54 protein-coding genes and 1 tRNA gene (1 of these 55 cut by a window edge) are annotated in these 54,763 nt (G+C 66.4%); 26 read left to right on the forward strand and 29 right to left on the reverse strand.

What is annotated here, in order from left to right; genetic code table 11:
- The 4 genes from ACXN5S_RS00005 to rpsL all read right to left on the reverse strand — a co-directional run.
- On the reverse strand, positions 1-117 hold a 117-nt coding region (locus tag ACXN5S_RS00005), incomplete at its 3' end, for a GTP-binding protein (protein ID WP_458604060.1).
- A gap of 86 nt (positions 118-203) precedes the next feature.
- Positions 204-2,327, reverse strand: a complete 2,124-nt coding sequence (fusA, locus tag ACXN5S_RS00010) for an elongation factor G (protein ID WP_458603333.1) — start codon at positions 2,325-2,327, stop codon at positions 204-206.
- Positions 2,328-2,354: 27 nt separating this feature from the next.
- Positions 2,355-2,825: a 30S ribosomal protein S7 gene (gene rpsG, locus ACXN5S_RS00015; protein WP_458603334.1), complete on the reverse strand. Its 471-nt coding sequence runs from the start codon at positions 2,823-2,825 to the stop codon at positions 2,355-2,357.
- 12 nt (positions 2,826-2,837) lie between these two features.
- A complete protein-coding gene (gene rpsL / locus ACXN5S_RS00020; RefSeq protein WP_458603335.1) occupies positions 2,838-3,209 on the reverse strand; it encodes a 30S ribosomal protein S12 in 372 nt (123 codons plus the stop codon).
- A gap of 506 nt (positions 3,210-3,715) precedes the next feature.
- On the opposite strand from rpsL, the gene ACXN5S_RS00025 reads away from it, so the two are divergent.
- Positions 3,716-3,931 carry a VPEID-CTERM sorting domain-containing protein gene (locus ACXN5S_RS00025; RefSeq protein ID WP_458603336.1) on the forward strand — a complete coding sequence of 72 codons (216 nt, stop codon included), beginning with the start codon at positions 3,716-3,718 and terminating at the stop codon, positions 3,929-3,931.
- Between the two features lie 69 nt (positions 3,932-4,000).
- On the opposite strand, the gene xrtE is transcribed toward ACXN5S_RS00025, so the two are convergent.
- The gene (gene xrtE / locus ACXN5S_RS00030) at positions 4,001-5,593 is read right to left on the reverse strand and encodes an exosortase E/protease, VPEID-CTERM system (RefSeq protein ID WP_458603337.1); all 1,593 of its coding nucleotides are present in this window, start codon (positions 5,591-5,593) and stop codon (positions 4,001-4,003) included.
- A 441-nt stretch (positions 5,594-6,034) separates the two neighbouring features.
- Between xrtE and ACXN5S_RS00035 the strand changes: the two genes are divergently transcribed.
- Entirely contained in the window at positions 6,035-6,586 is a 552-nt protein-coding gene (locus ACXN5S_RS00035) for a hypothetical protein (protein ID WP_458603338.1), read from the forward strand.
- Between the two features lie 21 nt (positions 6,587-6,607).
- Here the strand turns inward: ACXN5S_RS00035 and ACXN5S_RS00040 are convergent, their stop codons facing one another.
- From ACXN5S_RS00040 to rplJ, 7 genes are all read right to left on the reverse strand, one after another.
- Positions 6,608-7,774 carry an MFS transporter gene (locus ACXN5S_RS00040; protein WP_458603339.1) on the reverse strand — a complete coding sequence of 389 codons (1,167 nt, stop codon included), beginning with the start codon at positions 7,772-7,774 and terminating at the stop codon, positions 6,608-6,610.
- Positions 7,775-7,820: 46 nt separating this feature from the next.
- Complete coding sequence (locus tag ACXN5S_RS00045; protein ID WP_458603340.1) at positions 7,821-8,324, reverse strand: hypothetical protein; 504 nt, start codon at positions 8,322-8,324, stop codon at positions 7,821-7,823.
- 314 nt (positions 8,325-8,638) lie between these two features.
- Positions 8,639-12,883 carry a DNA-directed RNA polymerase subunit beta' gene (rpoC, locus tag ACXN5S_RS00050; RefSeq protein ID WP_458603341.1) on the reverse strand — a complete coding sequence of 1,415 codons (4,245 nt, stop codon included), beginning with the start codon at positions 12,881-12,883 and terminating at the stop codon, positions 8,639-8,641.
- On the reverse strand, positions 12,880-13,728 hold the full coding sequence (locus tag ACXN5S_RS00055; RefSeq protein WP_458603342.1) for an acyltransferase: 849 nt from the start codon (positions 13,726-13,728) through the stop codon (positions 12,880-12,882). Before ACXN5S_RS00055 ends, rpoC begins: the two co-directional genes overlap by 4 nt.
- The gene (gene rpoB, locus ACXN5S_RS00060; RefSeq protein ID WP_458603343.1) at positions 13,728-17,867 is read right to left on the reverse strand and encodes a DNA-directed RNA polymerase subunit beta; all 4,140 of its coding nucleotides are present in this window, start codon (positions 17,865-17,867) and stop codon (positions 13,728-13,730) included. Before rpoB ends, ACXN5S_RS00055 begins: the two co-directional genes overlap by 1 nt.
- Positions 17,868-18,113: 246 nt before the next feature.
- Entirely contained in the window at positions 18,114-18,491 is a 378-nt protein-coding gene (gene rplL, locus ACXN5S_RS00065; RefSeq protein ID WP_458603344.1) for a 50S ribosomal protein L7/L12, read from the reverse strand.
- Between the two features lie 66 nt (positions 18,492-18,557).
- Positions 18,558-19,070 (reverse strand): 50S ribosomal protein L10, encoded by a 513-nt coding sequence (gene rplJ, locus ACXN5S_RS00070; RefSeq protein WP_458603345.1) that lies wholly within the window; start codon positions 19,068-19,070, stop codon positions 18,558-18,560.
- Positions 19,071-19,472: 402 nt separating this feature from the next.
- Here rplJ and ACXN5S_RS00075 point away from each other — a divergent pair, with 402 nt between their 5' ends.
- The 3 genes from ACXN5S_RS00075 to ACXN5S_RS00085 all read left to right on the forward strand — a co-directional run bounded on the left by ACXN5S_RS00075 (position 19,473) and on the right by ACXN5S_RS00085 (position 22,405).
- Complete coding sequence (locus ACXN5S_RS00075) at positions 19,473-20,993, forward strand: SGNH/GDSL hydrolase family protein (RefSeq protein ID WP_458603346.1); 1,521 nt, start codon at positions 19,473-19,475, stop codon at positions 20,991-20,993.
- Positions 20,994-21,097: 104 nt separating this feature from the next.
- Positions 21,098-21,934: a glutathione-dependent disulfide-bond oxidoreductase gene (gene yghU / locus ACXN5S_RS00080; RefSeq protein ID WP_458603347.1), complete on the forward strand. Its 837-nt coding sequence runs from the start codon at positions 21,098-21,100 to the stop codon at positions 21,932-21,934.
- 54 nt (positions 21,935-21,988) lie between these two features.
- Positions 21,989-22,405, forward strand: coding sequence for a VOC family protein (locus ACXN5S_RS00085; RefSeq protein ID WP_458603348.1), 417 nt, complete (start codon positions 21,989-21,991; stop codon positions 22,403-22,405).
- A 94-nt stretch (positions 22,406-22,499) separates the two neighbouring features.
- On the opposite strand, the gene rplA is transcribed toward ACXN5S_RS00085, so the two are convergent.
- Both rplA and rplK read right to left on the reverse strand, forming a co-directional pair.
- Positions 22,500-23,198 (reverse strand): 50S ribosomal protein L1, encoded by a 699-nt coding sequence (rplA, locus tag ACXN5S_RS00090; protein ID WP_458603349.1) that lies wholly within the window; start codon positions 23,196-23,198, stop codon positions 22,500-22,502.
- Positions 23,199-23,201: 3 nt separating this feature from the next.
- Positions 23,202-23,654 (reverse strand): 50S ribosomal protein L11, encoded by a 453-nt coding sequence (rplK, locus tag ACXN5S_RS00095; protein WP_458603350.1) that lies wholly within the window; start codon positions 23,652-23,654, stop codon positions 23,202-23,204.
- Positions 23,655-23,852: 198 nt separating this feature from the next.
- On the opposite strand from rplK, the gene ACXN5S_RS00100 reads away from it, so the two are divergent.
- Positions 23,853-24,626, forward strand: a complete 774-nt coding sequence (locus ACXN5S_RS00100; protein ID WP_458603351.1) for a Stf0 family sulfotransferase — start codon at positions 23,853-23,855, stop codon at positions 24,624-24,626.
- A gap of 124 nt (positions 24,627-24,750) precedes the next feature.
- Here ACXN5S_RS00100 and nusG read toward each other — a convergent pair whose 3' ends face one another.
- From nusG to ACXN5S_RS00120, 4 genes are all read right to left on the reverse strand, one after another.
- Positions 24,751-25,284 carry a transcription termination/antitermination protein NusG gene (nusG, locus tag ACXN5S_RS00105; RefSeq protein ID WP_458603352.1) on the reverse strand — a complete coding sequence of 178 codons (534 nt, stop codon included), beginning with the start codon at positions 25,282-25,284 and terminating at the stop codon, positions 24,751-24,753.
- A gap of 167 nt (positions 25,285-25,451) precedes the next feature.
- Positions 25,452-25,853: a VOC family protein gene (locus ACXN5S_RS00110; RefSeq protein ID WP_458603353.1), complete on the reverse strand. Its 402-nt coding sequence runs from the start codon at positions 25,851-25,853 to the stop codon at positions 25,452-25,454.
- Positions 25,850-26,050 (reverse strand): preprotein translocase subunit SecE, encoded by a 201-nt coding sequence (secE, locus tag ACXN5S_RS00115; protein WP_458603354.1) that lies wholly within the window; start codon positions 26,048-26,050, stop codon positions 25,850-25,852. Before secE ends, ACXN5S_RS00110 begins: the two co-directional genes overlap by 4 nt.
- A gap of 187 nt (positions 26,051-26,237) precedes the next feature.
- Positions 26,238-26,313: transfer RNA gene (locus ACXN5S_RS00120), tRNA-Trp, on the reverse strand.
- A gap of 296 nt (positions 26,314-26,609) precedes the next feature.
- Here ACXN5S_RS00120 and ffh point away from each other — a divergent pair.
- Genes ffh through trmD form a run of 9 tightly spaced genes read left to right on the forward strand, consistent with a single transcriptional unit; the run spans position 26,610 to position 32,316 of the window.
- Positions 26,610-28,127 carry a signal recognition particle protein gene (gene ffh, locus ACXN5S_RS00125; RefSeq protein ID WP_458603355.1) on the forward strand — a complete coding sequence of 506 codons (1,518 nt, stop codon included), beginning with the start codon at positions 26,610-26,612 and terminating at the stop codon, positions 28,125-28,127.
- The gene (locus tag ACXN5S_RS00130) at positions 28,124-28,651 is read left to right on the forward strand and encodes a GNAT family N-acetyltransferase (protein ID WP_458603356.1); all 528 of its coding nucleotides are present in this window, start codon (positions 28,124-28,126) and stop codon (positions 28,649-28,651) included. Before ffh ends, ACXN5S_RS00130 begins: the two co-directional genes overlap by 4 nt.
- Positions 28,648-29,175: a GNAT family N-acetyltransferase gene (locus ACXN5S_RS00135; RefSeq protein WP_458603357.1), complete on the forward strand. Its 528-nt coding sequence runs from the start codon at positions 28,648-28,650 to the stop codon at positions 29,173-29,175. The genes ACXN5S_RS00130 and ACXN5S_RS00135 overlap by 4 nt, the downstream gene beginning before the upstream one ends.
- Positions 29,172-29,705, forward strand: coding sequence for a GNAT family N-acetyltransferase (locus ACXN5S_RS00140; protein ID WP_458603358.1), 534 nt, complete (start codon positions 29,172-29,174; stop codon positions 29,703-29,705). Before ACXN5S_RS00135 ends, ACXN5S_RS00140 begins: the two co-directional genes overlap by 4 nt.
- A complete protein-coding gene (locus ACXN5S_RS00145) occupies positions 29,702-30,244 on the forward strand; it encodes a GNAT family N-acetyltransferase (RefSeq protein ID WP_458603359.1) in 543 nt (180 codons plus the stop codon). The genes ACXN5S_RS00140 and ACXN5S_RS00145 overlap by 4 nt, the downstream gene beginning before the upstream one ends.
- A gap of 32 nt (positions 30,245-30,276) precedes the next feature.
- Entirely contained in the window at positions 30,277-30,573 is a 297-nt protein-coding gene (locus ACXN5S_RS00150; protein ID WP_458603360.1) for a chorismate mutase, read from the forward strand.
- Between the two features lie 41 nt (positions 30,574-30,614).
- Positions 30,615-31,022: a 30S ribosomal protein S16 gene (rpsP, locus tag ACXN5S_RS00155; protein ID WP_458603361.1), complete on the forward strand. Its 408-nt coding sequence runs from the start codon at positions 30,615-30,617 to the stop codon at positions 31,020-31,022.
- Positions 31,019-31,522 (forward strand): ribosome maturation factor RimM, encoded by a 504-nt coding sequence (gene rimM / locus ACXN5S_RS00160; protein WP_458603362.1) that lies wholly within the window; start codon positions 31,019-31,021, stop codon positions 31,520-31,522. The genes rpsP and rimM overlap by 4 nt, the downstream gene beginning before the upstream one ends.
- Complete coding sequence (trmD, locus tag ACXN5S_RS00165; protein ID WP_458603363.1) at positions 31,522-32,316, forward strand: tRNA (guanosine(37)-N1)-methyltransferase TrmD; 795 nt, start codon at positions 31,522-31,524, stop codon at positions 32,314-32,316. Before rimM ends, trmD begins: the two co-directional genes overlap by 1 nt.
- Before the next feature lie 10 nt (positions 32,317-32,326).
- Here the strand turns inward: trmD and ACXN5S_RS00170 are convergent, their stop codons facing one another.
- Entirely contained in the window at positions 32,327-34,591 is a 2,265-nt protein-coding gene (locus tag ACXN5S_RS00170) for a transglycosylase domain-containing protein (RefSeq protein WP_458603364.1), read from the reverse strand.
- A gap of 305 nt (positions 34,592-34,896) precedes the next feature.
- Here ACXN5S_RS00170 and ACXN5S_RS00175 point away from each other — a divergent pair, with 305 nt between their 5' ends.
- From ACXN5S_RS00175 to ACXN5S_RS00185, 3 genes are all read left to right on the forward strand, one after another.
- Entirely contained in the window at positions 34,897-35,235 is a 339-nt protein-coding gene (locus ACXN5S_RS00175) for a P-II family nitrogen regulator (protein ID WP_458603365.1), read from the forward strand.
- Between the two features lie 28 nt (positions 35,236-35,263).
- The gene (locus tag ACXN5S_RS00180; RefSeq protein ID WP_458603366.1) at positions 35,264-36,778 is read left to right on the forward strand and encodes an ammonium transporter; all 1,515 of its coding nucleotides are present in this window, start codon (positions 35,264-35,266) and stop codon (positions 36,776-36,778) included.
- 160 nt (positions 36,779-36,938) lie between these two features.
- The gene (locus ACXN5S_RS00185) at positions 36,939-37,238 is read left to right on the forward strand and encodes a hypothetical protein (RefSeq protein WP_458603367.1); all 300 of its coding nucleotides are present in this window, start codon (positions 36,939-36,941) and stop codon (positions 37,236-37,238) included.
- 95 nt (positions 37,239-37,333) lie between these two features.
- On the opposite strand, the gene ACXN5S_RS00190 is transcribed toward ACXN5S_RS00185, so the two are convergent.
- The 4 genes from ACXN5S_RS00190 to smpB all read right to left on the reverse strand — a co-directional run bounded on the left by ACXN5S_RS00190 (position 37,334) and on the right by smpB (position 40,263).
- Positions 37,334-38,515, reverse strand: coding sequence for an amino acid aminotransferase (locus tag ACXN5S_RS00190; RefSeq protein ID WP_458603368.1), 1,182 nt, complete (start codon positions 38,513-38,515; stop codon positions 37,334-37,336).
- Complete coding sequence (gene sseA / locus ACXN5S_RS00195; RefSeq protein WP_458603369.1) at positions 38,515-39,369, reverse strand: 3-mercaptopyruvate sulfurtransferase; 855 nt, start codon at positions 39,367-39,369, stop codon at positions 38,515-38,517. Before sseA ends, ACXN5S_RS00190 begins: the two co-directional genes overlap by 1 nt.
- Positions 39,370-39,431: 62 nt before the next feature.
- Positions 39,432-39,725, reverse strand: coding sequence for a hypothetical protein (locus ACXN5S_RS00200; RefSeq protein ID WP_458603370.1), 294 nt, complete (start codon positions 39,723-39,725; stop codon positions 39,432-39,434).
- Positions 39,726-39,792: 67 nt separating this feature from the next.
- The gene (smpB, locus tag ACXN5S_RS00205; RefSeq protein ID WP_458603371.1) at positions 39,793-40,263 is read right to left on the reverse strand and encodes an SsrA-binding protein SmpB; all 471 of its coding nucleotides are present in this window, start codon (positions 40,261-40,263) and stop codon (positions 39,793-39,795) included.
- Between the two features lie 107 nt (positions 40,264-40,370).
- Here smpB and ACXN5S_RS00210 point away from each other — a divergent pair, with 107 nt between their 5' ends.
- The 8 genes from ACXN5S_RS00210 (at position 40,371) to ACXN5S_RS00245 (ending at position 49,002) form a co-directional block, all read left to right on the forward strand.
- Complete coding sequence (locus ACXN5S_RS00210; protein ID WP_458603372.1) at positions 40,371-41,579, forward strand: winged helix-turn-helix domain-containing protein; 1,209 nt, start codon at positions 40,371-40,373, stop codon at positions 41,577-41,579.
- A gap of 60 nt (positions 41,580-41,639) precedes the next feature.
- Complete coding sequence (locus ACXN5S_RS00215) at positions 41,640-42,374, forward strand: GntR family transcriptional regulator (protein ID WP_458603373.1); 735 nt, start codon at positions 41,640-41,642, stop codon at positions 42,372-42,374.
- 95 nt (positions 42,375-42,469) lie between these two features.
- Complete coding sequence (gene ligM, locus ACXN5S_RS00220) at positions 42,470-43,879, forward strand: vanillate/3-O-methylgallate O-demethylase (RefSeq protein WP_458603374.1); 1,410 nt, start codon at positions 42,470-42,472, stop codon at positions 43,877-43,879.
- Between the two features lie 102 nt (positions 43,880-43,981).
- The gene (locus tag ACXN5S_RS00225) at positions 43,982-44,974 is read left to right on the forward strand and encodes a TRAP transporter substrate-binding protein (protein ID WP_458603375.1); all 993 of its coding nucleotides are present in this window, start codon (positions 43,982-43,984) and stop codon (positions 44,972-44,974) included.
- Between the two features lie 7 nt (positions 44,975-44,981).
- Complete coding sequence (locus tag ACXN5S_RS00230; RefSeq protein ID WP_458603376.1) at positions 44,982-45,515, forward strand: TRAP transporter small permease; 534 nt, start codon at positions 44,982-44,984, stop codon at positions 45,513-45,515.
- On the forward strand, positions 45,512-46,816 hold the full coding sequence (locus ACXN5S_RS00235) for a TRAP transporter large permease (RefSeq protein WP_458603377.1): 1,305 nt from the start codon (positions 45,512-45,514) through the stop codon (positions 46,814-46,816). The genes ACXN5S_RS00230 and ACXN5S_RS00235 overlap by 4 nt, the downstream gene beginning before the upstream one ends.
- Positions 46,813-47,622, forward strand: coding sequence for an NAD(P)-dependent oxidoreductase (locus ACXN5S_RS00240; RefSeq protein ID WP_458603378.1), 810 nt, complete (start codon positions 46,813-46,815; stop codon positions 47,620-47,622). The genes ACXN5S_RS00235 and ACXN5S_RS00240 overlap by 4 nt, the downstream gene beginning before the upstream one ends.
- A gap of 12 nt (positions 47,623-47,634) precedes the next feature.
- A complete protein-coding gene (locus ACXN5S_RS00245) occupies positions 47,635-49,002 on the forward strand; it encodes an aminomethyl transferase family protein (protein ID WP_458603379.1) in 1,368 nt (455 codons plus the stop codon).
- Between the two features lie 123 nt (positions 49,003-49,125).
- Here the strand turns inward: ACXN5S_RS00245 and ACXN5S_RS00250 are convergent, their stop codons facing one another.
- The 6 genes from ACXN5S_RS00250 to ACXN5S_RS00275 all read right to left on the reverse strand — a co-directional run.
- Entirely contained in the window at positions 49,126-50,391 is a 1,266-nt protein-coding gene (locus ACXN5S_RS00250) for a lyase family protein (RefSeq protein WP_458603380.1), read from the reverse strand.
- Complete coding sequence (locus ACXN5S_RS00255; RefSeq protein WP_458603381.1) at positions 50,388-51,227, reverse strand: beta-keto acid cleavage family enzyme; 840 nt, start codon at positions 51,225-51,227, stop codon at positions 50,388-50,390. The genes ACXN5S_RS00250 and ACXN5S_RS00255 overlap by 4 nt, the downstream gene beginning before the upstream one ends.
- Positions 51,228-51,241: 14 nt before the next feature.
- Complete coding sequence (pcaG, locus tag ACXN5S_RS00260) at positions 51,242-51,841, reverse strand: protocatechuate 3,4-dioxygenase subunit alpha (protein WP_458603382.1); 600 nt, start codon at positions 51,839-51,841, stop codon at positions 51,242-51,244.
- Positions 51,841-52,569: a protocatechuate 3,4-dioxygenase subunit beta gene (gene pcaH, locus ACXN5S_RS00265; RefSeq protein WP_458604061.1), complete on the reverse strand. Its 729-nt coding sequence runs from the start codon at positions 52,567-52,569 to the stop codon at positions 51,841-51,843. The genes pcaG and pcaH overlap by 1 nt, the downstream gene beginning before the upstream one ends.
- 282 nt (positions 52,570-52,851) lie before the next feature.
- Positions 52,852-54,297, reverse strand: coding sequence for a globin-coupled sensor protein (locus tag ACXN5S_RS00270; RefSeq protein WP_458603383.1), 1,446 nt, complete (start codon positions 54,295-54,297; stop codon positions 52,852-52,854).
- Positions 54,298-54,422: 125 nt separating this feature from the next.
- A protein-coding gene (locus ACXN5S_RS00275; RefSeq protein WP_458603384.1) for a cytochrome c crosses the window boundary here: on the reverse strand, positions 54,423-54,763 show its 3' portion. It continues 202 nt past the right edge of the window; the window shows 341 of its 543 coding nt (coding positions 203-543); its start codon lies beyond the right edge, outside the window — the gene reads right to left on this strand; the stop codon is at positions 54,423-54,425.

Here is a 54,763-nt window from a genome sequence, read left to right on the forward strand (position 1 = left end):
GAAGTCACCGAAGTACTTCGTGATCGCCGCCGTCAGCGTCGTCTTGCCGTGATCGACGTGACCGATCGTGCCGATGTTCACGTGCGGCTTGTTGCGTTCAAACTTGGCCTTGGACATGTCTGTCTTCCTTTTGAGTCAACGGTGCGTGGCGAGCACGCACCCTACGGGTGGGTAGGGTGCGTGGTTGCCCACGCACCGCCGGATCATGCGTATTTCTTCTGGATCTCGTCCGAGATGTTCTGCGGCACGGCTTCGTAATGGTCGAACTGCATCGAGAACACAGCCCGGCCCGAAGACATCGAGCGCAGCTGGTTGATGTAGCCGAACATGTTGGCCAGCGGCACGAAGGCGTTGATCACGTTGGCGTTGCCGCGCGTGTCCTGCCCCTGCACCATGCCACGACGGCTGGTCAGGTCGCCGATGACCGAACCGGTGTACTCTTCCGGCGAAACCACTTCGACCTTCATGATCGGCTCGAGCAGCTTGGCGCCGGCCTTACGAAGACCTTCACGCATGCACATGCGCGAGGCGATCTCGAAGGCGAGAACCGAGGAGTCCACGTCGTGGAACTTGCCGTCGATCAGCGCGACCTTGAAGTCGATGACCGGGAAGCCGGCCAGCGGGCCGCTGTCCATCACCGAGTTGATGCCCTTCTCGACGCCGGGGATGTATTCCTTCGGCACCGCACCACCCACGATCCGGCTTTCAAAGGAATAGCCTTCGCCCGGCTCGGTGGGGGAGATGATGAGCTTAACTTCAGCGAACTGGCCAGAGCCACCCGACTGCTTCTTGTGCGTGTAGGTGTGCTCGATCTCGTGACCGATGGTCTCGCGATAGGCCACCTGCGGCGCGCCGATGTTGGCTTCGACCTTGAACTCGCGCTTGAGGCGATCGACGAGGATGTCGAGGTGAAGTTCGCCCATGCCCTTCATGATCGTCTGGCCCGACTCGATGTCGGTCTCGACGCGGAAGGACGGATCTTCGGCGGCAAGCCGCTGCAGACCCATGGACATCTTCTCCTGGTCGGCCTTCGTCTTCGGCTCGACGGCGATCTCGATCACCGGGTCGGGGAAGGTCATCGTTTCCAGAACGACGGGTTTCTGCGGGTCGCAGAGGGTGTCGCCCGTGGTCGTGCCCTTCAGGCCGGCCAGCGCAATGATGTCGCCGGCGAAGGCTTCGGTGATCTCTTCCTGCTTGTTGGAGTGCATCATGACCATACGGCCGATGCGCTCACGGTTGCCCTTGGTCGAGTTCAGCAGGCTCTCACCCTTAACCATCTTGCCCGAGTAGATCCGGGTGAAGGTCAGCGTGCCCATGAAGGGGTCGTTCATGATTTTGAAGGCGAGGCCCGAGAAGGGCTCGTCGTCATCGGCATGACGCGGGATGTTGCGCTCTTCCGTCTCGTCGTCCGGCGAGAAGCCCATGTAGGCGGGCACGTCGAGCGGCGAGGGCAGGAAGTCGATGACCGAGTTCAGCAGGGGCTGAACGCCCTTGTTCTTGAACGCCGAGCCAGCGGTGACGGGCACGAAGCTCAGCGACAGGCAGCCCTTGCGGACAAGGCCGCGCAGCGTCGGCACGTCGGGCTCTTCGCCTTCGAGGTAGGCCATCATCGCGTCGTCGTCCATTTCGACGGCGTTCTCGATGAGCGTGGCGCGCCACTCGTTGGCAAGCTCTTTCAGCTCGTCACGGATCGGCTGGCGCACCCAGGAGGCGCCCAGATCTTCACCGAGCCAGACCCACTCTTCCATGGTGATCAGGTCGATGATGCCTTCCAGCTTGTCCTCAGAACCAATCGGCAGAGCGATCGGAACGGGGGTCGCGCCGGTGCGGTCCTTGATCATCTTCACGCAGTTGAAGAAGTCGGCGCCGATCTTGTCCATCTTGTTGACGAAGACGATGCGCGGAACCTTGTAGCGGTCGGCCTGGCGCCAGACGGTTTCCGTCTGGGGTTCGACACCGGCGTTGGCGTCGAGCAGGCAGATCGCGCCATCGAGCACGGCAAGCGAACGCTCGACTTCGATCGTGAAATCGACGTGGCCGGGAGTGTCGATGATGTTGAAGCGGTACTTCGTGTCAGAGGTGCCGTCAGCCGTCGGATCGTCCTGGCGCTGCCAGAACGTGGTCGTGGCAGCGGACGTGATCGTGATGCCGCGCTCTTGCTCCTGCTCCATCCAGTCCATGGTGGCGGCGCCATCGTGGACTTCACCGATCTTGTGGGACCGGCCGGTGTAGAAAAGGATGCGCTCGGTCGTCGTGGTCTTGCCCGCGTCGATGTGGGCCATGATCCCGATGTTGCGATAGCGCTGAAGGGGATAGTCGCGTGCCATGGGGAGGGTCCTCAGGCTGAAATTCGGTTACCAGCGGTAATGGCTGAACGCTTTGTTGGCGTCGGCCATCTTGTGGGTGTCTTCGCGCTTCTTCACGGCCGAACCACGGCCGTTGGCCGCGTCGAGAAGTTCGCCGGCAAGGCGCTCTTCCATCGTGTTTTCGTTGCGCTTCTTGCTGGCGTCGATGAGCCAGCGGATCGCCAGGGCTTCGCGGCGCTCGGGGCGCACTTCGACGGGCACCTGATAGGTGGCACCGCCAACGCGGCGCGAGCGAACTTCGAGGCTCGGCTTGATGGCTTCGAGGGCCTCGTGGAACACTTCCACGGGGGCCTTCTTCAGCTTGCTCTCAACCCGGTCGAACGCGTTGTAGACAATGCGCTCGGCGACGGACTTCTTGCCGTCGATCATCAGGTTGTTCATGAATTTGGTGACCACCCGGTCGCCAAACTTGGCGTCGGGCAGAACTTCGCGCTTTTCGGCAGCGTGACGGCGAGACATCTGACGGACTCCTTACTTCGGGCGCTTGGCGCCGTACTTCGAACGACGCTGCTTACGGTCTTTGACGCCCTGCGTGTCGAGGACGCCGCGCAGGATATGATAACGGACACCGGGAAGGTCTTTCACCCGGCCGCCGCGGATGAGCACAACCGAGTGCTCCTGCAGGTTGTGGCTTTCGCCCGGGATGTAGCTGATGACCTCGTAGCCATTCGTCAGGCGCACCTTGGCGACCTTCCGCATGGCGGAGTTCGGTTTCTTCGGAGTCGTCGTGTAGACCCGGGTGCACACACCGCGCTTCTGCGGGCAGCCCTCGAGGTGCTGCGACTTCGACTTTGTCACCTTCGGCTTCCGCGGCTTGCGGATCAGCTGCTGGATCGTTGGCATTGGGCTCTTTTCCCCGCTTCCTGCTAACTCGCGGCCCGTAGGGTCCGCCGATCGTCTCGTCATACGCCGCGACAAGCGGCTGGACCGTTTCACGCCCGGCAAATCGTGCAGGGCGCAACGCAAATACCCGCCAACGTTCCCTGGTCCGGAGAACGGTGCGGTGGGTCTTTCAGAGGATCGGGGCATAAGCCCGGATCGTGACCACTCAACTCTGATAACCGGGTCGCAAGGTATCCCTGCGCCCGAGTGGTGGCCGTATAGGGGGAGTCGTTGGGGGTGTCAACAGCCCCTCAAGGCCGGGCCGTTATGGGGCGAGGCGAATCGCTATCGCCGCCACCTCTTATAAAATTGTAAACAATTCTTGCCCGGCCCTGCCATTGCCCTCGGCTCCTCAACCGAATCCGCTAATTTTAGACAATTGTAGCCCTTTTCTGGCCAGGTCGTGATCGAGCCGTCATGACTATATCGCCGCCCGGAGCGGCCCGAACCCTCAAGAGGATATACCCATGACCAATCTGCTTAAAGGTCTCGTGGTAGCGCTGCCGCTCTCGCTTGCGTCGGCGCCCGCCATGGCAACCTGCTGGTGGGGCTGCTACCCCTCCCCGCCGCCGCCGACCAACAACGTTCCCGAGATCGACGCCTCCGCCGGCCTGCTCGGCCTGGCCGCGCTCGCCGCCGTCATGCTGCTGACGCATGCGCGTCGCCGCAAGTCGAACGTCTGAGTCCCAGGCTTCGGGCGACATGACAGGCGGCGCGGCCAAGGGCTGCGCCGCCTTTTTCATGCCCGGCGGTCAGATGAGGGTGAAGTCGCCGAGCGCCAGTGCCCAGAGCGCGACGATCAGGTTGGCAGCGACATGTGCCCAGATCGCGTCGCTCACCCGACCCCGGCGCAATGCCACGAGTGCGAAGACGAGCCCGGCCAGCCCGGCGGCCAGATAGCGGCCATGTAGCAGGGCGAAAGGTAGCGTGGAGGCGGCGATGGCCATCACCTTGCGGGGCCAGCCCGGCCCGTCCAGCCAGTCGAGCAGGATGTAGCCGCGGAAGAGCAGCTCCTCCACCAGCGGCACGACAAGGCTCGTGCCCAGCACCCGCAGGATCACCCAGGCTGCCAGCACCACCGGCGCCATCTCGGCCAGCCGCGCCGCAAGGGCGCCATCGCCGGCGGGTGCGGTGACCACCCAGAGAACACCCACACCCAGCCCGGCGCCGAGGCTCAGCATATCCGGCCGGCCAATCAGCGCCACGTACTGGCGGCGGAAGGGCCAGAGTGACAGGGCGACCAGGAGGATGCGGAAGGGATAGGCCATCTCTGGCTCGGAGACGACGGCATTGCCCACCAGCCCGCTCAGCATGAACACGGCGAAAGGCACGATGAAGGCGGCGGCGCGATCCTCGGCCCAGGCGGGCGCGGCGCGGCGGGGGGCGCGGTGCAGCCAGGGCAGCGCCTCCATCAGCGCGACAAGTCCGAGCGCCACGATGCAGAAGAAAATCCAGCCGGCATGAGAGTGAAAGCCCCCCACCGCCAGCTCGGGTGCGCCATGGCTGCCGATCATCACCAGCAGCGCGATACGCGCCAGGTTCAGCAACCAGCTCGCCAGCATCGCCAGCGGCAGGATCACCGCGAAGAAGCGGCCGAGATGGATCTCGCGGCGGAAGAGCAGCGCGTAGAGCGAGCCGAAGGCGAAGACGAGCACGATGCCCTCGATGCCGGAGCAGGATTCTGCCACGCGCACCGAGAAGGTCGCCGTGCCCAGCACGGCGCTCGGTGCATCGAGATAGACGGTCTCGCCCATCAGGTGCAGCAGCAGCGCCGCGCCGTTCAGCGTGGCCGAGGCCATCGCCTCGAGGTTCCAGATCGGGCCGACGAGGCGCACGATGTCGGGCATCAGCACCGCAAGGGCGAGCAGCAGCCCGGCGCCAAGCCCCAGCGAGCGCGCGATGGCGGCCAGATCGGCGGGGCGAGCGAGCCAGAACAGCCAGCCGAGCGAGGTGACCACAGCGCCCACAGCCCAAAGCCCCATGGCGAGTCGGGCGATGGCGATCAGGTTGCCGCCTGGCGCCAGCAGCGCGGGCAGGAACATCAGCGCCAGCCCGCCAAGATGCACGAGCGGCCAGGCCCCTGCCCCGCCGCGCGGCTCGATGCTGCGCAGCAGCCCGGGCCGGGCCCAGGCGAGCATCGCGGCTACGGCCAGCACAACGAGCGCCCGGGCGGGCATGCTGCGCAGGGCGCGGCATGCCTCGAAGAGCCCGGTGTCGGTACATTCGAAATCGGCGAAGACCTGGTAGACCAGCGCCAGCGCAGCGATCTCGGCCAGCGCCAGCCCGCCGAAAAGGGCGAGGCGGGGCCAGGGGCGGGCAGGCGGATTATGCACGTTGCTGCTCATCGCGGCCCGTCCTGCCGTTCAAATGCGCCGAAAAATTGACCTGTCCGGGGTGATTACCCGCCCTGCCCGGCGCCGCCTCGGCACAACCGGACCCCAATCCATGGCGATGCCCGCGCCTGGGGCGAGCATGGCAAGTCACACCGGCCCCTCGATTAGGCCGGGCCTAGCGGTAACCCGGCGAGGACGCCCTGCTCCGTTTCGATGCCCGGTGTCGGGCTGGAAACGCTTGACAGAGTCACTTGGCGTCAACTGATATTTGGCATGACATTTTTGTACCCGCGATTTTCAGCGCCCGCTTTCACCATTTGTCTTTTTGCTCTTTTGGCCGCCTGCAGCTCGTCCTCCGGTGGAGGCGGGGGTGCCGGTAACGGTGGAGGGGGAGGTGGCGGCGGTGGCGGGCCGACGCAGCCCGACCCCATCTACATCCAGGCCCCGCCAACCATGGGGGCCAATGCCGTCGCTTCGATGGAGGATCGCTCGCGGCGGATCGACGGTTGGGAAGAGACGGGCCCGCCCCTCCTGCCCATTCAGGGCAGCGCGACCTATAACGGCGGTTTCGTCGTCAGCGACATGCGGGTCAATGGCCAGAGCGGCTACGGGCTCGCCGGCACCTCCACCGTCAATATCGAATTCACGAACGTCGGCTTTGATGCCGTCACCGGCAATGTGCGAGACATCAACTTCACCCAAGGCGGCGTTCCCACCGAGCGTCTCTCGGGCACGCTCGTTCTCTCGCATGGCGCGATTTCCATCGACACGCAGGATTTCTACGCCGATCTAAAGGGCACGCTTACCGGCGGCTTCGGAACGACGCGCCAGTCCGATGTCTACTTCGACCTCGATCTCGAAGGCACGACCCATACCGACGGCACGACGCTCGGGCAGGTCTCGAACCCGGTCTACTCCATTCACGGCGAGGTGGAGGGTGTCGGCTCCGGCGACCTCGGCGTGACGATCGACGGCGACAACGGGGCGCTCTACGGCAGCCGGTAACCTAAACGCTTCGCCCCGCGCTTAAAGTGCTGGCCTGGCCCGCCGGCGGGCCAGCACCCCATGCGCGACGATGCCGCCGCCGAAGGCCAGAACCGCGAAGCCGACCAGCCCCGGCAGCCCGAAGGCCGCCACCGCGGCCAGCAGGATCGGCGTGCCGAGCGTATTGCCGAGGTTGCCCATCTGCGCGACCGCGCCGTTCGCGATGGCCTGCCGGTCCGGTGCGGGGTTGAGCGCCGGGATGGCGGAGAAGTTGGCGCCCTGCACCAGCCCCAGCCCGCCCACCAGCGCCACAGGCACCCAGGGGTTGTCGGTGACGAGAAGCAGCAGCGCGCAGACCGCCGAGATCGCGAAGCCCATCATGACCACGGGCACCGGCGGGAAGATACGCAGCAGGAGCAGCCCCAGGCTCATCGAAACGGCGATGCCGGCGATGGGCATTGCGGTGCTCACGAAGGCCCGCCCCTCGACCGCCAGCATCATCCCCGGCAGAACCGTGAGGATCGACACATAGGCCAGCGTGTAGAACAGCCAGGCCAGCGCCGGTGCGGCGGAGTTCGGCGAGCGATAGGCCTCGACATGCCGGGCGGCGATAGAGCGGAGCGTGAGCCGGGCCTCGGGCACAGCGGGCGGCCGCGGCGGCAGGATCCATGCCAGAAGCGCCGCCATCGCGGCCATGTAGACGGCATGGGCCGCGAAAAGCGCGCCCGGGCCGAGCGCCTCTGTCAGCGGCAGGCCGAAGAAGGCGGTGAGCGCGAAGGCGACGCCGAAGAAGGTGCTCCACAGCGTCATGGCGACAGGGCGCTGCCCTTCGCTGGCCGCGCCGGCCATCAGCGTGGGCGCCGCGACCACGATGATGAGGTGCGACAGCCCCTCCACCACGCGGCTCGCCAAGAGCACCGGGAAGGGCGGCAACGTGACCTGGAAGGCCGAGACCGCCGCACCGAGCAGCAGCCCGACGATCAGCAGCCGGCGCAGGCCGAGCCGCGCGGCGATCAGCCCGGCGAAGAGGCCGAAGACGATGCCGAGAAAACTGAGGAGGGAGACGGAGAAGCCAAGGCTCGCGCCGGCCTCGGGATAGGCCAGGCCCAGGGCATCGAAGATGACCGAGACCTTGGCGAATTGCGCCCCTGCCCCTAGCCCTGCCGCCCAAAGCGCCAGGATGATCCGCCAATTGCCCGTCGTCCCCATGGTTCCCCTTTGCGACGGGGCGGCGGCGGGGGCAAGGGGCTGGGGCCTAGTTGACGGCCCGCAGCTCCTGCCAGCAGACGCGCAGCTCGGCGCTTTCGCCGGCGGGCAGCGCGTGGCGCGGCAGCATCTGGCCGCGCACCTGGAAGTTCTCGCCGATGCGCACGATCAGCAGCTTGTCGAAGGCTTCGGCGCGGTCGACCAGCACGGCCTCATCCTCGGCCCCGGGCGCGATGGTGCGGATGGCGATGCGCTCGCCCTCCAGCGTGCCGCCGGTGGAGCGACCGCCCTCACGGTCGAGCGAGATACCGTAGGTGATGGCGCCGTAGAGCTCGCCGATCTGGGCCCAGAGACCAAGATCGCGGCCGGTGAACATCTGAAATTCTTCGGCCAGGGCGAGAAGGTCGCGGTAGATCGGCACGAGGGCCAGATCGGCCTTGGGGAAGATGCGGGCCAGCTCCTGCTCGCCAAGTGTGGGATCGAAAGGCCCCCTGCGCGCGGTATCGACCGCGTCCCAAAGCAAATCGTCCATCAATTCCAACTCATGCGCCATGTACTCGCCCCTCTGTCTACGAGATCCGAAGATCACGGTTAAAGAAGGCGGCAATTTGTCGATTCGGCGGAGCCTTTGCGCTGGCCCACACCATTCTCATAAAATTCGCCCAAATTTACATATCTTGGCGGCTCCCCCGGAGGCTCCCGCTCCGACCGCTTCGTGCAGCCTAGCGCAACATGCGTCTCATGCAGAGGTGATAGCGGTCACTTTCTTGCAAAAAGGTTAGCGCGGCACCCAGCCTCTGGCGCGGGCAACAAAAAGGCCCCGCCGGTCTCCCGGCGGGGCCTGATGCTTGGCGCGGGGCGAACCGCTTAGTCGCGGCTCTCCGGCGTATCGACGATGACCGAGTCGAAGTCTTCCTCGCCGATCACGTCTTCCTGCTCCGGCGCGGCCAGGGCGGCAGCGGCCTCGGCAGCTTCGCGGCGCTCTTCGATCACCTGATGGTCACGGTCGGCCGCAACCTTCACGACGCGGGAGGTGGCGCCACCGGTGCCAGCCGGGATGAGCCGGCCGACGATGACGTTCTCCTTGAGGCCCACGAGCTTGTCGCGCTTGCCCTGCACCGAGGCTTCGGTGAGCACCCGCGTCGTCTCCTGGAAGGAGGCGGCGGAGATGAAGCTGCGCGTTTGCAGCGAGGCCTTGGTGATGCCGAGCAGGATGGGCGCGCCCTGAGCCGGACGGCCGCCTTTCGAGAGCGACTTGGCATTGGCCTCGTCGAACTCGCCCTTGTCGACATGCTCGCCCTTCAGCAGCACGGTATCGCCCGACTCGGTGATCTCGATCTTCTGCAGCATCTGGCGAACGATCACCTCGATGTGCTTGTCGTTGATCTTCACGCCCTGCAGTCGATAGACGTCCTGCACCTCGTTGATCATGTAGTCGGCCAGAGCCTCAACACCCATGATGGCGAGAATGTCATGGGGGGCAGGATTGCCGTCCATGATGTAATCGCCCTTGTTCACGAAGTCGCCTTCCTGAACCGGGATGTGCTTGCCCTTCGGCACCATGTACTCGACCTTCTCGAAGGACTCGTCGGCCGGCTCGATCGCGATCCGCCGCTTGTTCTTGTAGTCCTTCCCGAAGCGGACGTAGCCGTCGATCTCGGCGATGATGGCGTGGTCTTTCGGACGACGGGCCTCGAAGAGTTCGGCCACACGCGGCAGACCACCGGTGATGTCCTTCGTCTTCGCACCTTCCCGCGGGATCCGCGCGACCACGTCACCGGCCTTGATGTCCTGCCCGTCTTCGACGGAGAGGATGGCATCGACCGACATCGTGTAGGCCACCGGGTTGCCCGCATCGTTGCGCACAGGCTCACCGTCTTCGCCGACGACCAGGATCTCGGGCTTGAGATCGCTGCCCTTCGGCACCGAGCGCCAGTCAGACACGATGCGCTGGGTCATGCCCGTTGCATCGTCGGTCTCTTCACGCACGGCGATGCCGGTCACGAGGTCGACGAAGCGGACCTTACCCGATTTGTCGGCGATGATCGGCAGGGTGTAGGGGTCCCATTCGATCATCTTGTCGCCGCGGGTGATGCTGTCGCCGTCCTTGACGAACACCTTGGTACCGTAGCCGATCTTGTGCTGCGCCAGCTCGTCGCCGTCGTCGCCGACGATGGCGAGCACCATGTTCCGGCCCATGGCGATCTGCTCACCCGCCTCGTTTTCGAGGATCTGGGCGTTGCGGAACTCCACCTTACCGGTCTGGCTGGCTTCGAGGAACGATTGCTGGCCACCCTGCGCCACGCCGCCGATGTGGAAGGTCCGCATCGTCAGCTGGGTGCCGGGCTCACCGATCGACTGCGCGGCGATGATGCCGACAGCCTCGCCCTGGTTGACCATGGTGCCGCGGGCAAGGTCGCGCCCGTAGCACATGGCGCAGACACCATCCTCGGCCTCACAGGTGAGGGGCGAGCGGATGCGCATCTTGGTGACGACCGCGGTGTCGATCATGTCGGCCTTGCGCTCGTCGATGAGCTCGCCGGCCTTCACGATGACCTCGTCGGTACCGGGGCGCAGCACGTCGTCGGCCGCAACCCGGCCCAGCACGCGCTCGGCCAGCGAGGCGACGACTTCGCCATCGTTGATCGCCGTCTCGGCGGTGATCGCCTGGCCGGTGCCGCAATCATGCTCGCGCACGATGCAGTCCTGCGCCACGTCGACGAGACGACGGGTCAGGTAACCGGAGTTGGCGGTCTTCAGGGCGGTGTCCGACAGACCCTTCCGGGCGCCGTGGGTGGAGTTGAAGTACTCCAGCACGGTCAGACCTTCCTTGAAGTTCGAGATGATCGGCGTCTCGATGATCTCGCCGGAGGGCTTGGCCATCAGGCCGCGCATCCCGCCGAGCTGCTTCATCTGCGTCACCGAGCCCCGGGCACCGGAGTGGGCCATCATGTAGACGGAGTTGGGCTCCATCTCACGACCGTTCTCGTCCATCTTCACGGCCGAGATGGTCGACATGACCGCGGCGGTGAGCTTGTCGTTACACTTCGACCAGGCATCGACGACCTTGTTGTACTTCTCACCTTGGGTGATCAGGCCGTCCATGTACTGCTGTTCGAAATCCTTGACCTGCTCGCGGGTCTCTTCGACCAGCTCCCACTTCGATTCCGGCACGACCATGTCGTCCTTGCCGAAGGAGATGCCGGCCTTGAAGGCCTCTTTGAAGCCGATCGACATGATGTGGTCACAGAAGATGACCGACTCTTTCTGGCCGCAGTAGCGGTAGACGGTGTCGATGACCTGCTGCACCTCTTTCTTGCGAAGGAGGCGGTTGACCAGCTCGAAGGGCGCCTTGGCGTTGAGCGGCAGAAGGCCACCCAGCCGCAGCCGGCCGGGGGTGGTTTCAAACCGCTCCCAAACCTCGTTGCCCGTCTCGTCGATCTGCTTGATGCGCGCGGTGATCTTGGCGTGCAGGTGCACGGCGCCAGAGGCGAGCGCGTGCTCGACCTCTTCGATCGACCCGAAGGACATGCCTTCGCCCGGCATGTTTTCGCGCTGGATCGTCAGGTAGTAGAGACCCAGCACCATGTCCTGCGACGGCACGATGATCGGCGCGCCGTTGGCGGGCGACAGCACGTTGTTGGTCGACATCATCAGCACGCGCGCTTCCAGCTGGGCTTCCAGCGAGAGCGGAACGTGCACGGCCATCTGGTCACCGTCGAAGTCGGCGTTGAAGGCCGAGCAGACGAGCGGGTGCAGCTGGATGGCCTTGCCTTCGATGAGGATCGGCTCGAAAGCCTGGATGCCGAGACGGTGCAGCGTGGGCGCCCGGTTCAGCATGACAGGGTGTTCGCGGATCACCTCGTCGAGGATGTCCCAGACCTCCGGGCGCTCCTTCTCGACCAGCTTCTTCGCCTGCTTGACGGTCGAGCTGAGGCCTTTCGCTTCGAGCCGCGAGTAGATGAACGGCTTGAAGAGCTCGAGCGCCATCTTCTTCGGCAGGCCGCACTGGTGCAGCTTGAGCTCCGGTCCGGTCACGATGACAGACCGGCCGGAGAAGTCGACGCGCTTGCCCAGAAGGTTCTGACGGAAGCGGCCTTGCTTGCCTTTCAGCATGTCCGACAGCGACTTCAGCGGGCGCTTGTTGGCACCCGTGATGACGCGGCCGCGGCGGCCGTTGTCGAACAGGGCGTCGACGGATTCCTGCAGCATCCGCTTCTCGTTGCGCACGATGATGTCGGGCGCGCGCAGCTCGATGAGCCGCTTGAGGCGGTTGTTGCGGTTGATGACCCGGCGGTAGAGGTCGTTGAGGTCGGACGTGGCGAAGCGGCCACCGTCGAGCGGCACCAGCGGGCGCAGCTCCGGCGGGATGACCGGGATGACCGTCATGATCATCCATTCCGGGCGGTTGCCGGATTCGATGAAGCTCTCGACGATCTTCAGACGCTTGATGATCTTCTTCGGCTTCAGCTCGCCCGTGGCCTCCTTGAGGTCGGCGCGCAGCTGCTCGGCCTCGGCTTCGAGGTCGATCTGGGAGAGCATCTCGCGGATCGCTTCGGCGCCGATGTTGGCCGTGAAGGCATCGAGACCGTAGGCGTCCTGCGCGTCGAGATATTCTTCTTCCGTCAGCAGCTGGCCATAGGTCAGGTCGGTCAGGCCGGGCTCGATGACGACGTAGTTCTCGAAGTAGAGGATGCGCTCAAGATCGCGCAGCGTCATGTCCAGCATCAGGCCGATGCGGCTGGGCAGCGACTTGAGGAACCAGATGTGCGCCACCGGCGAGGCCAGCTCGATGTGGCCCATGCGCTCGCGGCGCACCTTTTGCAGCGTGACTTCCACACCGCATTTCTCGCAGACGACGCCGCGATATTTCATGCGCTTGTACTTGCCGCACAGGCATTCGTAATCTTTGATCGGGCCGAAGATGCGCGCGCAGAACAGGCCGTCACGCTCGGGCTTGAACGTGCGGTAGTTGATCGTCTCGGGCTTCTTGATCTCGCCGAAGGACCAGCTGAGAATCCGCTCCGGGCTCGCCAGAGAGACGCGAATCTCGTCGAACATCTTGGCCGGGGCCAGCGGATTGAACGGGTTGTTGGTCAATTCCTGGTTCATTGCGTCGTCTCCTTAAGGTCGGCCGGCAGATGCGCCACCGGAGCCTTGTCCAAACTCGAAATGTAATCCTGAGCCGCAGGATCGATAGCATGCGGCTCTCGGCACCAGGTGACGCGCTCGCGCACCACCTGTGCCGGGTTTCCTGCCAGGGCCACGTTGGCCGGGGCATTGCTGGCCAGCAGCGCCCCCGCACCGAGGATCGAGCCGCTGCCGATAGAGGCGCGCCCGACCATCATGGCCCCCTGACCGATCCACACATGGTCACCCACCGTCACGGAGGGTTTGCGATCGTCGATCACGGGTTCGGGGCCCGAGAGGTCGATGATCCCATGATGGGCCGACGCCTTGATGTCGATATGGCCGGAGAGCATGCAGTCGCGACCGATCATCGCCTGCCCTTTACGGACATCGATTTCTGCATTCTCGACTGTCGTTCCATCACCGATGGCGATCTCCGATTCCTGTATCAGATGGCACTTCACGCGAGCCTTGCGCGATTCACCCAGGGCGAAACGGGCGCCCCGCCCCTTGATGCCGATGGCAATCGTGCCGCTGCGCACCGGACCGACGCCGAGACGCACGTTGTCTGACGGCCTTCCCTTCAGAGCGATGATCCGCAGGTAGGCATCGATTGTCGGCGCGTCCCAGCCCCAGAGAAACAGAAAGCTGTCGGGGCCGAAGATGCCGGCCACCTCCAGGTTCTTGCGGCTCGGCGGCTCCGCCAGCGGCACGACCTCGATCTGCGAAGGATCGGGCAGTGTCACGCTGGCGGGAAGCCAGGCCTGATAGTCCGCCAGGGCTTTCGCGGCTCGCTTGTCAGCGAGGCCGCGGGGAAGCCCGAGCATTACTCCTCTTCCTCCGCGTCGAGCAGCTCCATGTTGAGGCCGAGACCCCGGACCTCCTTGACGAGCACGTTGAACGATTCCGGCACGCCGGCTTCGAAGTTGTCCTCGCCCTTCACGATGCTCTCGTACACCTTGGTGCGGCCCGCGACGTCGTCGGACTTCACGGTCAGCATCTCCTGCAGGGTGTAGGCGGCGCCGTAAGCTTCCAGAGCCCAGACCTCCATCTCACCGAAGCGCTGGCCACCGAACTGCGCCTTACCACCGAGCGGCTGCTGGGTGACGAGCGAGTACGGGCCCGTCGAGCGCGCGTGGATCTTGTCGTCCACCAGGTGGTGCAGCTTGAGGAGGTATTTCACCCCAACCGTCACCTTCCGGGAGAATTCCTCGCCCGTGCGGCCGTCGAACAGACGGGACTGGCCCGACTGATCAAAGCCCGCCCGGCGGAGCGAGTCGTCCACGTCGCCTTCCTTGGCACCGTCGAAGACCGGCGTCGCGATCGGCACGCCGCGCACGACGTTGCCGGCCGCTTCCACCAGCGCGCCCTCTTCCATGGCCTCGACGCCTTCTTCGTAGACGTCTTCGCCATAGGCGATGCGCATGGCTTCGCGCACCGGGGTGAGGTCACCCGACCGGCGATACTCCTGCAGGGCCTCGTCCACCTGGATGCCAAGGCCGCGCGCGGCCCAGCCCATGTGGGTTTCGAGAATCTGGCCCACGTTCATCCGGCTCGGCACGCCGAGCGGGTTGAGGCAGAAGTCGACCGGGGTGCCGTCTTCGAGGAAGGGCATGTCTTCCATCGGCACGACGCGGGAGATGACGCCCTTGTTGCCGTGACGGCCGGCCATCTTGTCGCCCGGCTGAAGCTTGCGCTTCACGGCCACAAAGACCTTGACCATCTTCATCACGCCCGGAGGCAGATCGTCGCCGCGGCGGACCTTCTCCACCTTGTCTTCGAAGCGGGCATCGAGCGTGCGCTTCTGCGCCTCGTATTGCTCGTTGAGCGCTTCGACGATCTTGGCATCGTCCTCGTCTTCGAGGGCGAGCTGCCACCACTGACCGCGGGAGAGATCCTCCAGCACAGCTTCGGTGATCTGGCTGCCGGCCTTGAAGCCCTTCGGGCCTTTGACGGCCGTCTTGCCCAGGATCATCTCCTGCAGACGCGCGTAGATGTTGCGGTCGAGGATAGCGAGCTCGTCGTCGCGGTCACGCGACAGACGCTCCACCTCTTCCCGCTCGATCTGCAGCGCGCGCTCGTCTTTCTCAACGCCGTGGCGGTTAAAGACGCGCACTTCCACGATCGTGCCGTAGTCACCCGGGGGCAGACGCAGCGAGGTATCGCGCACGTCCGAGGCTTTCTCACCGAAGATGGCGCGGAGGAGCTTTTCCTCCGGGGTCATCGGAGATTCACCTTTCGGGGTGATCTTGCCAACGAGGATATCGCCCGGGCCCACTTCGGCCCCGATGTAGACGATGCCCGCTTCGTCGAGGTTGCGCAGGGCTTCCTCGCCGACGTTCGGGATGTCGCGGGTGATCTCCTCCGGCCCGAGCTTGGTGTCACGGGCGGCAACTTCGAACTCCTCGATATGGATCGAGGTGAACACGTCGTCGCGGGTGATCCGCTCGGAGATGAGGATGGAGTCCTCGTAGTTGTAGCCGTTCCACGGCATGAACGCGACGACCACGTTCTTGCCGAGCGCCAGCTCGCCCATGTCGGTCGACGGGCCGTCGGCGATCACCTCGCCCTTGGCCACCGTGTCACCCACTTTCACCAGCGGGCGCTGGTTGATGCAGGTGTTCTGGTTCGACCGCTGGAACTTGCGCATCCGGTAGATGTCGACGCCGGGGTCGCCGACCTCGAGATCTTCGGTCGCACGCACAACGATCCGCACGGCATCGACCTGGTCGATGATGCCGCCACGCTTCGCCATGATGGCGGCGCCGGAATCGCGTGCCACGACGCCTTCCATGCCGGTGCCCACGAGCGGGGCCTCGGCCTGCAGAAGCGGCACGGCCTGCTTTTGCATGTTCGAGCCCATCAGAGCGCGGTTGGCGTCGTCATTTTCCAGGAACGGAATGAGCGAGGCCGCGACCGACACCAGCTGCTTCGGCGACACGTCGATGAGGTCGACGTTTTCCGAGGGCGCCAGCGTGTATTCGCCGGCCTGGCGGGTGTTGACCAGCTCGTTCACGAACTTGCCGCTCTCGTCGAGATTGGCGTTCGCCTGCGCGACGATGTGGCGCTGCTCTTCGGTGGCCGACATGTAGCGCACTTCATCGGTGACCTGGCCGTCCTTCACGGAGCGGTAGGGCGTTTCGATGAAGCCGTACTTGTTGACCCGCGCGAAGGTGGCGAGGTTGTTGATGAGACCGATGTTCGGGCCTTCCGGCGTTTCGATCGGGCACATGCGGCCATAGTGCGTCGGGTGCACGTCGCGCACCTCGAAGCCGGCACGCTCGCGCGTCAGACCGCCCGGGCCAAGCGCCGAGAGGCGACGCTTGTGGGAGACTTCCGACAACGGGTTCGTCTGGTCCATGAACTGCGACAGCTGGCTGGAGCCGAAGAACTCGCGCACGGCGGCCGCGGCGGGCTTCGCGTTGATCAGGTCCTGCGGCATGACCGTGTCGATCTCGACGGAGGACATGCGCTCCTTGATGGCGCGCTCCATACGCAGCAGGCCAACGCGGTACTGGTTTTCCATCAGCTCGCCGACAGAGCGGACCCGGCGGTTGCCGAGGTGGTCGATGTCATCGACCTCGCCCTTGCCGTCACGCAGGTCGACCAGCGCCTTGATGCAGGAAACGATGTCTTCCTTGCGCAGCGTGCGCTGGGTGTCTTCGGCATCGAGATCGAGGCGCATGTTCATCTTCACGCGGCCCACGGCGGAAAGGTCGTAGCGCTCGCTGTCGAAGAACAGCGTGTCGAACAGGTTCGAGGCGGCATCGACTGTCGGCGGCTCGCCGGGGCGCATGACGCGGTAGATGTCGAGCAGGGCCGTCTCGCGGCTCATGTTCTTGTCGGTCGCCATCGTGTTGCGGATGTACGGGCCGACGTTGATGTTATCGATGTCGAGCACGGGGATCGACGTGAAGCCGGCATCGAGCAGCTCGCGCACGGTGCCGCCGATGATCTCGCCGTCCTTGTCCATCTCGAGCGTCAGCTCGTCGCCGGCCTCCACGTAGATGGCGCCGGTTTCTTCGTCGATGATGTCCTTGGCCACGAACTTGCCGACGATCTGACGGAAGGGGACCATCAGCTCGCTGACGCTGCCCTCGTCGATCAGCTTCTTCACCTTGCGCGGCGTGATCTTGTCGCCGGCCTTGGCGATCACTTCGCCGGTGTCGGCATCGACAAGGTCATAGGTCGGGCGGGTGCCGCGCACGCGCTCGGGGAAGAACTTCGTCTTCCAGCCATTGGCCTTCTTATCGAAGTTGTAATCGACCGTGTTGTAATAGGCATCCATGATGCCTTCCTGGTCGAGCCCCAGCGCATAGAGCAGCGTCGTCACCGGCAGCTTCCGGCGACGGTCGATCCGTGCGTAAACGAGGTCCTTGGCGTCGAATTCGAAGTCGAGCCAGGAGCCGCGGTAGGGGATGATCCGGCAGGCGAACAGCAGCTTGCCCGAGGAGTGGGTCTTGCCCTTGTCGTGGTCGAAGAACACGCCCGGGGAGCGGTGCATCTGGGAAACGATGACGCGCTCGGTGCCGTTCACGATGAACGTGCCGTTATGCGTCATCAGGGGCATGTCGCCCATGAAGACGTCTTGTTCCTTGATGCCCTTCACCGACTTGGCGCCGGTATCTTCATCGACATCGAACACGATCAGGCGCAGCGTCACCTTCAGCGGCGCGCTGTAGGTCATGTCGCGCTGCTGGCATTCCTCGACGTCGTATTTCGGCTTTTCCAGCTCGTAGGAGACGAACTCCAGCACGGCCGTCTCGTTGAAATCCTTGATCGGGAAGACCGACTGGAACACGCCCTGCAGGCCTTCGCCATCGGTCGGCTCCGGCGCTTCACCGGATTTCAGGAAGAGGTCGTACGAGGACTTCTGCACCTCGATGAGGTTCGGCAGCTCCAGCACTTCGCGGATCTTGCCGTAATATTTACGGAGTCGTTTCTGGCCGAGGAAGGATTGCGCCATGAGCGATATCGCCTTTCACATCTCTTGCCGAGATCCTGCCGCGCCGGGGCTCGCGCGGGGGATCCCTTCGAGAATGGGGAGGGAGGTCAATTCCTGGAGCCCGACCCAAGGGCTCCTTCCCGACCTTCGAACCTACCCGGAAGGGAGGCTTCGCAAAGCCCACCGTCAAGACAGGTTCGGCTGGGCCCGCGAAACGCGGACCCAGCCCTAATCTTGGTGGCGCGCGGTGAAGCGCACCTGCCGGCCTTAGGCCAGCTCGACCTTGGCGCCAGCCGCTTCCAGCTTGGCTTTGATCTCTTCGGCTTCCGCTTTCGCGGCGCCTTCTTTGACCTTGCCGCCGGCTTCGACGAGGTCTTTGGCTTCTTTCAGGCCAAGACCCGTGATGCCACGGACTTCTTTGATCACGTTGATCTTCTGGGCGCCGGCATCTTTCAGCACGACGTCGAATTCGGTCTTCTCTTCTTCGGCAGCGCCAGTGTCGCCACCGCCCGGGCCGGCCATCATGACAGCGCCGCCAGCGGCGGGCTCGATGCCGTACTCGTCTTTGAAGATGGTCTTGAGTTCTTGGGCTTCGAGGAGCGTGAGGTTCACGATCTCTTCAGCAAGTTTTTTCAGATCAGCCATTTGATGCTTTCCGTTTTCAATATGTGTCCAACGCCCCGTTTTTCAACGGGTGCAGGCAGTAGGGGCTCAGGCCGCCCTCTCCTCGATGGTCGAGAGGATGGAGGCGATGTTCGAAGCAGGTGCGCCAATGACCCCGGCGATGTTCGACGCGGGCGCGCCGATGATGCCGACGATGGAAGCAATGAGCTCCTCGCGGCTGGGCATTTTGGCAACCGCCGAAACGCCAGCAGGGTCGAGTGCCGTGTCGCCCATCGCGCCGCCGAGGATAACGAGCTTCTCGTTCCCCTTGGCGTATTCGTCGATCACCTTGGCAGCCGCCACGGGATCTTCCGAATAGGACAAAACGGTCATGCCCGTCAGCAGGTCGCCAATGCTTTCGCAGAGCTTCCCTTGAAGGGCGATCTTGGCGAGCCTGTTCTTCGCGACACGCACGGACCCGCCCGCATCACGCATTTTCGCGCGCAGGTCCTGCATCTGAGCAACCGTCATGCCTTCGTAGTGGGCAACCACAACGACGCCAGAGCTTTCGAAGATTTGGCCGAGCTCGTCGACCACTTTCTCTTTCTGGGCTCTATCCACAGTCTACTCCAGTCATGGGGGTCTCCCCCCGGCTCAGTCTGCCCGGGAACCCGGGCACTTGAAGGGTCCGCTTACGGGGCTGAGCCAAACGCTGGAGGCAGGTGAGCCACCAGTTCATCTGGTCTGATCCCGTCTCAGGCAGGACTTGTGCCGTAAGGCTGCCCACCGTCTCGGACGAAAAACATAAGAGCGCGTGACGAATCGCGCGCTCCAATGCAGGGGGTCATCTACGCCTTTACTGCCGCTTTTCCAAGCCCCCAATCCGGGGAAAGCTCACGGTCGCGTCACAGGGCGCGTCGCCTCGCAGCGGCGGGCGGGCTTGGGCCCCTGCAAACCGGCGCTAGGCCGGCTGCCTTCCCCATGGTAAGCTAGGTGCATTCAGTTTGCGCCCGGATTTCCCCAATGTCCAATTCGCCCATCGGCCCCGATCTCGTCATTTTCGGCGACAGCCTGTCCGACAGCGGCAATCTCTTCGCCCAGGCTGAAGGGCTGATCGAAGAGGAGGTGCGCCAGGGCCTCGCCGGGCCGGGCGGCCAGGCCTCGAACGGGCCGACATGGGCCGAGCAGGTGGGTGACCCGCTGGGGCTGGCGAGCGTCGCCAACTACGCGGTTGCGGGCGCAGAGGCGGCGGGCAGCCAGAGCATCGGCAGCTTCATCGAAGGCGCCGGGCAGTCCGGCGCCCTGCTGGTGCCGGAGGATGACCCCGCCCTGCAATGGGACATGAACCTCGCCGCCCAGGTGGATCGCTTCACCACCGACGCGGCGGGCAGCGACCTCTCGGGCACAACGGCGCTCATCTTCATCGGCGGCAACGACTACGCCGAGCTCGACCCGGCGAGCGACACGCTGCGGCTCGACGGCATCCTCCTGATGCGCTCGGTCATCGGCGCCACGGTCGCGGCGGCCGAAGAGCTGCTGGGCGCCGGCGCCGGCAAGGTGGTGCTGACGACGCTTCCCGTCGCCGGCTTCTTCCCAACCTTCGCAAACCTGACGGGGGCAGGCCGGCTCGCCGCTGAATCGCTCTTTCTGCTGCACAACAAGATGCTCACCCGCGCGGCCGAAGACCTCGCCGACCAGGGCCTCGTGGTGGAGATCGTCGACATCACCCCCGTCACCGCCGCCATCGTGGACGACCCGCGCGGCTTCGGCATCTACGTTCCGCTCGGCGATACGCTGGCTGATGGCGCCGGCGCCGCATGGGATGACGACCAGATCGGCTTCTGGGACGAGCTGCACCCCACCGCCGCCCTGCACGGCGTGCTCGCCGCGCATATGGCGCATGTGCTCGACGGCGGGTTCGTCCGGGCCGGCGGGCGCTTCGGCACCGATATCTGGTTCGACGATCTGCGCGAGGACGATGTGCTCTATTACGGCGGCGCCGATCTCGACAAGATCTATGCCGGCAGCGGCGATGACGTGCTCTTCGGCGGCAGCGGCGATGACGGGCTGCAGGGCTTCATTGGCGACGACATCATCTCCACCGGCTCGGGGAACGACGATGTCTATGCCGGCCAGGGCGACGATGTCATCGCTGCCTTCGCCGGCTGGAACAAGCTGCATGGCGAGCTGGGCGACGATGTGTTCATCACCGGGCTCGGCCGCAACAAGGCCGAGGGCGGGCGCGGCGCCGACAGCTTCATCTTCATCGAGAACGAGCTGCTCGGCGCGCCCGATGGCGCCAACACGCTCCGCGCCGAGGGCGACGAGGGCATCGACACGCTCTACCTCGTGCTGGGCGCCGAAAGCATCGCCGCCTATGGCGAGGCGCTGACAGGCGCCACCCCGCAGGCGGCGCTGGCCGCGCTCGGCGTGACGGCCACCGATATCGAGCAGATCGTGGTGATCGAAGGCCGCGGCGGGCTGGATGCCGTGTTCTCCGGCCAGGGCTGGTACGAAGATGCCAGCCTGTGGAACCTCATCTGAGCTGACCCGGGGCTGCGCCTTGTGGTCACGCCCCGCCCCCTTGCGCTCGGCCCCCCGATGGCGTTCGATCCGGGCCAAATCCAACGATATCCGCGAGGTTCGCCATGAGCGACTACACTCCTCCCAAGGTCTGGACCTGGGACAACGAGAACGGCGGCAAGTTCGCCTCGACCAACCGCCCCATCGCCGGCCCGACGCATGACCACGAGCTGCCGAAGGGCGAGCACAAGTTTCAGCTCTACTCGCTGGCCACGCCGAACGGCGTGAAGGTCAACATCATGTTCGAAGAGTTGCTGGAGGCCGGCTTCGACGCCGAATACGACGCCTGGCTCATCAACATCGGCAAGGGCGAGCAGTTCGGCTCGGGCTTCGTCGGCGTGAACCCCAATTCCAAGATCCCGGCACTGATGGATTACACCGGCGAGACGCCCGTGCGCATCTTTGAATCCGGCGCGATCCTGATGCACCTGGCCGAGAAGTTCGATGCCTTCCAGGGCCCCGCCTCGGGCCGCCCCGAGATGCTGAGCTGGCTGATGTGGCAGATGGGCTCTGCCCCCTTCCTCGGCGGCGGCTTCGGCCATTTCTTCGCCTATGCGCCCGAGAAGCTCGAATACCCGATCAACCGTTACGCCATGGAAACCAAGCGCCAGATGGATGTGCTCGATCGCAACCTTGCCGATCGCCCCTTCGTCGCCGGCGACGAATATACCCTTGCCGACATGGCGATCTGGCCCTGGTACGGCAACCTGGCGCTCGACAAGAGCTACCCCGATGCCGGCGAGTTCCTCAGCGTGCATGAATACAAGAACGTGCAACGCTGGGCCAAAGAGCTTGCCGACCGCCCGGGCGTGAAGCGTGGCCGCCTCGTCAACAAGCCCGGCGAGGGCGGGCTGGAGGAGCGGCACTCCGCCGCTGATTTCGACGGGCTCGACCTGGGCTGACAGGCGCCGCCTCCGCCCTATCTGGTCCCCGAACCAACAGGGCGGAGGCACCCCATGAGCTACAAGATCGGCCAGCTGATCGACCATCTCGACATCCGCGTCAGCGATTTTGCGGCCTCGGGCGAGTTCTACCGCACGATCCTCACGACGCTGGGCTTCGAAGGCATCGACGTCGGCGACGACCGTCTCAGCCTCGATGAGCTCTACATCACCGCCTCCGCCTCGCCGGAGGAGGTCACGCGCAATCTGCACCTGTGCTTCCAGGCGGCAAGCCGCGACCAGGTGGAGGAGTTCCATGCCGCCGGCCTGGCCCATGGCGGGCGCGACAATGGCGCGCCGGGCCTGCGCGACTATCACCCGGGCTATTACGCCGCCTTCCTGCTCGATCCCGACGGCAACAATATCGAGGCCAAGGTCGACGAGCGCATCCTCTCCCGCTCCGCCCCCGCCATCGATATCGAGACCAACTGATCCGCGAGCCGGCCCATCAGGGCCGGAGAGCAGGCGCCAAACGCAAATCGGCCGCCCGAAGGCGGCCGATCCACGATCTCGATTAGTCAGGCGTTCAGTTGCCGGTGGCCGAGGCCACGTCGATGCTGACGCCCGAGCCCATCGTGGAGGAGAGCGACACCTTCTTCATGTAGGTGCCCTTCGCCCCGGTCGGCTTGGCCTTGCTGACCGCTTCGACCATCGCGCGGATGTTCTCTTCCAGCTTGTCGGCGTCGAACGAGGCCTTGCCGACGCCGGCATGCACAACGCCCGCCTTCTCGGCCTTGAACTGAACCTGGCCGCCCTTGGCAGCTTTCACGGCTTCGGCGACATCCATCGTCACCGTGCCGACCTTGGGGTTCGGCATCAGGTTGCGCGGGCCCAGCACTTTGCCGAGGCGGCCGACGATGGGCATCATGTCCGGCGTGGCGATGCAGCGATCGAAATCGATCGTGCCGCCCTGCACAGTTTCCATCAGGTCTTCGGCGCCCACGATGTCGGCGCCAGCGGCTTTCGCCTCTTCGGCCTTGTCGCCGCGGGCGAACACGGCCACGCGCACGGTCTTGCCGGTGCCGTTGGGCAGGTTCACCGTGCCGCGGACCATCTGGTCGGCGTGGCGCGGGTCGACGCCGAGGTTCATCGAGATCTCGATAGTCTCGTCGAACTTGGCGTTGGCATTGCCCTTGATCAGGGCCACGGCTTCAGAGACCGAGAGGTTCTCTTTGCCGGCGGTGGCTTCGCGCAGGGCGCGGGTGCGTTTTCCGATCTTCGCCATGATTTACCCTTTCACCTCGATGCCCATCGATTTGGCGGAGCCGAGCACGGTCTGCATGGCGCCTTCGATGGAGGTGGCGTTCAGGTCCTTCATCTTCGCTTCGGCGATCTCTTTCACCTGGGCGAGAGTGACGGTGGCCACGGTTTCCTTGCCGGGCTGCACGGCGCCCTTGGGGCGGTTGCGCTTGCCAACGGGCTTCAGGCCAGCGGCCTTCTTCAGCAGGAACGACGCCGGCGGCGACTTCGTGTCGATCGTGAACGACTTGTCCTGATAATAGGTGATCACGGTGGGGATCGGCGCACCCGGCTCGAACTCGGCGGTCTTCGCGTTGAACGCCTTGCAGAATTCCATGATGTTGATGCCGCGCTGACCGAGCGCGGGGCCGACCGGCGGGGAGGGGTTGGCTTGCCCCGCCTTCACTTGCAGCTTCAGCTGCCCCATGACTTTCTTGGCCATGAGCTTCTCCTTCTTCAACAGCCTCCCGGCGCGCCGGCAGGCTTTACGGTTGAGGTGGTCCGGTCCGGCCCTCGCGAGCGCCTCGCCTCCCACCTTTGGAGCCCCCCGAAGGGGACAGAGGCGGCGGTTACACCCCCCGCCCCCGCATTGCAAGCGTTTGCCCTTGCCTGATTGGGCGCTGCCCCCTCAGATGCCGGCATGACAAAGGGCTACATCATTTTCACCACCCCGCGCAGCGGCAGCACCCTGCTCTGCCGGTGTCTCGGTGCCACCGGCGTGGCCGGGGCGCCCGACTCGCATTTCCACGAGCCGTCGCTTGCGGGCTGGCTTGAGGATTACGGGCTTTCCCCCAGCGCCTTTCCCGACCAGCTCAGCGCCAGCCGCGCCGTGGTGGCCGCGGCCCGCGCCCGCGGGAAAGGGGAGACGGAGGTCTTCGGGATGCGCATCCAGCGCGAGAGCTTCGCCTTCCTCCTTGCGCAGATGCATGCCCTCGCGCCGCAGGCCGATGGCGATATGGCGGCGATCGAGGCGGCCCTCGGAGGGCTGGTGCCGATCTATCTGAAGCGGCTCGGCAAGCTCGATCAGGCGATCTCCTACATCCGCGCCGAGCAGACGGGGCTCTGGCATCAGGCCCCCGACGGCAGCGAGGTCGAGCGGCTCTCCCCGCTCCGCGAGCCGGTCTACGACAGCGCCGCCATCGCCGAGCGGCTGCGGACGGCGCTGGCGGAGGAGGCGGCTTGGGAGGAATGGTTCATGAAGGCCGGCGTCTCGCCCCTGCGCCTCACCTACGAGGCTCTGGCAGCCGACCCGGAGGGCGAGGTCGCCCGCATTCTCGCCGCGCTCAGCCAGCCGGTTGCGGCCGCCACGGGGCTCGAGCCTGGCGTCGCCAAGATCGCCGATGCGCTGAACAGAGAGTGGGCCGCGCGCTTCCGGGCAGAGGAGCCGGAGCTGGCAGCGGCGGGCTCGGCCTGACGACGGAGCGCAGCCGGGCCGGATGGTCGAGGAGGGCCGTGCAGCCCTGTCAGGGAAAGAGGTGGGGGATACCCGCACCCTACTCAGCGAGCTGTCGGCAGGGCAGGTAACGCCCCGCCGGCGCTTAGCCCTGCTTGGCGACCTGGGTGAATTCCAGCTCGACCGGCGTGGCGCGGCCGAAGATCGACACCGTCACCTTCAGGCGCTGGTTGTCTTCGTCGACCTCTTCCACGGTGCCGTCGAAATCCTCGAACGGGCCGTCGGCGACCTTCACCTTCTCGCCGATCTCGAAGCGGATCAGCGTGCGCGGCGTCTCCTGGCCCTCTTCGACGCGGCCAAGGATCTGCTGCACCTCGGCGTCGCGCATCGGCATCGGGCGGCCCTGCGGGCCAAGGAAGCCGGTGACCCGGTTGATCGAGGTGATCAGGTGATAGCCCTCGTCGGACATCTCCATATGCACGAGCACATAGCCCGGCATGAAGCGCCGCTCGGTCGAAACCTTCTTGCCGCGGCGTACTTCGATGACCTCTTCGGTGGGCACCAGCACCTCGTCGATCTGCTCGGCGAGATCCTGTTCTTCCACCTTGGCGCGAATCTGCTCGGCGATCTTCTTCTCGAAGTTCGAGAGCACGCTCACCGAATACCAGCGCTTGGCCATCTGTTCCTGCCCTTCGGCTCTTGTTCAACGACGGCCGGAATCGCCCGGCCACAAAGAAAAGCGGCGCGGGGCTCATCCGCCGCGCGCCAATCGTCGGGCCTCTTACCGCCGGCCCGCGGTGAATTCAACCCTTCGGCGCACCCCATGGCCGGCAAGGCCCGGCTTCCCTAGCCCGGCGCGTCGCCAACGGCCCAGGCGCGGCTCGAAACCGAGACCGAATTGCCCGACGGGTCCTTGGTATTGGCGAAGGCATAACCGCCGCCTTCGTGGACCGGGCCGAAGGCGAAGCCCCGTTCGGCGGCACGGGCCACGAACGCCGGCACATCGGCCACGTCGAAGACGAGTTTCACAAGGGATTGGCCGCTGCGCTGGCCCTTTGCGGCCGGGTGAAGAAGCAGCGGAATGCCTGAGCCTTCGGGCCGCAACTCCACGATCCGGTCGCCCTCACGCGTCACGGCCTCATAGCCGAAGAGCGCCCCGTAGAACTCGGTCGTGGCAGCGATGTCGCGTGTGTAGAGGATGAGGCGGCCCAGCCCGGCGCTTGAAACCGGAGGGGCCGGCTGGCTCACCCGCCGAAGTAGGTGAGAATTCCGGTCAGGCCGAGCCGGATGAGAATATCGACGATGCTGAAGAAGGCGGCGGCCAGGCCAGCCAGCAGCACCACCATCAGCGTCGTGAGCAGAACCTCGCGGCGCGTCGGCCAGACGACCTTCGCGATCTCAGCACGGGTCTGCTGAATGAACTGAACGGGGTTGGTGCGGGCCATCGGCGTCTCCCTCTCGGCAGCGGGCGACCTATCGCCTCATGCTGGCCTTTTCAAGGCCGGCAAGCGGACGTCGGCGGAAAGGCGCGGCCCGCTGTGACACACGCGCCGCGGGCGGGGCTGGGCGGAAGCTATTCGGTGCTGTGAAATCTGGGAATGTCCGGGCGCCGGAGCGTACGGTAAAAGGGCCTGGCAGGGGCAGCAGGGCTCGAACCCGCGACCTACGGTTTTGGAGACCGTCGCTCTACCAACTGAGCTATACCCCTAAGGCCGAGCGGCTGGGTAGCCCGATCCCGCAGGCGAAGCAAGACCCTTGGATGTGGCTTCTTCACCGCTCCCTGCGACTGCCCATAGCCCCGGCAAACCCTGCCTGCCCTTGACTCACAGGCGCCCGCGTCGCTAAACGCCCGCATCCGGAAGCTTCATAGCCTTCCGGTCCCGGCCCACATGCCGGGATCGCCCCCCGTCAGCGAGTGTTCGCCCACGGGGGCGTTTGCCGTTTGCCGAGGCCCTGCCCATATCGGGGCTTCGAGAAGAGAAGTAGCCCGGGGGACCCGCGCCCATGTTCGAGAATCTGTCCGACCGCCTTTCTGGCGTATTCGACCGGCTGACCAAGCAGGGCGCCCTGTCGGCAGACGATGTGAAGACCGCCATGCGCGAGGTGCGCATCGCCCTGCTCGAGGCCGACGTCTCGCTGCCGGTGGCGCGGGACTTCATCAAGGCGGTGGAGAGCAAGGCGACCGGCCAGTCGGTGACCAAATCGGTCACGCCGGGCCAGCAGGTCGTCAAGATCGTGCATGACGAGCTGATCCACGTGCTCAAGGGCGACGAAGAGCCAGGCGAGCTGAAGATCTCCTCCCCGCCCGCGCCGATCCTGATGGTCGGCCTGCAGGGCGGCGGCAAGACGACGACCACCGCCAAGATCGCCAAGCGCCTGAAGGAGCGCGAGGGCAAGAAGGTGCTCATGTGCTCGCTCGACGTGAACCGCCCCGCGGCCATGGAGCAGCTCGCCATCCTCGGCACGCAGATCGGCGTAGACACTCTGCCCATCGTCAAGGGCGAAGACCCGGTTTCCATTGCCAAGCGCGCCAAGACGCAGGCCAGCCTCGGCGGCTACGACGTCTACATGCTCGACACCGCCGGGCGGCTGCATATCGACCAGGAGCTCATCGCTCAGGCCGCCGCCGTGCGCGATGTCGCCAAGCCGCGCGAGACGCTGCTGGTGGTCGACGGCCTGACGGGGCAGGACGCGGTCAACGTCGCCACCGAGTTCGACGACAAGATCGGCGTCACCGGCGTCGTCCTCACCCGGATGGATGGCGACGGGCGCGGCGGTGCCGCCCTCTCCATGCGCGCGGTCACCGGCAAGCCGATCCGCTTCGTCGGCCTCGGCGAGAAGCTCGACGCGCTGGAAAGCTTCGACCCCGAGCGCATCGCCGGCCGCATCCTCGGCATGGGCGACATCGTCGCGCTGGTCGAGAAGGCACAGCAGACGCTGGAGGCCGAGCAGGCCGAGCGCATGATCCGCCGCTTCCAGAAGGGTCAGTTCAACATGAACGACCTGAAGATGCAGCTGGAGCAGATGATCAAGATGGGCGGCATGGCCGGCCTCGCCGGCATGATGCCCGGTATGGGCAAGATGCAGAAGCAGATCTCTGAAGCCGGGATGGACGACAAGATGCTCGCCCGCCAGATCGCCCTGATCAACTCGATGACCAAGAAGGAACGGGCCAACCCCGACCTCCTGCAGGCCAGCCGCAAGAAGCGCATCGCCAAGGGCGCGGGGCTGGAGGTGCAGGAACTTAACCGCCTGCTCAAGCAGCACCGCCAGATGTCGGATGTGATGAAGAAGATCGGCAAGGGCGGCAAAGGCGGCCTGCGCCAGATGGCCCAGCAGCTCATGGGCAAGGGCGGCATGGGCGGGATGCCCGGCGGCATGCCCGACATGAACGATCCCAAGGCGATGGAAGAAGCGGCCCGAGCCCTCGGCGGCATGAAGGGCGGTATGCCCGGCGGCCTGCCGGGCCTTGGCGGCGGCGGCCTGCCGCCCGGCCTTTCGGGTTTCGGGAAGAAGAAGTGACACCCCCGCTCGCCATCCCCCGGCTTGAGACGGAGCGTCTCATCCTGCGCGGCCCTGCCCGCGAGGATGCCGCGCCCTATGCCGAGTTCTGGGCCTCGGACCGTTCGCGCTATGAGGGCGGCCCGCGAGACCTGGCGGGCGCCTGGGAGGATTACGCCACCGCTTTCGGCCTGTGGCTGATCGACGGCTACGGCTGCTGGGCGCTGGAAGACAAGCAGACGGGCCGCTTCCTCGGCATCGTGGGCCTGAACCACCCGGCACATTTCCCCGAGGTCGAAATCGGCTGGACGCTGATGGAAGAGGCCGAGGGCCGGGGCCTCGCCTTCGAGGCGGCCCAGGCCTGCCTCGCCTGGGTCTGGGCCAATACCGCCCTCACCTCGGTCGTCGTTTATATCGAGCCGGAGAACGCCCGCTCGATCTCGCTGGGCAAGCGGCTGGGCGGCGTGGCGGATGGTGGCGCGCAACCGGTCGACCCGGGCGATGTTGTCCTGCGCATCGCGCGCCCGGCGGAGGTGGCGGCATGAGCCAGGCTCCCACCCTCACCACGGCGCGGCTGACGCTTGGCCCCTGCGACATGGATCACGTCGCCGCCTTTACCGCCTTCGCGCAAACCGAGCGCAGCCACTTCCTGGGTGGCCCGGCGGAAGACGCGCGCGACGCCTGGGACAGCTGCCTGATCCATGCCGGCCAGTGGCAGGTGCGCGGCTATGGCACCTTCTGGCTCACCGAGACATCCAGCGGCCGCCCCGCCGGGCGCGTCGGCCTCTGGCATCCCTGCACGTTCGAAGAGCCCGAGCTGTCGTGGGTCGTCTATGACGGCTTCGAAGGGCTGGGCTATGCCGAAGAGGCGGCCCGCTTCATCCGCGATTGGGCCTGGCGCGAGAAGGGGCTGGGGCCCCTGCACAGCGACATCGCCCCCGCGAACACCCGCTCGCTCGCGCTGGCCCGCCGCATGGGCGCCGTCTTCGAGAGCACCAGCAAGGCCGGCACGGCGGCGGAGGTGCAGATCTGGCGCCACCCCGACCCGGCCGAGGAGAACGCCGCATGAAATGGCCCGCTGACCTTTCGCCGCTCAAGACAGAGCGGCTCGACCTGCGCCTGCCCGCGCCGGACGATCTGGACGCGGCCATCGCCTTTGGCCAGTCCGACCGAACGCGCTTCATCGGTGGCAAGAGCGATGCGTTTCAGGCCTATCGCGGTGTGATGGCGGGCATCGGCCACTGGGTCGTCAACGGCTTTGGCATGTGGTCTGTCTATCTGCGTGAAAGCGGCGAGATGATCGGCCGCGTCGGCATCATCTACCACCAGTTCCCCGATGGCTGGACGGAGCCGGAGATCGGCTGGCAGCTCTTCGACGGGTTCGAGGGCAAGGGCTACGCGCTGGAAGCCGCCCGCGCCGCCAAGGCGGATTACCACCGCCGCATCACCCGCCACCCGCTCATCAGCCATATCGACCCCGCCAACGAGCGCTCGGCCAGCGTCGCCCGCCGCATGGGGGCAGAGATCGAGGGCGAGCGGATGCTGCTGGGCGACCCCGTCATGGTCTGGCGCCATACCGGGCCGGAGAGCGTGGTATGACCGAAGTGCTCAACGCCAACACCACCGAGCGGCTGGATACGCCCCGCCTCGTGCTGCGCCGCCCCGGCGGGCAGGACTGGCCGGCGGCGCGCGACTTTTTCATGTCGCCGCGCTCGGCTGGTGTGGGCGGGCCCGTCTCGCTCGGTGCCGCCTGGCGGGCACTGGCCAGCGAGATCGGCCATTGGGACATGCGCGGGTTCGGCATGTGGGCCGTCACCAGGCGCGGCAGCGATGAAGCCATCGGCCTGATCGGCCCCTGGTACCCGGTTGACTGGCCGGAGACGGAAGTCGGCTGGATGATCTGGGACGAGGCCGCCGAGGGTCAGGGCTACGCGCATGAGGCCGCTCAGGCCGCCATAGCCCATGCCTGGGCGGTGCTGGGGTGGGAGACCATCGTCTCTTACGTCGACCCCGACAACACCCGCTCCATCGCGCTCGCCGAGCGCCTGGGTGCCCGGCACGACCCCTCGGCCACGGTGCCGCGGCCCGACAAGCCATGCCTCGTGTTCCGCCACCCCCGGCCGGAGGGCCGCAAGTGACCAATGACCAGACATTGCCCGGAGGCTCGCCCATGCCCGACGACATATCCCGCGCCGCCGCCGTGCTGGCCGAGCATCGCGAAAGCATCGACCGGCTCGATGCGATCCTCGTTTTCACGCTTGCCGAGCGCTTCAAGCACACGCAGGCCGTGGGCAAGCTGAAGGCCGAGCATTCCCTTCCCCCGGCCGACCCTGCGCGCGAAGAAGCGCAGATCGCCCGGCTCACCGATCTTGCAAAGGGCGCCGATCTCGACCCGGCCTTTGCCAAGAAATTCCTGGCCTTCATCATCCAGGAAGTCATCAAGCACCACGAACAACACCAAGCCTGAGGGCGTTGCCCTCAAACAAAGCCATCAAAGGAGACACTCACATGGCCATGAAAATTCGCCTCGCCCGCGGCGGCTCGAAGAAGCGCCCGCACTATTCCATCGTCGCGACCGACAGCCGTATGCCGCGCGATGGCCGCTTCCTCGAGAAGCTCGGCACCTACAACCCGCTGCTGCCCAAAGACAGCGAAGACCGGGTGAAGATGGATGTCGAGCGCGTGCAGCACTGGCTCGCCCAGGGCGCCCAGCCGACCGACCGCGTGAGCCGCTTCCTTGAAGCCGCCGGCGTGACCGAGAAGAAAGAGCGCGCCAACATGAAGAAGGGCGAGCCCGGCTCCGCCGCGAAAGAGCGTGCCGAGAAGAAAGCCGCCCGCGCTGCCGAGGCCGGCGACTCCGATGCCGCGGCTCAGGTCGAGGCCGAAGAAGCCGCTGAGCGCGAAGCCGCGGAATGAGCGACAGCCGCGTCATCGTCGGCGCGGTGGCGGGGGCGTTCGGCGTCCGGGGAGAGGTGCGGCTGAAAAGCTTCTGCGCCGAGCCCGAGGCGATTGCCGATTACGCCCCCCTCGTGACGGACCGGGGGCGTGTCTTCCCCTCGGTCCGGCTCACCGGGCGCACCTCCGGCGCCCTGACGGCGCGGCTGGACGGGATCACCACCAAGGACGAGGCCGATGCCCTGAAGGGCACCAGCCTTTTTGCCGAGCGGTCCCGTCTGCCCGCGCTGCCGGAGGATGAATTCTATCACGCCGATCTCATCGGCCTTGCCGTGTTCGACGCGGGCGGGGAAGAGATCGGCAGTGTCGCCGGGGTTTTCGACCATGGCGCCGGCGACCTGATCGAGGTGAAGGCCAAAAGCGGCAAGCCGCTGCTGCTGCCCTTCACGAAGGTCGTTGTGCCGACGGTCGACCTTGCCGCCGGGCGGCTCGTCGTCGACCCGCCTGAAGAGCTCGAGTGATGGCAGAGCCGCGCGCCCTGGGCCGCAAGTCGATCCGCGCCTCGCTGAAGCCGGCCGACCTGATGGCCGAAGAGACCCTCACCCACGCGTGGCGGGCCGAGATCGTGACGCTTCTGCCCGAGGCCTTCCCCGGTGTGCTGGGTGAAAGCCTCACGGGCAAGGCCCTGCGCGACGGCAAGTGGCAGCTGCGCACGCACGACCTGCGCCAATTTGGCGAGGGGCGGCATCGGAACGTCGATGACACGCCCGCCGGCGGCGGCGCCGGTATGGTGCTGCGGGCCGATGTGCTGGGTCAGGCCATCGAGGCCGCGCAAGACCCGCGCCGACCCCTGCCCGCTCTGCTGCTCTCGCCGCGCGGTCGCCGCTTCGACCAGGCGATGGCGGCCCGCCTCGCCGCCGGGCCGGGGGCGCTGTTCGTCTGCGGGCGGTTCGAAGGCGTCGATGAACGCGCCATCGAGCATTACGGGCTGATCGAGGTCTCGCTTGGGGATTTCGTGCTCACCGGCGGCGATCTGGCCGCGCAGGCGATGATCGACGCGAGCCTGCGCCTGCGGCCGGGCATCCTCGGCAACCTCGCCAGCACCGAAGAGGAGAGCTTTTCCTCCGGCCTGCTGGAGCATCCGCAATACACCAAGCCCGCCGAATGGCAGGGAAGGGCGATCCCCGAGGTACTGCTCTCGGGCCATCACGGGCGCATCGCCGAGTGGCGGCAGACGCAGGCGGAAGAGATCACCCGCACGCGCCGGCCCGATCTGTGGGCCGCCTATACCGAGGCGAAGGGCAAGAAGCCCTGAGCCCCCTGCCCTAGCCGCCGCCGAGGATCGCGTTCAGCGCATCGCGGATGCTGCCACCCTCGTTCGCCTGCCCCTCGTTGGCCGTCTGCGGCGCGAAGCCCGCGCCGCCGGTGGCAGCGCCGTTGCCAGTCCCATTGCCGCCAGCACCCAGGATGTTGTCGAGCGCGCCCTCCACCGCCTGGGCGGACTGGCTGTGTGGGGGGATCGGCGAATCCATCGGCAGCGGGCTGGGCGTCATCGGCGCGAGGATGCGCGCCATGGCCTCGTGCCAGATCTCCGCCGGCAGGCCAGAGCCGGTTACCCCGGTCAGCGGCGTGTTGTCGTCATAGCCCATCCAGACGCCGACCACGTAGTCCGCCGAGAAGCCGACGAACCACGCGTCGCGCGCCGCCGAGGTGGTGCCCGTCTTGCCGGCCAGCTCCCAGCCATCCACGCGGGCGCGGGTGCCGGTGCCGGCATCGACCACCTGGTTCATCATGTAGGTCAGCTGACGGGCCGCCTCTTCGCGGATCACACGCTCGCCAATGCCGCTGCGGGTTGTGAGCAGCGGGTCGGGATTGCCCTGCAGGCGCAGATCGACAATGCCATAGGGCACCACCGCCGAGCCGCCGTTCAGGATGCCGGCATAGGCGCCCGTCATCTCCAGCAGCGTCGCCTCGGATGCACCGAGCGCCAGCGCCGGGCCGTTGGCCAGGTCACGGTCGATGCCGAAGCCCTGGGCCACCAGACGCACATTCTCCAGCCCCGCCCGCATGGCGACGCGCACCGCGGGAATGTTCCGGCTCTCGCGCAGGGCCTGCAGCAGGGTGATCTCGCCCTCGAACTCGTGGTCGTAGTTCGACGGGCTCCAGGGGCCCGAGCCGGGGATGTTGATGGTGATGGGCTCGTCGACGATCGTGTCGAGCGGTGAGGAGCCAAGGTCCAGCGCGGCCGCATAGACGAAGGGCTTGAAGGTCGAGCCCGTCTGCCGCAGCGCCTGAGTGGCCCGGTTGAAGGCGAAGGACGCGTTGACGTCTCGCCCGCCCACCATGGCCCGCACGGCGCCGTCGGCGCTCATCACCAGGATGGCGGCCTGCGCCTCGGATTCCTCGCGCACCTTTTCGGCGAAGATGTAGCTGATCGCCTCCTCAGCCGCCTGCTGCACGCGCGGGTCGAGCGTGGTGCGGATGATCACATCCTCCGTCGTGTCACGCGTGTAGAAGTCGGGGCCGGAATCCATGATCCAGTCGGCGAAATAGCCGCCGGCCTGCGCCGCAGCCGCCTGGCTGAGCGTGGCGGGGTTGGCGAGCGCTTCGGCGGCGGCACTGTCAGAGAGGTAGCCCTGCTCTTCCATCAGGCCCACAACCAGCGCCGCCCGGTCTTGCGCGCGGGTAAGGCTGTTGGTGGGGGCCAGCGACGAGGGCGCCTTCAGCAGACCGGCCAGCATCGCGGCCTCGGCCGGCGTCACCTCGGCCGCGGAATGGCCGAAGTAGAGCTGGGCCGCAGCCTCGAAGCCATGCGCGCCGGCGCCAAGGTAGGAGCGGTTGAGGTACACGGTGAGGATCTCGTCCTTCGAGTACCGCACCTCCATCGCCATGGCGTAGATCGCCTCGACGGCCTTGCGCCACAGCGTCGTGCGGCGGCAATCTGCCTCATAGGCGGTCTCATTCTCCCAATCGGCGGGGTTGTAGGGCCGCCCGAGGCACAGCAGCTTGGCCGTCTGCTGCGTGATGGTCGAGCCGCCGTTGCCTTCGAGCGGGCCGCGACCCTCGCGCAGGTTGATGCGCACGGCAGAGGCGACGCCGCGGGGGCTGACGCCGAAATGCCGGTAGAAACGCCGGTCTTCCGTGGCGACCACGGCGTTGCGCAGATGCACCGAGACGGTGTCGGCGGTGATCATCCCGCCGTATTGCTCGCCCCGCCACGCGAAGGTCTGGCCGTCGCGATCGAGCATGGTGACAGAGCCGCTGGCGCGCCCGTCAACCAGCTCGTCGATATCGGGTAGCCCGGCGGCATAGATGAGCACGGCGCCGCCGATGAAGAGCCCGAAGGCCAGCCCGACCCGCCAGCCGACACCCCACAGGATGCGGCCGATGAAGGCGAAGAGCCCCAGAACCATGCCAGCGGCCCAGCCGAACGGGCCCCTCGGCCCCCGCGGTGGCCGGGCCTTCTGAGCCTTGGGCGCGCGCTGCTTCTTCGCGGGCGCGGCCTTTCGGCCGGCCGGCTGCGCCGCCTTCTTGCTGGGATGGCGCCGTTCGGCGACCAGAGGCGGCCGCCTTTTCCCATCGTCTGCCATGTCTGCCTTTGAGCTGCTCGCTACGGTTGAGGCCTCTTCCGGGCCGTCTTTCGTCGCGACCATAGCTCTATCCAGAGCAAATGTTGAGCGCCATTGAGTCTCTCAACGTCAGTTTTCATAGCGCTCATTTTCGCAGCAAAGCCCGTATTTTGTGCAAAAATTGTGCAATTTCGACCCCAAAGGCGGGGCCGGGGGCGCCTGATTTCTTGTTCCCCCGCCCCTGTAAAGGCTTGTTTCGCCAATGCGGTCACCCGGGCACGGCACGGGCAGGGCCTCACCCGGGAGACAATTTCAAGGGGAAGACAGTGAAACTCATCATCGCAACGATCAAGCCGTTCAAGCTCGAGGAGGTGCGCGAAGCGCTCACCTCCGTCGGCGTGCGCGGCATGATGGTGACCGAGATCAAGGGCTTCGGCTCTCAGTCCGGCCACACAGAGATCTATCGCGGCGCCGAATATGCCGTGAACTTCGTGCCGAAGGTCAAGCTCGAGATCGTCGTCCCCGACGGCCTGGCCGACCAGGTGGTCTCCACCATCGCCACGACGGCCAAGACCGACAAGATCGGCGACGGCAAGGTCTTCGTGCTCGACGTTGCCAGCGCCCTGCGCGTGCGCACCGGCGAGATCAACGACGACGCACTCTGAAAAGCCGAGAAACGGGAGTTAAGGGACAATGAATCTTTTGAAACTCTGGATGGTGGCGCTCTTGATGGCGTTTCTGTCCATCGGCGTCAGCGCCGTGCCCACTACGGGCTGGGCCCAGGACGACACGGTCGCGGAAGAGCTCGATGATGCGGGTGATGATGCGGCCGCTGCGGCCGAAGATGTAGGCGACGCGGCTGCTGCCGCGGCGGAAGACGTTGGCGATGCGGTCGATGCTGCGGCCGATGAAGTCGCCGAAGAGCTGTCGGTCGACCCGGCGGCTGATGAGACCCCGGTCGATGATACGCCGACGAACGACGAGATCGGCTACATCTTCACCACGTTCATGTTCCTCGTCACCGGCTTCCTGGTGATGTGGATGGCCGCCGGCTTCTCGATGCTCGAGGCGGGCCTGGTGCGCCAGAAGAACGTCACCATGCAGCTGATGAAGAACGTCTCGCTCTTCGCCATCGCTGCCATCATGTACTACCTCATCGGCTACAACCTGATGTACCCGGGCGATGGCTGGTCGATCGATGGCTGGCTCGGTGCCTTTGCGATCACCTCGCTTGAGCCCGTGGGCGGCAGCCCCGATACCGACCTTACCTACGCTTCTGTCGGCTCGGACTTCTTCTTCCAGCTGATGTTCTGCGCCACCACCGCTTCGATCGTCTCCGGTACGCTTGCCGAGCGCATCAAGCTGTGGCCGTTCCTGATCTTCACCGTGATCCTGACCGGCCTGCTCTACCCGATCCAGGCCTCCTGGAAATGGGGCGGCGGCTTCCTCGATGCCGACTACGGCTTCCTCGACTTCGCCGGCTCGACGGTTGTGCACTCGGCCGGTGGCTGGGCTGCTCTGGCTGGCGCGATCGTGCTCGGGCCCCGGATCGGCAAGTACCGTGACGGCAAAACCGTGGCCATGCCGGGTTCGAACCTGACCCTGGCGACGCTGGGTACGTTCATCCTGTGGCTCGGCTGGTTCGGCTTCAACGGCGGCTCGCAGCTGTACATGGATACGGCCGGCAACGTGGCTGACATCTCCCGCATCTTCGCCAACACGAACACGGCGGCTGCAGGTGGTGCCATCGCGGCTCTGATCCTGACGCAGATCCTCTACCGCAAGCCCGACCTCACCATGGTGCTCAACGGCGCTCTGGCTGGCCTGGTCTCCATCACCGCCGAACCGCTCACCCCGAGCCTCGGCGCGGCTACCCTGATCGGTGCCGTTGGTGGTGTGCTGGTGGTCTTCGCGGTTCCGCTGCTCGACAAGCTCAAGATCGACGACGTTGTCGGCGCCATCCCGGTGCACCTCGTCTGCGGCATCTGGGGCACGCTGGCGGTGGTTCTCACGAACTCCGACGCCACGCTCGGCGGTCAGCTGATCTCGATCATCATCGTCGGCGTGTTCATGTTCGTCGTCTCGCTGGTGATCTGGTTCATCCTGAAGATGATCATGGGCATCCGCGCCTCGGAAGAAGACGAGATCGCCGGTCTCGACATCTCCGAGCTCGGCATGGAGGCCTATCCCGAGTTCTCCAAAGGCTGATATTCCTTCCAGTCAGCCTTTTGACCAACTGCCCGGGCGTTCGCGCCCGGGTTTTTTGTTGTCTGGGAGGCAGAGGGAGACGCGGCGGGCTCCAGGGTTTCTCCTTGCCTCCAAGGGGGCACCGGCCCATCTGTCGGAGGGAAACATAAAGGAGAGACACATGCCGCGCTTCATCTTCACCTATCACGGCGGCCGCAAGGACATGACGCCGGAGGAGGTCTCGGAGGGCCGGCAGCGCTGGATGGACTGGATCGCCGACCTCGGCGAATCCGCTGTCGAGCCGAACAACCCCCTGAAGGCTCCCCGCCTCGTCGGCGACGATCAGGGCATCACTCCGATGATGGGCTACACCGTCATCCGCGCCGGCGATGCCGCCGAGGCCGAAGAGATGGCCGAGGGCTGCCCCTTCCTCGACATGGGCGGCACGATCATGGTGGCCGAGATCCTGGAGATGCAGTGACGGCGGCCCGCCGGCACGCATCGAACGAAAAAGGGCCCGGTGCGCTGCACCGGGCCCTATGCTTGGCGGGATAGCGGGCCTCAGCCCGCCGCTGTTCAGATCACCGACGCAATCGCCTTCGCCAGCACCGGCACCGTCTCGGCGTTCAGACCCGCGATGTTGATCCGGCTGTCGCCCACCATGTAGACGGCGTGCTCCTCGCGCAGGCGCGTCACCTCCTCCGGGCTCAGGCCCAGCCGAGAGAACATGCCGCGGTGGCGGGCGACGAAATCGAAGCGGTCGGAGTTGGTGAGGCGGCGCAGCTCGTCAGCGAGGCTCTGGCGCAGCTCCAGCATGCCCTCGCGCATCTCCTCCAGCTCGGCCTGCCAGTCGGCGCGCAGCTCGGGATCGGTGAGGATCTCGGTCACCACACGGGCGCCATGGTCGGGCGGGAAGGAGTAGTTCTGCCGGTTGAGGAAGTTGAGGTTGCCCTGGGCAACCTTGGCCGCCTCGGCATCCTTCGACAGCGCCACCAGCAGGCCGGCGCGCTCGCGGTAGATGCCGAAGTTCTTGCTGCAGGAGGCGGCGATCAGCGCCTCGGGGCAGCCGGCCACGATCTTGCGCACGCCCGTCGCGTCTTCCTCCAGCCCGTCACCGAAGCCCTGATAGGCAAGGTCGACCATCGGCAGCGCGCCTTTGGCGTTGAGCAGATCGACGACCTTGTCCCAGTCCGCCGCCGTCAGGTTGGCGCCGGTGGGGTTGTGGCAGCAGCCGTGCAGCAGCACGACGTCGCCGCTCTTCATACCGCCCAGTGCCTCCAGCATGCCGTCCACATCCACTTCGCCGGTCTCGCTGTCGAAATAGCGGTAAGGCGTGGCCGGCATGCCGAGGTATTTGAGGATGGAGATGTGGTTCGGCCAGGTCGGCTCGCTGTACCACACAGTCGCGCCGGGCGCGGCCATGCGGACAAGCTCGAACGCCTGCCGCACCGCACCGGTGCCTCCGGGCGTAGCGATGGCGGCGAGCCGCTCAGCCGGCGCGCTGTCGCCGAGGATCATCGAGATCAGCGCCTTAGCATAGGCCGGGTCGCCCGCGAGGCCGGTATAGGCCTTCGTCGTCTGGCTCTCCTGCAGCCGCTTCTCGGCCGCCTTGACGGCCCGCATCACAGGCGTGTTGCCGGAGGCATCCTTGTAGACGCCGACGCCGAGGTCGATCTTGCCGGGCCGCTCGTCGGCTCGGTACATCGCCATAAGCGCCAGGATCTTGTCGGGCGCGGGTTCTGTCAGGGTCTCAAACATCAGGCCTCTCCGGTTGCGACCGCCAGGTCGCTCTCCATGCCCCATTCGGCCCAGGAGCCGTCATAGAGCGCATGATCTTGCTTGCCGAGCCTTGCGAGCGCCAGGCTGAGCACTGCCGCCGTCACACCCGAGCCGCAGCTGGTGATGGCGGGCTTGTCCAGATCCACGCCGGCGGCTTCGAAGATCTCGCGCAGCGCCTCTGGCGGCTTCATCGTACCGTCATCCGCCAGCAGGTCCTTGAAGAACACGTTGCGGCTGCCGGGGATGTGGCCGGCGCGCAGGCCGGGGCGCGGCTCTGCCGCCTCGCCACGAAAGCGGGCCGGGGGGCGGGCGTCGATGATGGTGGCATCGCCGAGCTTGGCGGCACCGGCGACCTCGGTGACATCGCGCACCAGTTCGGCGCGGCGCGTCGCAGTGACATTGCGCTCGCGAAGCTGGGGCAGTTCGGAGGTCAGCGGACGGCCCTCGGCGCGCCACTTTGGCAGACCACCGTCCAGCACGGCGACGGAGTGGAAATTGCCCATCAGGCGCAGCAGCCACCAGACGCGCGCGGCCGAGAACAGCCGGGCGCCGTCATAGACAACCACCTTCGCCCCGTCGCCTACGCCCATGGCGCGCAGACCGCTGGCGAACAGCTCCTCCGGCGGCGCCATGTGGGGAAGCTCGGAGCGCTGGTCGGAGAGGGCGTCGATATCGAAGAAGCGGGCGCCGGGGATATGCGCCTCGTCATACTCGGCGCGGGCATCGCGGCCCATGTCGGGCAGGTACCACGAGCCGTCGAGGATACGCAGCTCCGGGTCGCTCATGGCCTCGGCCAGCCAACCCGTCGAGACCAGCACGTTCGGATCGTCCATCGCCTTGCCCTCTTGACCGGCACTCCCCTACCGCGGCCCGTCTGGGCTGGCAAGGCAGCCGCTCAGCGGCGGGCGCGGCGCCCCATCGCAAGGGCGATCAGCCCCGCCAGCGCCAGACCGCCCACGCCGCCGGCCAGCACATGCGGCACGAGGGCCGGCACCGACAGATCGACGGAGGGAGTCACGCCGGCGGTGTCCACCAGACCGGTGGGCCGGACAGAGGCCCAGATGCGCCCGGCGAGCAGGCCGCCCAGTACGCCGGCGGGCACCATGACGCGAAAACGCAGGACGATGAGCCCGATGAACAGGCCGGAAATGCCGCCCGCGGCACCTTCGATGAGCAGATATTGCCACATGGCGGTTGGTTAACAGAGCGCCGCGGCCCAGTGCAACGCGCAGGCCCAGCGCGCACCGAGGCGTGACTTAGCCGTGCTCTTTCAGCAGGCGGGCCTTCTGGCGGTTCCAGTCGCGCTTGGCCTGGGTCTCGCGCTTGTCGGCATGCTTCTTGCCCTTGCCGAGGGCGACCTTGATTTTGACGATGCCGCGATGGTTGAAATACATCACCAGCGGCACGACGGTCATGCCCTCGCGGGCGGTGCCGTTCCACAACCGCGAGACTTCACGTTTCGAGGCCAGGAGCTTACGCCGACGGCGCGGCTCGTGCCCCCAGGTCTTCGCCGGCTCGTAGGGGGCGATATATGCATTGGTGAGCCACAGCTCGCCGTCTTCGACCGAGGCATAGCTTTCGGCGATGTTGGACTGGCCGACGCGCAGGGATTTCACCTCCGAGCCCGTGAGCATGATGCCGCATTCGAGATCGTCCTCGATTGCGTAATCAAACCGGGCGCGGCGGTTTTCCGCGATCACTTTGTAATTGTCGTGCTCTTTGGCCATGGCAGTTGGAGATAGGCGCCGTGGGCCGCTCTGTCCAGTTCAGCCGGGCCGATGGCGCATGTTCGCGGGATGTTCCCTTTCGTCTGGCGCGGGGCTAGCCTCGACCCATGAGTGCCCTGCCCCTCTTGCCCAACCCGCTGGCCCGCCGGCTGTTCATGGATCGTCACGCCCTGCTGCAGTCGGCCTCGGGCTCGGGGCGCGGGGCCGACCTGCTGGCGCTGATCCGGCGGCTGGGCTTCGTGCAGCTCGACAGCGTCAACACGCTGGCGCGGGCGCATGATCTGATCCTGTTCAGCCGCATGGGCAGCTACCGGCCCGCCGCGCTCGGCCGGCTGATGACGCGCGAGCGGGCGCTCTTCGAGCATTGGACGCATGATGCCGCCGTAATCCCGGTGGAGTACTTCCCGCATTGGCACCACGTCTTCGACCGGAACGAAGAGCGGATGAAGCAGAAGTGGACGGCCTGGCAGGGGGAGGATTTCCTCGCACAGCTTGATGACGTGCGAGCCCATGTGGCGCGGGGGCCGATCAGCGCGAGCGAGCTGGGGACGGACGAGCCCAAACCCTCCGGCGGCTGGTGGGACTGGCACCCTTCGAAGGCGGCGCTGGAATGGCTGTGGCATACCGGCGAAATCACCGTGGCGAAGCGCGAGAGCTTCCGGAAGGTCTACGACCTGACCGAGCGGGTGATCCCGGCGGAGCATCTGGGGCGGCGCACCACCCCCGAGGAGACCATCGACTGGGCCTGCCGCGAGGCGCTGGCCCGGCTGGGCTTTGCAACGTCGGGCGAGCTGTCGGGCTTCTGGGGGCGCAACATGGTGATGCCGGCAGAGGCGAAGGCCTGGGTGACGGCAGCACTGGCGCGGGGCGAGGTGGAGGACATCGGCGTCGACCAGGCCGACGGGCGGTTGCGGCGCTGCATCGCCTTTCCGGGGCTGCTGGACGAGGCGGCGAGCTTGGGCGAACCGGCGAAGCGGATGCGATGCCTCTCGCCGTTCGATCCCATGCTGCGCGACAGGGCTCGGGCCGAGCGGCTTTTCGGCTTCTCCTACCGCATCGAGATCTTCGTGCCGGCGGAGAGGCGGACCTATGGCTACTACGTTTTCCCGCTGCTGCAGGGCGACCGGCTGGTCGGGCGGGTCGACATGAAGGCCAACCGCGAGGCGGGCACGCTGGACGTGCGCGCGCTCTGGCCAGAGGCCGGTCTGCGCTGGGGCAAGGGCCGGCAGGCCGCCTTCGAGGCCGAACTGGCCCGGCTCTGCCGCTTCGCAGGTCTTGAAAGGGCCCGCTTCGCCGACGGCTGGCTGCGCGACTGAACAGGCTTGCCCGGTGCGCAGGCGCCTGCCATGTATACATGACGTGGGGGGGAGAGCGGCATGGCGGCCAAAGCGAAGCACAATCAGGAAGGCCGGGCATTGACGGCCCTGCGCGAGCGCATCCTGGCCGGCCAGATCCCCGGCGGCACGCGGCTGTTCGAGGTGCCACTGGCCGAAGAGATGCAGATCTCCCGCACACCCCTCCGCGCCGCGATGTCACGCCTGGCCGAAGAGGGCCTCATTGAGCGCGCCCCCGGCGGCGGCTTCGTGGTGCGCGCTTTCACCTTCGCCGATGTGGCCGATGCCATCGAACTGCGCGGCGTGCTGGAGGGCACCGCGGCGCGGCTGGCGGCCGAGCGCGGGGTGGGCGAAGGCGAGATGGCGGGGCTGCAAGCGCTCCTCGCCTCGCTGGAAGAATGCTTCACGCCGGGCAAGCTGGAGGTAGCTTTCGAGCGCTATTCCAGCCTCAACGCCGCCTTTCACACCGCGCTGCAGCACCTGCCTGCCAGCCCCATCCTCGCCCGCGAGCTGGAACGCACCAAGACGCTGCCCTTCGCCTCGCCCTCGGCCTTCCTGCCCGACGAGGCGGGCCACGAGGCCTTCGAACATTCGCTCTTTCAGGCCCAGTCGCAGCACCGAGCGCTGGTGCAGGCCATCGCTGCGCGTGAGGGCGCTCGGGCCGAGTCCATCGCGCGCGAGCATGCGCGGCTGGCCCGCGGCAACCTAGACCACCTCATCCGCAGCCAGGCAGCGGGGGCGCCGCTCTCGCCCGCACTGGCGCTGGTGATCGACTGATCTTCGCTGCAGCGCGGCGGAGGAGAGACTTGCCACAGGGCCGGAATCAGGCCAGCAAGAGATCAAATGTATACATTGAGCATAGGGAGGAGCCCATGGCTGCCAATTCACTTCAGGACGTGATCGACAAGAACGGCAATGTCGTCGACGTGCTGCGCAACAGCAAGATCGGGATGTATGTCTACCCGGTCGTCGCGCCCGAATTCGTCAACTGGCGTGACGAGCAGAAGGCCTGGCGCGATGGCGCCGTGCTGTTCGACCAGTCGCACCACATGGACGAGCTGATCGTCGAAGGCCCGCAGGCCACCGAGTTTCTGTCGTACCACGGCATCAACTCGTTCGGGAATTTCGACCTGAACCGCGCCAAGCACTTCGTGCCCGTCACCCCGGCCGGCCATGTCATCGGCGACCACATCATCTTCCGCGAGAGCGAGCAGAAATACATCCTCGTCGGCCGCGCGCCGACCTCCAACTGGCTGATGTTCTGCGCCGCCTATGGCAAGTGGAACGTGCGCATCAAGCACGACCCCCGCAGCCCCAGCCGGCCCGAGGGCGAGCGCGTGCTGCGCACCCACTACCGCTACCAGATCCAGGGCCCGGACGCGCCGAAGATCTTCGAGAAGATGAACGGCGGCCCGATCCCCGAAATCAAGTTCTTCCACGTCGACTGGATCAACGTCGGCGGCAAGAAGGTGCAGGCGCTGCGCCACGGCATGTCCGGCGCGCCGGGTCTGGAAATCTGGGGCCCCTATGCCGACAAGCATTACGTGCACAGCGCGATCATGCAGGCGGCCAAGGATGCCGGCGTCGATCTCGTGCAATGCGGCAGCCGCGCCTACAGCACCAACACGCTGGAATCCGGCTGGATCCCCAGCCCGCTGCCCGGCATCTACACCGGTGACGGCATGCTGGCCGAGTACCGCCAGTGGCTGGGTGCCGATGCCTACGAGGCCAATGGCGCCATCGGCGGCAGCTTCGTCTCCGACAACATCGAAGATTACTACGTGAACCCCTTCGAACTGGGCTACGACTTCTACATCGGCTGGAAGAAGGACGATTTCGTCGGCAAGGAAGCCCTGACCGCGATGAAGGGCTCGCCCTCGAACCGCAAGAAGGTCACCTTCGAGTGGAACAAGGAAGACGTCCTCAAAGTCATCGCCTCTGCCTTCGAGCAGGGCACGCCCTACAAGTGGATCGACTTCCCGCAGCCGAACTACGCCTCGACCAGCGCCGACATGGTGCTCAACGAGGCAGGCGACATGGTCGGCATGAGCATGTTCAATGGCTACAGCTTCAACGAGCGCTGCGTGCTCTCGCTGGGTGTGGTCAGCCAGGACGTGCAGGAGGGCGACGTGCTGACGATGAAGTGGGGCGAGCCGGAGACGACCGGCAAAACCTCCACCGAAGAGCACAAGCAGACGGAGATCCGCGTGCGGGTCTCGCCGACGCCCTATTCCAGCATGGCGCGCGAGAACTACGCCGACAGCTGGCGTACAAGAAAATAATGAAAAATTCGGGGGCGGGCGCTCATTTGCTTTCGCCCCCGAAGCGCCCATACTGGGCAAAACCCGCGGGAGGAGCTGCGGGGCAATCTCGGGAGGATGCCAATGTTCTTTAAGACTTTCGCCGCAGCCGCCACCGCTGCGACTGCCATCGCGGCGCTCGCCGCCCCCGCCACTGCCGAAACGCTGAAACTGGCCCATTGGGTGCCGCCGCAGCACACGCTCACCGCCTCGACCGTCGAGCCGCTTGCCAATGGCGTGTCGGAAGCGACGAACGGCGAGCTGACCATCGATGTCTATCCCGGCGGCGAGCTGGGCGCCGGCCCGCTGGAGCAATACGTGCGCGCCGTGCAGGGCGTGGCCGATATCGTCTGGGGCCTGCAGGGCTACACGTCGAGCCAGTTCCCCCGCACGATGATCGCCGAGCTGCCCGGTGTCGTCACCGAGGATCGCCCCGGCTACGAAGCCATCTGGGATGCCATCGATGCCGGCTACCTGCGGGAAGAATATCCGCAAACGAAGCCGCTCGCGCTTTGGACGTCGGAGCCCAACATCTTCATCATGAAGGACCATGACATCCGCACCCCCGCGGATGTGGAAGGCCTGAAGATCCGCGTCTCCGGCTCTGTCGCCGCCGACCTGATCGAATCGCTGGGCGGCATCCCCGTGCAGATGCCTGCGGGCGAGATGTACAACGCGCTCGACACCGGCCTGATCGACGGCATCGTGACCGGCGCCTCCGCCGTGGGCGACTTCCGCCTCGATGAGGTGGCGAACTCCTACACGCTGGGCGCCCCGATGGGCCGCATCACCTTCTACCTCGTGATGAACCAGGGTGTGTACGACGGGCTCTCGCCCGAGATGCAGGCCGCCATCGACGACAACTCGGGCCGCAGCCTGAGCCAGAGCGCCGAGGAAGGCTGGTACGCCACCACCGATCGCGTGCTGGAAAGCATTGCCGCCACCGGTGACAACACCGTCATCGAACTGACCGATGACGAGGCCAATGCCTTTGGCGAGCTCACCATGCCGGTGACGGAGCAGGTCGTGTCCGATCTGGGCGCCGAGGACATCCTAGCCGTCATGGAAGGCGAGTAATCGCACCATGCTCGTCACGCTGCGGAAGATTGCGGACGGGCTGATCAACCTCGCCGCTGTCGTGGGCTCGATTGCCCTGATCGTCGAGGTTGTCGTGATCCTGATCGATGTGGTGGGGCGCTATTTTGGCGCCCCACTCACCGGCGCGCAGGACATCTCCACCATGGGCCTCGCCGTGCTCGTCTTCGGCGGCATGGCTTTGTGCGACCGGGTGGGCGGGCATGTCTCTGTCGATATCTTCGAGCGGAATTTCCCGGAGTGGCTGAACCGCACCGGCGACATCGTGGCAGCTCTGCTGGGCGTGCTGTTCTTCGGCGGCATTGCCTGGACGATGTATGACAGCAGCCTGCTCAGCCAGATGCTGAACCTGAAAACCAACATCATCGACCTGCCCAAGTGGTATTTCCAATGGGCGATCTGCGTCTTCTCGATCATCACGGCGCTCGGCATGGCCCTGCGCGCGGTCGAGCTTGCCCTCGGCGGCCCCCGCCCCAGCCCATTGGGAATGGAAGAGGCCGATCTGGCTGGAGCCTCTGAATGAGCCCCGAACTCCTCGGCTTCGCCGGTATCCTCGTTCTCTTCGTCCTTCTGATCCTGCGCATCCCCGTCGCCATCGCGATGGCCGTGGTGGGCTTCGTCGGCGTCTGGGTGCTGAACTCGTGGAACGCCGCGCTCTCCACCCTCTCCACCGAGGCCTTCACCATGGCCTCGAAGAGCGAGCTGGTGGTGGTGCCGCTGTTCATCCTGATGGGCAACGTCGCGAGCCAGACGGGCATGTCGCGGCGGCTCTACGACGCCGCCTATGCCGTGATCGGGCAGATCCGCGGCGGGCTCGCCAGCGCCACCATCCTTGGCTGCGGCGGCTTCGCGGCGCTTTCGGGCTCGTCCGTCGCCTCGGCGCTGACGATGGGCAAGGTGAGCCTCGCCGAGATGGACCGGTTCAATTACGCGCCCTCGCTCTCGACCGGGGCGGTGGCGGCGGGCGGCACGCTCGGCATCCTCATCCCGCCCTCCACCGGCTTCGTGATCTACGCCATCCTCGCGCAGGAAAGCATCGGCCGGCTCTTCCTTGCCGGGGTGCTGCCGGGCCTTTTGCTGCTGGCGCTCTTCATCGCGACGATCACGCTGCTCTGCTCGATCTGGCCGGCCCTCGGCCCGGCAGGCCCCCGCACGACGATGGGGGAGAAGCTGCGCAAGATGGTCGGCGCGGGGCCGATCATCCTCGTCATCCTGCTCACCATCGGCGGCATCTACGGCGGCATCTTCTCGCCCGTCGAGGCGGCGGCGGTGGGCGCGGGGCTGGTGATCCTCGGCGGTGTCATCGAGCGCAAGCTCACGCTCGGCGGCCTCTGGCACGCCTGCCGCGACAGCGTAGTGACCACGGCGACGGTGATGCTCATCCTCATCGCCGCCTCGCTCATCAACCCCTTCCTGGCGCTCAGCCAGATCCCGGCGCTGGTTGGCAGTTTCCTCGGCGGGCTCGACGTGGCGCCGGTGGTGGTGCTGGGGCTGATCCTGCTCAGCTACCTGATCCTCGGCTGCTTCCTTGAGGGCTTCGCCATGCTGGTGCTGACGATGCCGATCTACTTCCCCGTGATCACCTCGCTCGGGATCGACCCGATCCTGTTTGGCGTGCTGGTGGTGCTGGTGCTGGAGATGGGGCTGATCTCGCCGCCGGTGGGGGTGAACGTCTTCATCGTCAAATCTGTCGCGCCGCGCGTGCCGCTCGGCACCATCTTCCGGGGCGTGATGCCCTTCTGGATCGCGATGCTCGTCTGCACGCTGCTGATCGTCGCCTTCCCGCAGATCGCGCTGATCCTGCCGGAGACGATGATCCAATGATCCGCATCGGCTTTCTCGGCTTCGGCGAAGCGGGCGAGGCCTTCGCCCGCTCGCTGGCCGGGCGGGCCGAGATGCTGGCAACCGACATCCGGCCCGAACGCATGGAGGCCGCCGAGGCGGCGGGCGTGCGCGCCGTGGCGCCGGACGGGCTGACGGGGGCGGATTGGCTGATCTCGGCCGTCACCGCCGATGCCAGCCTGACGGCGCTGGAGGGGCAGCCCGTGGCGCCGGGGCAGCTGGTGATCGACATCAACTCGGTCTCGCCGGGCCGCAAGCGGGCGAGCGCGGCGCTGATTGCGGGGCGCGGGGCGCGCTATCTCGACATGGCGGTGATGGCGCCGGTGCACCCGCGCGGCCACGCGACGCCGGTGCTGGTGGCGGGCGCGGCGCCGGAGGAGCTGACAGCGCTCGGTTTCGACTGGCGCAGCGTGGGCGACGAACCGGGCCAGGCGACGGCGATCAAGATGGTGCGCTCGCTCTTCGTGAAGGGGCTGGAGGCGATCACGGTGGAAACGCTGCTGGCCGCCGAGGCCGCCGGCTGCGCCGACGAGATCGCCGCCTCGCTGGCCAAGAGCTACCCCGGCCTCGGCTTCCCCGACATCGCCGATTACCAGTTCGAGCGCACCTTGCGCCACGGCACCCGCCGCGCGGCGGAGATGCGCGAAAGCGCGGCGACGATCGACGAGCTCGGCCTCACCGGCGCGCTCGCCGCCGCCATTGCCGAGGTGCAGGCGGCACAGGGCGCCGCCGACGTGGCGCCCGAGGCGCCGCTGGCCGACAAGCTGGCCGCGCGGAGGAAACGCTAGGGGAGGAGCCCGATGACCAGCCTGCAGGACAAGATCGACCAATGGGGCAGCCCCGCACGGATGCTGCAGAATTCGCCGGTGGGGAAGTATGTCTACCCGATCCCGCCGGAGTTCACCAACTGGATGGAGGAGCAGCGGGCGTGGCGGCAGAGCGTGGTGCTCTTCGACCAGTCGCTGCACATGACCGACCTCTACGTGCGGGGCCCGGATGTGATGCGGCTGCTCAGCGACCTTGCGGTCAATTCCTTCAAGGGCTTCGGGCCGGGCAAGGCCAAGCAGATCGTCTGCGTCAGCCATGAGGGCTACCTCATTGGCGATTGCATCCTCTTCGGGCTGGGGGAGAACGAGGTGAACATCGTCGGCCGCCCGAACCTGCCGAACTGGGTGCAGTTCCATGCCGAGACCGGCGATTACGACGTGACGGTGGAGCGCGACGAACGCCGCATCGACGCACCGGATGCCCCCCGCAAGACCTACCGCTACGAGTTGCAGGGGCCGAATGCGATGGCGCTGCTGGACGAGCTGAACGAGGGCGGGCCGCTCGTGACGAAGTTCTTCAACATGGGCGAGATCACCATCGCCGGCCACAAGGCGCGCACGCTCAGCCACGGCATGGGCGGCGCCGAGGGGCTGGAATTCTGGGGCCCGGCCGCAGACGGGCCGGCGGTGAAGGCGGCGATCTTGACGGCGGGCGAGAAGCACGGGCTGCGCCAGGCCGGGGCGCGGGCCTATAGCTCTGTCGCCGCCGAAAGCGGCTGGATCCCCTCGCCCGTGCCAGCGATCTATACCGGCGAGGCCATGCGGGCCTATCGCGAGTGGTTGCCGGCGGCGAGCTTCGAGGGCATCGCGTCGATCGGCGGCTCGCTGCAATCGGACGCGATGGACGACTATTACGTGACGCCGTGGGAGTTCGACTACGGCCGCGTGGTGAAGTTCGACCATGACTTCATCGGCCGCACGGCTCTGGAACGCATGGCTGAGGGACCGCACCGGCAGAAGGTGACGCTGGTCTGGGACAAGGCCGGCGTTCTGGACATCTTCGCCGGGCTCATGGAGCCGGACCCAAAGCCCAAGCTCATGGAGATGCCCACCGGCCATTACGCCGCCCACCCGTTCGACGCCGTGCTGGACAGCGAGGGGCGGCGGATCGGCTTTTCCACCTACCCCACCTACAGCGCCAACGAGAGCGCCTGGATCTCGCTCGCAGTGGTCGAGCCGGGCGTCGCCGCGCCGGGCAGCCGGGTGCGGCTTCTCTGGGGCGAGGCCGAGGCGACGGAGAAACCCGTGGTGGAGCGGCACAGGCAGGTGGAGCTGGGGGCGGAGGTGCAGCCTTGGCCGATCTACGCCGCGAGCCGCGAGGGCTATCGCAAGAGGGGCTGAGCGGGGCGCCTGTGGAGAGGCCGGGGGGCCAGCCCCGTCGCCATTGGGGCTCGAACCAATGGCGCCACCAATGGCAACCCCCCGGGATATTTGGAGAAAAGCGAGGGGAAAGAGAGGCGGCTGCTAGGTCTGCGAGAAGACCTGGGCGGCGGCTTTCTTGCAGGCAGGGATCACCGCTTCGGGGGTGAGGGCGGACCAGTCGATGGGGGCGTCGGTCAGGGCTTGCAGCGCTTCGATGAGGGGACGGTCGTCGCTGGCGGCCTGCTTGACGAGGGCCTGCGCGGCGGCGCGGCCCATGTGGTGGGCGAGGGCGAAGCTGGCGGCCTCGGCGAGGGCGGCGCCGTCGGTGAGGGGGGCGCGGAGGGCCCCAGGGTTCGGGCGGAGCGTTTCGGCCAGCGTGATGGCGTGGGCGAGCGCGGCGCCGGTGTCGGCGAGCATCTGCGGCAGGGTCAGCCATTCGAGCGCCCAGGCGGCGCCATCTCGCTCTTCGGCATGGGGCTGCGTGAGCGCCGGGGCGAGCGTGGCGGTGAGCCGGGCCAGCGTGACGATGGCCTCGGCGGCGACGGGGTTGCTCTTTTGCGGCATGGTGGAGGAGCCGCCGCCCTGCCCCGCCATGGCCTCGCCTGTTCGGCCCAACAAGATGAGATCGCCCGCGAATTTGGCGAGGCCGGAGGAGAGCCGCGCGGCCCATTGGCCGAGGGCAGCGATGGCGCCGCGGTCGCCGTGCCAGGCCGGGCCTTCGGGGAGGCCCAGGCGCTTCGCAAGCGCGGCGGAGATGGCGGGGCCATGGGGGGCGACGGCGGTGTTGGCGCCGGAGGCGCCGCCGAACTGCACCGTGAGGCGGGCGCGGAGGGCCGGCAGGGTGGCCGCCTCGGCGAGCACGGGCTGGGCCCAGCGGGCGCAGCGCAGGCCGAAGGTGATGGGCGTCGCCACCTGGCTGCGGGTGCGGGCGGCCATGACCAGCTCGGCATGGGTTTCGGAGGCGGCCTTGAGCGCGGCGGTCAGCCGGGCGGCGCGGGCCTCCAGAATATCCAGCGCGACGCGGTATTGCAGGACGAGGGCCGTGTCGACGATGTCCTGGCTGGTGGCGCCCCAGTGCAGGTATTCCGCCGTCTCGGCGGGCAGCGCCGCGCGCAGCTCCTTGACCAGCGCGGGCACGGGAACGCCGGCGCCGGCCGTGCCCTCGGCAAGGCGGGTGGGGTCGATGGTGACGCCGGCGAGGCCCGAGGCAATGGCCTGCCCCGCTTCTGCGGGGATGGCGCCGACCGCGCCCTCGGCCTCGGCCAGGGCCGCTTCGACGCGGACCATGGCCGCGCTCAGCGCGCCGCCGGAGAAGAGGCCGGCGACCTCCTCTTCGACGAAGAGCGCGCCGAGCAGGGCGCCGATCATGCGGGGACGGCTTCGGAAAGGCCGAGGATCGAGCGGGCCTCGCGCCAGCTCGCCACCGGGCGCTCGTATTTGTCGCAGAGCTCCGTCACGCGGGTGACCAGCGCCGCGTTGGAAGGGGCCAGCGTCTCGCGGTCGAGGCGGACGTTGTCCTCCAGCCCGGTGCGGGCATGGCCGCCCTTCTTCACCGACCATTCGTTGAGGACGATCTGCTGCGGGCCGATGCCGGCGGCGCACCACTGCGCATCGGGGGCGAGGCGCTTCAGCGTCTCGATATAGATGTCGAAGATCGGCTCATCCGCCGGCATGGCGTTCTTCACGCCCATGACGAACTGCACGTAGAGCGGGCCCTTGAGACGCCCGTCTTCTGCCATCTTCGCCGCCTGCACGATGTGGGAGAGATCGAAGGCCTCGATCTCGGGCTTGATGCCGTAGGTGAGCATCTCGCTCGCCAGCCAATCCACCAGATCCGGCGGGTTCTCGTAGACGCGGGTGGGGAAGTTGTTGCTCCCCACCGTCAGCGAGGCCATGTCGGGCTTCAGGGGAAGCATGCCGCCGCGTGTCTGCCCGGCGCCCGAGCGGCCGCCGGTGGAGAATTGCACGATGAGGCCGGGGCAATGCTTGCGCAGCCCCTCAAGCAGCCGCTCGAACCGCTCCGGGTCTGACGTCGGGGTGCCGTCATCGTTGCGCACATGGCAATGCGCAATGCTGGCGCCGGCCTCGAAAGCCTCCTGCGTGCTCTCGACCTGCTCCTCCACGGTGATCGGCACCGCCGGGTTGTTGGCCTTGGTGGGCAGCGAGCCGGTGATGGCCACGCAGATGATGCAGGGATTGGTCATATCGTGTCTCCTCGTCACAGGTCGAGAAACACCGTTTCACCCTCGCCCTGCAAGCGGATGTCGAACCTGTATTCGGAATCGCCGACCTTGTTTGCGATCAGCGTATCTACCCGGGGGCGCTGCTCGATGCGCGCGAGGAGAGGGTCGTCCCAATTGTCCTCGTCCTCGAAGTAGATGCGGGTGTTCAAGCCGATGTTGATGCCACGCGCCACGATCCAGAGCGAGATATGCGGCGCCTGATAGCCGCCGCCGCGCATCGGCACGGGGCCGGGCTTCACCGTCGTGAGCTCCCACACGCCTGTCTCCTTGTCGGCGGCGAAGCGGGCGAAGCCGGAGACGTTGGGGTCGGCGCCGGGCTGACCGGGGAAGAGCCCGTCGGCATCTGCCTGCCAGCTTTCGAGCAGCGCATCGCGGAAGGCCCAGCCGGTGCCGTCATAGACCTCGCCGCGGATGGTGATGACCTCGCCCTTGGCGCCCTTGGCGATGGGCGAGGCGCCCAGATCCTGCGGGTAGATGCTCTTGATGCCGGTGAAGCTGGGCAGGCAGCCGATATGAACATAGGGGCCGGCGGTCTGCGACGGGGTCTCCTGCAGGGTGTCGAGCTTTTGCACCATCACATGCCCTCCGGCTTGTTCTCGAACATGGTCTGGCGGCGGCCGCGCAGGACGATGTCGAACTTGTAGGCGAGAAAGTCGTGCGGCCGGGACTTGGAAAAATCGAGCGGCGCGACGAGGCGGTCGAGCTGGGATCGGTCCTTGATCGTGGCCGCGATGGGGCAGAGGTCGATCAGCGGGTCGCCCTCGAAATAGCTCTGCGTGATCAGCCGCTGGCCAAAGGAATGGCCGAAGATCGAGTAGTGGATATGCATGGGCCGCCAGTCATTCGCCCGGTTGGGCCAGGGATAGGCGCCAGGGCGGATGGTGAGGAACTCGTAGTAGCCATTCTCATCGGTGATCGTGCGCCCGCAGCCGCCGAAGTTGGGGTCGAGCGGGGCGAAGTAGGTGTCCTTCACGTGCCGGTAGCGACCGCCGGCATTGGCCTGCCAGATCTCGACCAGCGTGTTCGGCACGGGGCGGGCGTTCTCGTCGAGCACGCGGCCATGCATGAGGATACGCTCGCCCACAGCGAGGCTCTCGCCGCCGGTGAAGTTGGCGATGAGGTTGTTGTCGAGCGGGCCGAGCATCGAATGGCCGAAGCGCGGGCCGGTCTCTTCCGACGGGGTGGACTCCATCGAGAGGAGAGGCAGCCGGGGGCTGCGAGTGATGGTCGTCTTGTAGTCGGGGTCATAGGGCACCGGGTGGATGGCCCGGTTGCGCGGGATCAGGGGCCCCGCATCCTGCATGTCGTTCGCCATGCGCTCCTCCTCGCGAATGATGGGGCCATATGAGGGGAGGATGGCCGACAAGCCAAGGGAGGATGGGTGCAACAGGGCGGGAGGATCGGCGCAAGTCGCCCGTGGGTTTGGGTTTTTGCCGCCACTCGTGGCCTGGTGCCTGCCCGGCGGCGTGATGACTGCGTTTGAACGTAGCCACCGGACCGGGTGCCGGGCGAACGTCGATTGGCCCGCAAAGTCGCCAGTCACGGGCAGGGCGCGCCCGAAGCTACTGTCCTGCCCCGTGCCCCCCTACTCCGCCGCGAACCGCGGCGCGGCGAGATCCGACGAAGCCACATGGCCCTGCAGGTAGCGGAAGCTCTGGATGAGCCGCTCCAGTTCTTCTGCGCTTCCCTTCAGGCCCTTCGTGGCGGCCTGGGTTTCCTCTGCCATGGCCGCGTTATTCTGGGTGACAGTGCCCAGCTCGCCCGTGGCCTGGTTGACCTCGCTGATCGAGCTGGCCTGCTCGGCGGAAGAGGCGGAGATCTCGGTGACGAGGCCCGAGACCTCGGCGATGCCGCGCGAGATGTCGCCGAGGCGCTGGCTGACCTGAGCGCCCTTTTCCACTCCGTCCTGGATGATCTTGGTGTTGTTGCCGATCAGCGCGCGGATCTCCTTCGCGGCCATGGAGGAGCGCTCCGCCAGGCTGCGCACCTCGCTGGCGACAACGGCGAAGCCCTTGCCGGCCTCACCGGCCCGCGCAGCCTCCACCCCGGCGTTGAGGGCGAGAAGGTTGGTCTGAAAGGCGATATCGTCGATCACGCGGACCTTCTGGCCCATTTCGGCGGAGGAGGCCTCGATCTTCGAGAGAGCCTCCACCGCGGCGGCTACGGCGGCGTTGCTGGATTCGGCGCCGCGGTTCGTTTCGGCGATGCGGGTGTCGACGCGGCTGGCCCGGTCGGCCGTGTCGCGCACATTGTCTGTCAGCGTTTGCATGGCGGCGACCGTCTCTTCGATGGTGGCGGCCTGGCTTTCAGTGCGCAGCGACAGATCGGCGGCGTTCTCGCTGATTTCGCCGGTCAGCGAATTGAGCGAGCCGGTGGTGCGGGAAATGACGGCCATCGCCTCTGACAGGCTGTGGACCGCAGAATTGTAATCCTCGCGGATGTAATCGTATTTATCGGGGAAGCCGGCCTGCTCGATCAATTTGGAGAAGTCGCGACGGGCGAAGCGCTGGAGCCCCTCGGCCACATGGCCGATGGCGGCTTCGGCCTCATGCTTCTGGCGCGCTTCGAAATAGGCATCGATCACCAGCTCGACATCCAGTTGCAGGGCCCGGTCGACCACATTGTTCATATCGCCGAGCGCCTTGCGGCTGGTCATGGCGCCGGCCCTGCGCATCAGCACCGATTTCATGTCGGAAGAGACGCGTGCGAGCCCGGCAAAATAGAGCGTGAAGGGCAGCTGGATGCGGTAATGCGCCTCGCCAACCGCGTGGCAGGAGCGCAGATAGTCGGGCGTGAATTCGCCGCTGAGCAGGTTCAGCCAATGGGCGCGCTGTTTTTCGCGCGCATGGCGCATGACGCCTTCGTTCCGGAAGAAGGCGGCGAATTCCGGGGTGGCGAGACAGAATTTGTAGAACCTGTCGAGGATGCCATCGAATTCCGGCAGGATAAGCGCCTGCGCCTTGCGCAGCAGCGCCCGCTCTTCCGTGCCGAGATCGAAATATTGGAGGCGCTTATCAATATGCACGCTCATGGAATCATCCTGCCCCTTGGTTCTCGCGGGCAGGTCTAAGCGGCAAAACTCTACAAGCCGTGAAGGCGATTTGGCCGCGGGCGACCAGGCAAAGCCCGGCCGCCCGAAGCCCTGGCAGGGAGCTCTTAAAAGTCGTTGAGGAAGTCGAGGTTGCCGGTGTCGCCGCCCCCGAGATCCATCGTGTAATTCAGATAGGTGTCGTGGCAGCCCGTGCAGCCTTCCCAGAGCGCCATCGTGGCGCCGTGAAGACCGGCGGCGTCTGTCTGGGCCGCGGCCTCGATCGCCAGCGCATGCACGCTGTCGGCGAAGGCGGTGAAGCTTTCCAGATCGTCGAAGACGGCCTGCTGCGCATCGGTCGTCACCATGGAGCCGGCGGCAGCGAGCGCGTCGGCACTGGTGCCCTCGTCGAAGAGATGCGGGAAAGCGGCCAGAATGGCGGCGATGATGCCGAGGTCTTGCTGGACGC

The organism is Pseudoroseicyclus sp. H15, from assembly GCF_054353345.1.

What these genes read in the sequence shown, in the direction of transcription:
- fusA (WP_458603333.1), bottom strand. Translation starts at nt 2,327, where the DNA reads ATGGCACGCGACTATCCCCTTCAGCGCTATCGCAACATCGGGATCATG.
- rpsG (WP_458603334.1), bottom strand. Translation starts at nt 2,825, where the DNA reads ATGTCTCGCCGTCACGCTGCCGAAAAGCGCGAAGTTCTGCCCGACGCC.
- rpsL (WP_458603335.1), bottom strand. Translation starts at nt 3,209, where the DNA reads ATGCCAACGATCCAGCAGCTGATCCGCAAGCCGCGGAAGCCGAAGGTG.
- ACXN5S_RS00025 (WP_458603336.1), top strand. Translation starts at nt 3,716, where the DNA reads ATGACCAATCTGCTTAAAGGTCTCGTGGTAGCGCTGCCGCTCTCGCTT.
- xrtE (WP_458603337.1), bottom strand. Translation starts at nt 5,593, where the DNA reads ATGAGCAGCAACGTGCATAATCCGCCTGCCCGCCCCTGGCCCCGCCTC.
- ACXN5S_RS00035 (WP_458603338.1), top strand. Translation starts at nt 6,035, where the DNA reads ATGGGGGCCAATGCCGTCGCTTCGATGGAGGATCGCTCGCGGCGGATC.
- ACXN5S_RS00040 (WP_458603339.1), bottom strand. Translation starts at nt 7,774, where the DNA reads ATGGGGACGACGGGCAATTGGCGGATCATCCTGGCGCTTTGGGCGGCA.
- ACXN5S_RS00045 (WP_458603340.1), bottom strand. Translation starts at nt 8,324, where the DNA reads ATGGCGCATGAGTTGGAATTGATGGACGATTTGCTTTGGGACGCGGTC.
- rpoC (WP_458603341.1), bottom strand. Translation starts at nt 12,883, where the DNA reads ATGAACCAGGAATTGACCAACAACCCGTTCAATCCGCTGGCCCCGGCC.
- ACXN5S_RS00055 (WP_458603342.1), bottom strand. Translation starts at nt 13,728, where the DNA reads ATGCTCGGGCTTCCCCGCGGCCTCGCTGACAAGCGAGCCGCGAAAGCC.
- rpoB (WP_458603343.1), bottom strand. Translation starts at nt 17,867, where the DNA reads ATGGCGCAATCCTTCCTCGGCCAGAAACGACTCCGTAAATATTACGGC.
- rplL (WP_458603344.1), bottom strand. Translation starts at nt 18,491, where the DNA reads ATGGCTGATCTGAAAAAACTTGCTGAAGAGATCGTGAACCTCACGCTC.
- ACXN5S_RS00075 (WP_458603346.1), top strand. Translation starts at nt 19,473, where the DNA reads ATGTCCAATTCGCCCATCGGCCCCGATCTCGTCATTTTCGGCGACAGC.
- yghU (WP_458603347.1), top strand. Translation starts at nt 21,098, where the DNA reads ATGAGCGACTACACTCCTCCCAAGGTCTGGACCTGGGACAACGAGAAC.
- ACXN5S_RS00085 (WP_458603348.1), top strand. Translation starts at nt 21,989, where the DNA reads ATGAGCTACAAGATCGGCCAGCTGATCGACCATCTCGACATCCGCGTC.
- rplA (WP_458603349.1), bottom strand. Translation starts at nt 23,198, where the DNA reads ATGGCGAAGATCGGAAAACGCACCCGCGCCCTGCGCGAAGCCACCGCC.
- rplK (WP_458603350.1), bottom strand. Translation starts at nt 23,654, where the DNA reads ATGGCCAAGAAAGTCATGGGGCAGCTGAAGCTGCAAGTGAAGGCGGGG.
- ACXN5S_RS00100 (WP_458603351.1), top strand. Translation starts at nt 23,853, where the DNA reads ATGACAAAGGGCTACATCATTTTCACCACCCCGCGCAGCGGCAGCACC.
- nusG (WP_458603352.1), bottom strand. Translation starts at nt 25,284, where the DNA reads ATGGCCAAGCGCTGGTATTCGGTGAGCGTGCTCTCGAACTTCGAGAAG.
- secE (WP_458603354.1), bottom strand. Translation starts at nt 26,050, where the DNA reads ATGGCCCGCACCAACCCCGTTCAGTTCATTCAGCAGACCCGTGCTGAG.
- ffh (WP_458603355.1), top strand. Translation starts at nt 26,610, where the DNA reads ATGTTCGAGAATCTGTCCGACCGCCTTTCTGGCGTATTCGACCGGCTG.
- ACXN5S_RS00135 (WP_458603357.1), top strand. Translation starts at nt 28,648, where the DNA reads ATGAGCCAGGCTCCCACCCTCACCACGGCGCGGCTGACGCTTGGCCCC.
- ACXN5S_RS00140 (WP_458603358.1), top strand. Translation starts at nt 29,172, where the DNA reads ATGAAATGGCCCGCTGACCTTTCGCCGCTCAAGACAGAGCGGCTCGAC.
- ACXN5S_RS00145 (WP_458603359.1), top strand. Translation starts at nt 29,702, where the DNA reads ATGACCGAAGTGCTCAACGCCAACACCACCGAGCGGCTGGATACGCCC.
- ACXN5S_RS00150 (WP_458603360.1), top strand. Translation starts at nt 30,277, where the DNA reads ATGCCCGACGACATATCCCGCGCCGCCGCCGTGCTGGCCGAGCATCGC.
- rpsP (WP_458603361.1), top strand. Translation starts at nt 30,615, where the DNA reads ATGGCCATGAAAATTCGCCTCGCCCGCGGCGGCTCGAAGAAGCGCCCG.
- rimM (WP_458603362.1), top strand. Translation starts at nt 31,019, where the DNA reads ATGAGCGACAGCCGCGTCATCGTCGGCGCGGTGGCGGGGGCGTTCGGC.
- trmD (WP_458603363.1), top strand. Translation starts at nt 31,522, where the DNA reads ATGGCAGAGCCGCGCGCCCTGGGCCGCAAGTCGATCCGCGCCTCGCTG.
- ACXN5S_RS00170 (WP_458603364.1), bottom strand. Translation starts at nt 34,591, where the DNA reads ATGGCAGACGATGGGAAAAGGCGGCCGCCTCTGGTCGCCGAACGGCGC.
- ACXN5S_RS00180 (WP_458603366.1), top strand. Translation starts at nt 35,264, where the DNA reads ATGAATCTTTTGAAACTCTGGATGGTGGCGCTCTTGATGGCGTTTCTG.
- ACXN5S_RS00185 (WP_458603367.1), top strand. Translation starts at nt 36,939, where the DNA reads ATGCCGCGCTTCATCTTCACCTATCACGGCGGCCGCAAGGACATGACG.
- ACXN5S_RS00190 (WP_458603368.1), bottom strand. Translation starts at nt 38,515, where the DNA reads ATGTTTGAGACCCTGACAGAACCCGCGCCCGACAAGATCCTGGCGCTT.
- sseA (WP_458603369.1), bottom strand. Translation starts at nt 39,369, where the DNA reads ATGGACGATCCGAACGTGCTGGTCTCGACGGGTTGGCTGGCCGAGGCC.
- ACXN5S_RS00200 (WP_458603370.1), bottom strand. Translation starts at nt 39,725, where the DNA reads ATGTGGCAATATCTGCTCATCGAAGGTGCCGCGGGCGGCATTTCCGGC.
- smpB (WP_458603371.1), bottom strand. Translation starts at nt 40,263, where the DNA reads ATGGCCAAAGAGCACGACAATTACAAAGTGATCGCGGAAAACCGCCGC.
- ACXN5S_RS00210 (WP_458603372.1), top strand. Translation starts at nt 40,371, where the DNA reads ATGAGTGCCCTGCCCCTCTTGCCCAACCCGCTGGCCCGCCGGCTGTTC.
- ACXN5S_RS00215 (WP_458603373.1), top strand. Translation starts at nt 41,640, where the DNA reads ATGGCGGCCAAAGCGAAGCACAATCAGGAAGGCCGGGCATTGACGGCC.
- ligM (WP_458603374.1), top strand. Translation starts at nt 42,470, where the DNA reads ATGGCTGCCAATTCACTTCAGGACGTGATCGACAAGAACGGCAATGTC.
- ACXN5S_RS00225 (WP_458603375.1), top strand. Translation starts at nt 43,982, where the DNA reads ATGTTCTTTAAGACTTTCGCCGCAGCCGCCACCGCTGCGACTGCCATC.
- ACXN5S_RS00230 (WP_458603376.1), top strand. Translation starts at nt 44,982, where the DNA reads ATGCTCGTCACGCTGCGGAAGATTGCGGACGGGCTGATCAACCTCGCC.
- ACXN5S_RS00235 (WP_458603377.1), top strand. Translation starts at nt 45,512, where the DNA reads ATGAGCCCCGAACTCCTCGGCTTCGCCGGTATCCTCGTTCTCTTCGTC.
- ACXN5S_RS00240 (WP_458603378.1), top strand. Translation starts at nt 46,813, where the DNA reads ATGATCCGCATCGGCTTTCTCGGCTTCGGCGAAGCGGGCGAGGCCTTC.
- ACXN5S_RS00245 (WP_458603379.1), top strand. Translation starts at nt 47,635, where the DNA reads ATGACCAGCCTGCAGGACAAGATCGACCAATGGGGCAGCCCCGCACGG.
- ACXN5S_RS00250 (WP_458603380.1), bottom strand. Translation starts at nt 50,391, where the DNA reads ATGATCGGCGCCCTGCTCGGCGCGCTCTTCGTCGAAGAGGAGGTCGCC.
- ACXN5S_RS00255 (WP_458603381.1), bottom strand. Translation starts at nt 51,227, where the DNA reads ATGACCAATCCCTGCATCATCTGCGTGGCCATCACCGGCTCGCTGCCC.
- pcaG (WP_458603382.1), bottom strand. Translation starts at nt 51,841, where the DNA reads ATGGTGCAAAAGCTCGACACCCTGCAGGAGACCCCGTCGCAGACCGCC.
- pcaH (WP_458604061.1), bottom strand. Translation starts at nt 52,569, where the DNA reads ATGCAGGATGCGGGGCCCCTGATCCCGCGCAACCGGGCCATCCACCCG.
- ACXN5S_RS00270 (WP_458603383.1), bottom strand. Translation starts at nt 54,297, where the DNA reads ATGAGCGTGCATATTGATAAGCGCCTCCAATATTTCGATCTCGGCACG.